The organism is Geomicrobium sp. JCM 19038, assembly GCF_000698125.1.
Taxonomy (GTDB): Bacteria; Bacillota; Bacilli; order Bacillales; family Marinococcaceae; genus Geomicrobium_A.
The window spans coordinates 1-49,994 of record NZ_BAXA01000020.1 but is presented as its reverse complement, the minus strand read 5'-3'; the positions used below and the strand labels follow the sequence as shown (position 1 = coordinate 49,994).

Genomic DNA, 49,994 nt, shown 5'->3' with positions numbered 1-49,994 from the left:
CTGTCGCCAGACAAACGCTCGCTGTCGCTCAACAGCTTGTCGGTCCGTCTAGCGAGAGAAGAGTAAATTTAAGGCACACCAAATATAGTCACAATGCAACATTTATACACGAGCACCTAGACTAACGCAAAGCTAGGTGCTCTTTATGATCAAATGAGTACGGCTGACGAATAGTCCAATAACAAATTCTCTGCTATAATAAAGAGAATATTTTTTATTTTATTAAATACTTCGTTACTCGAATATTTAGGGGATGGAATTGATGAGTGATCCACAAAAATCTAAGTGGGGCGTCTTGTCTGCAACGTTATTTGCTGGCTTTACTGTCGTCTTAAACAATAGTTTGATGAATGTTGCATTGCCTTATTTTATGGGTTTTTATGCACTTACAGCCGTTGCTGGGCAATGGATTATTACAGCGTTTGCTTTAGGTATGGCTTTGATTATGCCTGTTTCAACCTACTTGGCAAAACGGTTTGGTAGTAAAGCAATCTTTCTTACAGGGACGATTATTTTCTTATTTTCTTCTTTAGCAGGGGCTTTTTCTTGGGATTTTGCAAGCATGATTGCCTTTAGGCTCGTTCAAGGAATCGGCGGCGGGTTGATCATGCCAATTGCAATGATCATGATCTTTCAGAAATTCCCGAAAGGAGAACGGGGTTTTGCAATGGGGGTCTGGGGTGTTGCAGTTATGATCGCCCCAACGATCGGACCTACAATTGGCGGCTTATTACTTGAATTCTTTTCTTGGCACATGCTGTTTCTTATGAACATTCCTACTGCCTTTATTTCTTTACTACTCGCCATTAAGTTTTTACAAGAGGACGCACAAAAAGAACGACGTCAATTCGACTGGTTAGGCTTTTTATTCGTAACTGGCGGGATATTAGGAACGTTAATTGGAATCGATGCACTTCAAACGAACGCGGGAGTGTATGTTTATCTACTCATTTTTAGTGGAATAGTATTACTCGGACTTTTTGTCGTCCACGAATTACGGACTTCTGAACCATTACTAGACATTTCAATACTTAAAAACACTGTCTTCTCTGCAAGTTTACTCATCCTTATTAACAGTGTTACGGCTATGTTCTCTGTCTTACTTCTCATTCCCATTCTTATTCAAGAAGTGTATGGACAATCAGCATTATACGCTGGATTGTTACTGTTTCCACAAGCGTTAGCATGGGGATCTCTATGACAATTGGAGGTCGCCTTCTAGACCGCAAAGGTCCTTATCCTGTCATTATGATTGGTGTTATTACGATCACAGTTGTGACGTTTATTCTCGCCTTTTCAATTAATACGACAAGTGTTGCTTTACTCATTACGTTGCTCGTGATTCACGGAATTGCGAACGGTTTTATTAATACTCCGGTCACTACAGCTGGTTTAAACGCCTTACCAGCTGAACACGTATCTGCAGGCTCTGTGTTTAACAATGTAGCGCGCCAAATGATGAAGGTCATTAGCGTTGTGTTGCTATCGATCCTTTATGAAAGTCGACGCAACTCACATCTTGTAACAACTTCTGATGAACTTCAATCTGGACTCGTTGCAATTCAAGAAGTATATATCATCGTAGCAATTTGCCTTGCCATCAGCATACCGATTGTGTTTTACCTAAGAAAAGACTGGCAATGATTGAGATCTTACAAAATTGTTCAAACTACCAAGAAATTATCGTGTGAGGAGAAATTGAATGCTCAAACTGATCGTAGCAATGGTCAAAACGACGTGGGAGCAGAGGTTATTTGATGTTGCTGCTCAAATGGCTTATTACTTTTTGTTAGCTTTCTTTCCTTTGCTCATTGTTATTTTAAATATTATTAGTTTCTTTCCAGTTGGAACCGCTGAACTCCTTGAACTTATCTCACCGTATATTCCAGATCAGATCTACTCGTTTATTCAATCCACATTAAACGACATCTTTACTGATCAACGTGTGAACGTATTAAGTATTAGCTCGATCGCGACAGTTTGGCTAACGTTTCTCGGCTCTTTTGCGGTCATTCGTGCTGTAAACAAAGCTTATCAGCTCCCCCACCCGTCATTAAAGCGAATGGTTGGAGTCGGCTCAATTCTTGTTGTTTCATTTCTTACTGCACTACTCGTTTCTCTTCTCTTTCCTATCTTTGGAGAACCGATTGGGGAATTCATCTTTAGCACATTAGGTGTTGAAAGCTGGCTAGCACCGTTTTGGTCCGTGGTCCGTTGGTCCATTAGCGTACTTGTTATTGGGATTGTGCTCATTATTTTGTACACGATTGTACCGAGTAAGCGAATTAGTTGGCGAGACACATGGCCAGGAGCCCTGTTCGCAACGATTGGTTGGCAGATTGCTTCACTAGGGTTTTCCTTTTATAACCAGTACAATGACTACTCGATTATATACGGTAGTCTAGGCACGATTATCGGTCTTATGGTATGGTTTTTCCTAACTGGATTAATGATTTTACTTGGCGCACAGTTAAATGCGTTACGAATCAATGTTCATAAGCATGAAGGAGAGACCTAATTTGAACGAAAAACAAGCGATACGTGAAAAAATCTGGACCGACCTTACTGAACAAAAAGCAGGTCGCTTTCCATTTCCACTCGAAGGAAGGATCCCAAATTTCAAAGGAGCAGAAGCTGCAGCAGAGCAACTGTTTCAACGATCCATATATAAAGAGGCAAATGTCGTAAAAGTGAATCATGACTCGCCTCAATTGCCGATTCGAGCACAAGTAATTAAAGATCAAAAAACGTTACTCATTCCTACACCAAGGCTAAAAGACGGATTTGTCGTCATCCTCCCTGGTACAGTACCGACTGGTGAGGAACGAAAAGCTGCTAGCTTAAAACATATGAATAATTACGGGAAAGTCACTCCGCTCCATAAGCTACCCGAAATTGATCTTATGCTCATGGGTTCTGTTGCTGTCGACTTTGGCGGTCATCGCATCGGGAAAGGCGCGGGTTTTGCAGATCGGGAGTACGGTATTATCCGTGAAATCGGTAACCGAGCGATCCCTGTCGTAACGACCATTCATGAGTTACAGCTCATTGAATCTTCTCTTCCTAGCGCACACTACGATGTCTCAATGGACTATGTCATAACAAATGAACGGATCATCGAAGTTCAGGAAAGCCATAAGTCTACCGGCATAGATTGGTCGATCGTCAGCGAAGAGACTTAGATGAGATGCCTATTCTTAGAGAGTTAAAAGAATTAAAAAGTAGTAACGCTTAGTAGTAAAGCAGCTTCCAAAGTTGAACGTGAGGACTTTGGAAGCTGCTTCTTTTTTAAAACTCCCCAACTCAATCCTCTCACACTACTTTAAATAGATGGTCCTTATTCAACAGATAGCCATCGATACATATTACAATCCGCTTCCTGGCTTGATTACGGTCATTAATAGTTTTCTCTAACCATTGATGCCGTTAACCCCGTCGAAATAAGTCGTAGCTACGTATCAACCTACGACAAGGCTAGCCTGCCTGTAGGTACAAGTCCTTATGGCATTGCAATTTATGAATTTCCATGTGAATGATCACTTGGCTAAAAAATGGAGAACCGTATTAAACGGTTCTCCATTTTTTAGGTTAATGCTTAGTGTTAAGAAACATCAAGTAAAACCTAAGCAGATTCTAATTATTAATCATGAATATGATTGGCCACTTTTCTTCTATAATACAATTGTCTCGGTCACATTCACAAATTCATTTGAGTAAGTCTATGCTTCTTTAAATACCGTGTACACGATGTCTTTCACTGACTTTGAACCAAGATTCTTCTCAACTCTACCTTGAATATGGTTTGATGAGAAATGTTGAGTAAGTTCCCCAATCATCGGCTTACTGCCAACGAAGAATGCACCATTTAATTCGCGTTTCTTCATTTCTTGAATAATGACTGGAGCAAGCTTTTTATACCAACGTTGCATGTTCTCTTCAAAACGGCGGTCGAATTCGTCATTTGCCGTATCGGCACCGTTCGGTGAACTTGCATGTCCCGCATCGTGTTGAACCCAATCATCGTTTTCGAAATCCCAACTAAACGTAAACGAATCACGAACTTCACCGAGCGCTGTATCAATAAACGTAACATCGGTTTTCTGAGTGACGATAATGCCTGTTTGTGGATAAGATTTCAGAAGCTCGTTCAATTGTTCAAGCTCAGCTTCTTCTTCCCAATGAAACGATGTTTCAACTGGTACTTGCAGTAGATGGGCAGAGAACACATCCCCATTAGCCGTCGTTACAATCACTAAACCTCTTTGCATATTCGCTTGTTGGTCATTGATGTATGACTCGACTTCTTCAAGTCGCTTCTTTAATTTCTTCACTGAATCAGCGTCTTCGCTCTTCTCTGCGTATTCTATCAGTCGCTTTCGGCCATTCTTCAATCGAATCTTCCATTCGCCTCGATGATGCTTCTGATCTTGAAAATCGGTGTTCAAGTAAATTGTTAATGTTCCTTCTTTGTCTTGTACCTGTTGTAGTTGATCTAATTCTTCTATAAGTGACATATTCTATTCCTCCTACAGCAATAACGTACTGTACTTATTACCGCTCGTAGTATGGAATAAACATCTTTTTATCTTGGGTCCAAGTACGTTAAATTGTCGGGAGTAGATTGATCATCTTCGATGTTCTTTTGATGTTTAATTTCTTCTGCCGCTGACTTTGCAGTATCAATGAGGTCCGTTGCTGTCGTTTTTAAGTGTGATGTGTGCTTGGCAATTTGTTCAATCTCTGAGCTTGCAACGGTAACCAGTGTATTTACTTTCGTGCTCGTATCTTTAATTAATGATCGAATCTCTTCTTGGTTCTCTTTTACAAACTTTCCGGTCTCATCGATAAACTGAGCACCTTCTCGAACGTAACCGATCGTTTTCTCACGTGTTTTCTTATTCGAAATTATATACGCAACAAAAGCTGCAATTCCACCGATGACTACCCACGCTGTCCATTTTTTTCCTTCTTTTGACAAGTTGATCCCTCCATCGTTCAAATTATTGTTTTGCTTTTCCATATTATACATCGAAACCGCTCTATATTTCACGATTCTTCACAAATGTTGTCCATTCTTGTACGCTTCGCTAAATTGTAACAATTTATCAATGTTTAATTTTTTGCAAATAGGGTAAAATGATCTTACAGGTAACTTTACAAATTACCTATTCAATGAATCTATTCAAAAGGACGGGAAACATGCGACGACCATTTAGAACTTCTTTTAATGAACTAGTCGACCAAAATAAACAAGATCTTGAGAGAGACGCTGACCTACTTAACGCGATTGAAAAGCGCGTTGAAGATCGCCAACTCAGACGTTTAAAAAAGTCAAATAATAAGAAAGCTTTATCGTAAGCTTTGATCAGAAGCACACTTTTATAAGAGTGCTTCTTTTTTTATTGTTGAAACTGCCGCACAATATGAAAGATCTGACTGTACGTCATTTCTCTAATAGGTGTTACCTCGTTTAGTAACTGGTGTTCACCATTTTCAATTAAAATTGGGTTTGAGTTTGGAAACTTCTGTTTATAAACCGATAAATTATGTTTCCAATCGACCGTTTTATCAGCTGTGCCCTGAATAATAGAAACTGCCTTTTGACTCGGTTGATTGAATAGAAATTTCTTTTCCCAACTTAGCATTTCTTTGACCCAAGCGATCGGTATTCGATCGCTTTGCAACGGATCTTTTTGTTGCATCATCGCAAAGTGACCATCACCTGTATTATGCCGAAATTTCCGGGGTACTTCTTCTGACGTCAATTGAACGAGCGGTTGCCCGACTTTCATGACTAGTGAACTCATCGTTCTGACTAGCGGGGAAACGAGGATCGGATGCAAAACATACGGATTGTTTCTTTTTAATATATAGTGAGCAATAATACCTCCACCGGTACTATGACCGAGTAGGAACGGTCTCTTGCGATTCTCCGTTTGTATTTGCTCTAACAGTAACCCCAACATTTGATCATAAATATCAAAAGAATGTACAGCGTAGCGGTCACCTGACGATAATCCGTGACCTGGTAAATCGATTGCAATGACACGTAGACCATGTTCTACTGCTTTTGTAAAAAACGGCGCTTGCGCGCCGCTGTGGTCCATATACCCGTGTATAAAAACGAGCGTGTCGTCGTATGACTCTGGTGTAAACCAATGAACAATTACGTCTACCTGTTCCACACGTACAACAGTTTGTTCATATTCTGCAACTTTTGATAAATGATAATGATTAAGATAGCTTTGTTGATCTTGTAAAAAATGAAGACGCTTCTGTTCTAGACGTTCCATTACTTTGAATCCATGCGCGCTTTAAACGCTCCGTAACCTTCTTCTTCTAATCGGTCGTAAGGAACAAAGCGAATGGCTGCTGAGTTAATGCAATAACGCAAACCCTCTGGTCCTGGTCCATCAGGAAATACATGGCCTAAATGTGAATCTGCTTCTTTACTTCGAACTTCTGTACGACGCATGCCGTGAGTTGTATCCAATTTCTCATTAATCACTTTTTCTTCAACTGGCTTCGTAAAACTCGGCCAGCCACAGCTTGATTCAAACTTTTCCTTAGACGTAAACAACGGCTCACCAGAGACGATATCCACATATAATCCTTCTTCAAAATGATTCCAATACTCATTTTGAAAAGGAGGCTCTGTTGCATCATGTTGCGTAACATTGTATTGGATGTCAGTTAACCGCTCTTTTAAATCTTTTTTTTCACTCATGATTCATTCCCCCAGTGTTTCTTAATAAATCCTGCTCGACCTGAGCCTCTTTTATACAGTTGATAGTGAAATGGGTTTTTTAAATGATAATCTTGATGTTCTTCTTCTGCATCATAAAAAACCTTCGCTGGAACAATTGGAGTAATAACCTTACCTTCAAAAGGACCGCTTTTTTCAAGCTGGGTACGTGATTTTTCTGCTGAATCTTTTTGCTCATCACTATGATAAAAAATTGCCGTTTTGTACGAATCTCCACGATCGTTAAACTGGCCATCAGCATCTGTTGGGTCAATATTCATCCAAAAGATTTCTAGAAGCCGATCATAACTTACAACACCTGGATCAAAGTCAATTTGAATTGCCTCAACGTGACCGGTCGTATCACTACACACTTCACGATACGTTGGATCTTCTGTATGACCACCTGTGTAACCAGATCTCACCTTGGTGACGCCATCTTGTGCTTGAAACGGGCCAACCATACACCAAAAACAACCACCAGCAAATGTCGCTTTTTCCATGACGAAATAACCTCCTCATGCGTGTTCTATATTTTTTCCCATTAACGAAACTTTATGTTACTTCCGTCCATAGTCAGCCTTTATTTCTCCCCAATTTTTCGTTTCCCATTTCAAAACTTGGTTAGGGATACCATGTTCATGTAGCCATTCTTCTGCTTTTGAAACATCGTTCCAAATCGGCTTACTTTTTTCATTAACGACAAGTGTTGCCTTCGCTTTCTTCTTGCTCACCCAACCGATCGCTGTTTGTGAATCACTATAGATTGGAACGTTTAGGTTTTTCTCTTTTTGAAATCGAAGCGCGTGGACAATTGCTAGAAATTCTGCCATATTATTTGTCCCTAAAGGATATGGTTTTGTTTTGAATAATACTTGTCCATCTTCCGTCCAAACCCCTTGGTACTCAACAGGTCCAGGGTTTCCATGTGTTCCTGCATCGACAGAAATACTCGTTGTTTCATAATAAATCGACGTTTTGTTCTGGTTCGTTGTACGAGTAGGTTGCTTTTTTTGTGTTGATGCAACCTCACTTTTCCCAGATTGAAACGCTCGTTTAGCTTCCTCATACGTTGGATATGATTTAAAACGGGCGCCTTTAAATCCCTTAACCTCTGATTCACACTCTGCCCACGTCGTATAAATACCAGGCTTTCTGCCTTTCCAAACGACGTAGTATTTCTTTTTGGCCATAATACGCCCCCTACTCCCCGTATCATATCATGCTCTTTTTCTTATATTAAAGAAAAGAAGCTCCGTAGAAAATCTACAGAGCTTCGTTCTAACGATTACATATCGTCGTCGTCATCTTCCATATCATCCATGCCATCGTCTTCCATGCCATCATCCATACCGTCATCTTCCATGCCATCGTCTTCGAGGTCATCTTCTAGACCATCGTCTTCCATGCCATCGTCCATGCCGTCATCTTCCATGCCATCATCTTCTGGCGCCATTTCGTCGCCACCGTTCATGTCATCGCCTGGCTCACCTGCTGGATCTTCCGTATCGTCTCCACAAGCTGCTAACATCCCTACTGCAAATACTCCTGAAAGTGCTCCGTACAATAATTTCTTATTCATGATATATTTCCTCCTTAAAATTATAAAACCAAATGTACTTTTTTATGGTTCTTGCTGATTGTTCTTGCTTGCCTAGTTAATGTTTTACCGTTTCTGATACTTCTTAAACAAAAAAAAGCCCTTTCACAAACTTTCACACGATCATAAGAGATTGTGAGAGATTGTCTCATTTACTTTGACATTAAAAAACTTATGCCCAAATGGGCATAAGCCGTTACATTTCTCTACAATTGCCCTCTAGAAGAGAGATCTTTCACCTTCTGTACTTCAGAAGCTTCTTCTTCATTCGCATAATAAGCATCTTGGTCATGTATGCCTTCAATTTCAGAATCAGTTAGCTCTACCTCTTCATTATCTAAAAGATCTTTCAAGTAGTTATACACTTCATCTAAGTTCTCTTCAGTTAAACGATCGACAAGTTGACGCACTTCATCTTTTGTTACTGCCATTCATTATCATCCTTTCTTGTGCATCTCGTTCCCCTTTTTTGTCGATTTTAATCCTACATTGATTACCATTCTTGCATTGCTACTTATTTATTCAATTACCTTTCGACCACGAATCGCTTGATCGATTACAAAATATAAACTAAACAAAACAAACGAAGTAAAAATCCCACCAATATAGAAGCGAATGATTCCATTACGTCCAGAATCAATAAAATGGCTCGTTAACGCACCAGCGATTGACGCAATTATCAGAATTAAGACAGCGATTATAAATTCTTTCTTATGAACCGCAATGCATTTACGAGCTCATCGGCATTGTCACGCCAAATTTGACTTAGCGTACCCATATCATCACTCCTTGTTTGTACAAGTATAGCATAAAAGAATCAGAAAACGTGCAATGATGAACAAGCTTTTATACAATAGAAGAAGTACGTAAGGAGGCAAATACAATGATCTTTGTAGATAATCAGAACATTACTGATCCATCACTGAACTTAGCAATTGAGGAATACATCTTAACGAAATTAAATCAAGACGAAACCTATTTATTATTTTATATTAATGAACCTTCGATTATTATTGGCAAGAACCAGAATACAATTGAAGAAATCAATCGCGATTACGTAAAAGACAATCAGTTGCATGTCGTACGCAGACTTTCTGGGGGCGGAGCCGTTTACCACGATCTCGGAAACCTTAACTTTAGTTTTATTACAAAAGATGACGGCAACAGCTTTAGCAACTTCAAAAAATTTACTGAGCCTGTTGTGGAAGCGTTAAACCAACTCGGTATTCCGGCTGAACTTAGCGGACGTAACGACTTACACGCAGATGGCAAAAAAATCTCTGGTAATGCACAGTTTTCAACGAAAGGACGCATGTTTAGTCACGGTACGCTTATGCTTGATTCCGAAATTGAAAACGTCGTGTCTGCACTCAATGTAAGTGATGAAAAAATTCGCTCGAAAGGCATCAAATCCATTCGGAGTCGCGTAGCGAACATTAATGATTTTCTTGATCACCCTCTTTCTATGGAAGACTTTAAGCAAAAGATCTTATTACACATCTTCGATGGTGATGAGAACTTTGAACGATATACATTAACCGAAGATGACTGGAAACAAATTCATGAAATCTCAAATGAACGTTACAAAAACTGGGACTGGAATTACGGCAAATCCCCGACATACGACATTAAACGTTCTAAGAAATTCACTGCAGGTCTCGTTGACTTCCGTTTAAAAGTTCGGAAAGGAACCATTACAGAAGCGACAATCTTTGGTGATTTCTTCGGGACAGGTGATGTAACTGATGTCGAAAACGCTCTAACAGGAAGAAAGCACGAAGCAAATGATGTTCGCAAAGCTCTAGAAGAGCACAACATGAAGAAGTACTTTGGTGCCATTGACGTTGAAGATCTCGTTCAATTAATCTCAGAATAAGTGCTGGAGGGATACTCATGAGTGAATATGTTTACGGTAACACACCGACTTTTCTAGGAGCGAAGTGGGCTGTTGATAAAGATGAGCGAGGAGCAGACGTTGTCATTTATGGCGTTCCTTGGGAGGGTGGAGTCACGTGGGGTGATTACACCGGAGTTGAACTTGGACCCAAATCAATGCGAATCGCATCGGCTAGGTACAGTGGCTATTTACCTGAACTAGATCATATTGATGTGTTTGAATCGTTATCTCTTGCAGATATGGGAGACGTTGATATTATCCCTGCCGAAGTAGAAAATACGATGCTTCGAATTTCATCATTCTCAAAAGACGTTTGGAATAAAAATGTCTTCCCAGTTGCTTTAGGTGGTGACCATAGCATTACGTACCCTATTGTAAAAGGGTGGTCGGAAAGTAACCCTGGTAAAAAGCTCGGAATCATCCACCTTGATGCTCACTATGACAACATGAACGATTTTAATGGTGACTTGTATGCACGGAACACTCCGTTTGCAAGACTCTATGAAATGGATGCTGTTGTGAATTCTTCGCTCGTTCATGCTGGTATTCATGGCCCGAGAAATAAACCTGAAAGTGGTAAATTCGCACGAAACGCAGGTGCGATCACAAGAACGGTTAATGAGTTTAAAGAAACGAACGATTTACGTGCACTTGCTCGTGATTTATACAAACAAGCGAGCAAAGATGTCGATGCCGTTTATTTATCGATTTGTAGTGATGTTTTAGATCACGCTTACAACCCAGGAGGCCCCGTAGACACAAACGGTCTAACTTCTTATGAGTTGCTTACTGTAATTCATGAACTTGGTAAACAAGGACTCTGTGGAATGGACTTCGTTGAAGTATACCCTCAACAAGATCCAACCGATTTCTCCTCTCATCTTGCATCTACCGTTATTCTTTATGTACTAGCTGGGCATGCTGAGCGTATATAATAGAATATGATTTGCAAGCTTGATGAATAAGCGCCGATCCATAACACCTACCCTTGCTGCCGAAAGGGCGATACCTTCATGACTAAAGAACAAGCTTTTGTTGTAGCAAGAGCTGTTGGTGTATTTATCGCAGCGATTGTTGCATTACTCGTGTCAGCGTATTTGTTTCGCATTTCGTACCCATTTGTTATTGCTGCATTCATTGCTTGGCTTTTCTCCCCTTTGCTTAAGGTGTTAAAGATCAAGTTCAAGTTTCCATCAACACTCGCTTCTTTAACGACTGTACTCATTGGAATCTCTGTACTCGGGGGAATTATTACAGGAATTACGTTTTTGATTATTTATATCGTACAACAAATTTCTGATCAACTTCCTGGTTGGATTGAACAAGGCGCCATGCAATTACAGCAAATGTTTAATCAACTGATTTTACCGATTTGGCAAGAAATGAATTGGTTTATTGATAACCTATCTGGCGAGCAACAGCAAACGTTGCAGCAAGGGATTACCGAATTAGGTAATCAAGTGGGCAGCATTTTAGGTAACTTCGCCCAATCAATTGCTAACGGTATGACAAATATCGTATCTGGAATACCCGTATTTTTGTTTGCCTTTATTTTTGTTATTCTTGCCGTTTATTTTATCGGTAAAGATATCGGCACGATGAAAGCGAGCTTACAAAGCAGGATACCAGTTGGCATTCAAACGAAGTTCGTCTTGTTTACTGAGCAAGTAAAAACGAGGGTTTGGGGATTTATTCGCGCCCAACTAATTCTAATGACCATTACGACCGTGATCGTGTTGATTGGATTATTAGTTTTGGACGTTGAATACGCGATTACTCTAGCTCTCATTACTGGTTTAGCAGAAATTCTTCCTTATTTAGGAACAGGAACGATTCTTATCCCTTGGGGAATTTATAGCCTCGTTACAGGTGATATTTTCTTAGGCATTTCACTGCTCGTACTTTATGTCGTTGTCGTCATTGTACGTCAGTCGCTTGAACCGAAAGTGTTATCTGTCAGTATGAATCTGAACACGCTTGCTGTCCTTTTCTCCTTGTTTGTTGGCTTCCAAGTTCTCGGTGTTATTGGATTGTTCTTAGGTCCAGCACTTCTGGTCGTCTTAACCATATTAAAAGATATCGGCGTGATTACAGAGGTCGAACAGTTTATTCGACACGGTTTTATCGAAGAAACACCACCTGACAAGAAATAAGCATTAAAGTTCATATTTTCCCGTAAGAAAGCACTGCAATTGCGACAAGGACTAACAAACTCCGACTTTGTTACAACCATACGATACTTGTAATGAATACGTCTCACATATTACAAGGTGTTTTCAGTGCTGTTAAATTGTCCACAAACCTCTTGTGTCCCACTTGATTTACTTGCTAGGATGCTAGTGACAAAACAAGTGACTAAGCACGCCAAGAGGAGGAGTTAGCTTCATGGGGAAATTGAAATTTGTTGAACAGATTCACCGTTCTCATTTTGTTGCAATTGCAGTAACACTCGTTGCACTGCTTTTTGTACCTCTAACAGCAGATGCTAGCGATTTTGGTAGTGAGAATTTGCAAGACGGTATGGAACATGAACACGTTGAGAAGTTGCAAGAGTTACTCGTAGAGGCGGAATACTTATCTGCAGACAATGCAAGTGGGGTCTTTGATTCAACTACACAGGACGCCGTTTCTAGTTATCAAGAATCAAAAGGTTTACTCGTAGATGGCATTGCTGGTCCTCAAACATTGAGTGCCTTATACAGTTTAGAGAAGGGCGATGAAAATACGCTCGTCGAACATTTGCAAAGTGACCTACAAGCATTTGGATATTTTGGTAGCACAGTTGATGGGGTTTTTGGATCACTTACTGAAGAAGCAGTAAAAGGATTCCAAACCGACGCTGGACTTTCTGCCGACGGCGTTGCCGGGCCAAAAACATTCTCAGCGATGATGACGTTTAGTCCTACTGCTACAACAGAACAAGAAACTGCAACAAGTGAAGAACCTGAACAAGAAACGGCATCAGCAAGTACCGAAGAAGCAACAGCTACTGAGTCACAAAGCAGCAACGCGTCAAGCAGTCCAGAAGGAACAACGATTCAAATGGAAGCAACTGCATATACCGCTTATTGTGATGGATGCTCAGGAATTACAGCAACAGGGATTGATCTAAGAAATGATCCGCATGCCAATGTCGTTGCCGTTGATCCTAATGTCATTCCACTAGGTAGTCGCGTTTACGTAGAAGGATATGGAGAAGCGATTGCTGGAGACACTGGTGGTGCGATTAACGGAAACAAAATCGATCTTCACGTTCCAACTCGTGAAGAAGCATTGAACTTCGGTCGTCAAACCGTGAGTGTAACTATTCTTAACTAAATTAAAATTACCAAACCTTGATCCTAAATGATCAAGGTTTTTTTATCGTTCTTTCGTCCATGAATTAAATTAATTGTATGAATTGACGAAAAAGTGTTGCATAACAGACTTTGTTGTTATATATTAAATAGCATAAGAACTAACTGTTATAATACAAAGGAGTTGGGAAATATGACGACAGAAAAAGAATTGCAACAACAGTGGGAAAGTGAATCGCGTTGGAACGGAATCGAGCGCCCTTATTCAGCAGAGGAAGTGCTTAAACTACGCGGCTCTCTTGAAATTGAACACACACTTGCAAAAACAGGGGCAAATAAACTTTGGTCTCAACTACACTCTATGGATAAAGTACATGCGCTAGGCGCATTGACAGGTAATCAAGCTGTTCAACAAGTAAAAGCTGGATTGAAAGCGATTTATCTTAGCGGGTGGCAGGTAGCTGCCGATGCTAATATTGCAGGTGAGATGTACCCGGACCAAAGCTTATACCCAGCAAACTCGGTCCCTCAAGTCGTAAAGCGAATCAATAACGCATTACGCAGAGCAGATCAAGTTCAACATATGGAAGGCAAAGGCGACATTGATTACTTCGTGCCAATTGTCGCGGACGCTGAAGCTGGATTTGGCGGAAAGTTAAATGTTTTCGAACTCGTAAAAGGCATGATTGAAGCAGGTGCTTCTGGTGTTCACTTAGAAGACCAACTCGCTTCTGAGAAGAAATGCGGTCACCTCGGTGGTAAAGTTCTACTTCCTACACAAAACGCCGTACAGAATTTAATTGCAGCACGCCTTGCCGCTGATGTGTCAGGCACTCCTACTGTACTCATCGCTCGTACTGATGCTGATGCAGCAGATTTAATTACGAGTGATATCGATCCTGCAGATGCTAAATTTATCACTGGTGAACGAACGTCTGAAGGGTTCTATAGAACAAAAGCTGGCATCGACCAAGCGATTGCTCGTGGTCTTGCGTACGCACCTTATGCGGATCTGATTTGGTGTGAAACATCTAAGCCAAGTCTTGAAGAAGCGCAAGCATTTGCGGATGCCATCCATGAGAAATTCCCAGACAAGATGCTTGCCTACAACTGTTCCCCATCCTTCAATTGGGAAGCAAACCTTGATCAAGCGACAATTGAGCAATATCAAGATGAACTTGCAAAGATGGGTTACAAATTCCAGTTCGTTACACTCGCTGGCTTCCACTCATTGAACTACAGCATGTTTGATCTTGCAGAAAAGTACAGAGACCATGGAATGGCAGCTTATTCTGAGCTACAACAAAACGAATTTGCAGCTGAGTCTCGTGGTTATACTGCAACGAAGCATCAACGTGAAGTTGGTACAGGGTACTTTGATGAAGTCGCACAAACGATCTCTTCTGGTACTTCTTCCACAACAGCTCTTGCTGGCTCTACTGAGACTGAACAGTTCTAATACAATGAGAAAAGGCTACCAATTGGTAGTCTTTTTTTGCTTTGCTAATAAACAAGAAAGCCCTAGTTGTCTACTCTAGAACTTTCTTCTTCAAAATAAAAAACACCAGGAAACCTGGTGTTTAACTATGCTCGACATGTCGTAAACAACGTTCACACTGAGTAAAGAAACGATCCGCTTTTGTCGGAAGTTTCTCCCCACAATCTTGACATCGGTTTGACTCTTTCGAAAGTTCAGTTTTTTTCATCGCCCGTTCCTCCTCGTGTATTTTCCCTTGTACAGTTATTGTATTATAACAGATTGAATTTGTCTACAGTTGTTATATAAAAAGGCTAACGATTTTGTTAGCCTTTTTACATTTCTATTGCCCGCTCTGAACGCTTCGCATCAACCATAAGAAGCACCGCTGTTATCATGTGCATAACCCAACCGAGGATTGGAATCCAAGCGAGGCATGCCGTTACAATTCCTAATATACTGCCATGTTTGTTTTTGCCATCTCTTATACTAAGAACTAACGTTACGATGTGTAATCCAAGAAGCAATAAAAATAAACCAGGAAGCGTATGCATATAAATGAGCCACCCTAACAGAGGAATTGCAAAGAAAGCCTCTATACCACCTGTGACCCACTTGAGAACCGATGATGTATTCAAATGATTCATCTCCTCTTGCGACGATTATCTACATTTATTCTAACACTCTTTATACGTTTCATCGGTATAAGAAGTTTCAACGTCTGACTAAATTTGGATCTAGACATTGTACTTGGCAAAGCGCATGACAATCAACAACTGCATATTGCCACGTTCTTTGCAATTGTACTTGATCCACATTCACACTTTGAATTGGAATTTGCGTTGCGCTTTCTGGTACAACAATTGGTGTTGAAGGTCTCAGTAGTTCAAGAGTGACGCATCCTTCATCGTCAATGTCTTTCACTCGAAAATAAACAGTAACAAACGATTCACCGAAGCGATCTTTCCCAAACGCATAAAGTAAATGATTGTGGGATGTTTTAAATAGGACAGGAATTGTTCCATATTTACCTTCGTTTTTTAACGATAAGCAATAACAAGACTGTGCACATCCATCTGTTTGATGCTTTAAAATCCACTCGACCTCTTTACATACACATGAACACCCACATCCGCATCGATGTTGATGTTGATCTAGACAAGGTATTTTTGGTTCATGCTTTTTATTACCACTATGACAGCCCATAGCTCATCCTCCTTTTACAATACTCTATGCGTAAGAGGGATTGCCCGTATAGTTGATTGCTTTTGTAATTTACTGAAATTTCTTGCTTAATTCATATGAAAGCGCTACACTTACGTTAAGGATGTCACTATGTCGAGAGGTTGATGATGATGACACCAGCTGGTTTGTTAGCAATTCTCGGTTTTTCTTTCATTATGGTAGCAGTCAGTACAGGTATGGCTTTCGTCTTCTTTAGAACTTCTTCAAAACGCGATGTCTAAACAAACAAAACTCCCGATGTCCTCTCCTATTTAGAGTGGATTTACGGGAGTTTTGTTTATACGTATACAAAATGCTCTTTACTAAGCGTTGTAGTGCTTGTTCTTTTTGACAATTCATCAAGAAATGCTTGTTGAAACGTTCCGATTCCATCCTGCTCGCTACGCGTATACGCCGCTTCCGCACATAATCCATAATCAACGAGGGCACTAGCTACCGCTTCTAATGTGTTCTCTTGGTCGGTACTAACGTAAGCAGTAATTATTGCACCGAGTAGACAACCTGTACCGACAACTTTCGTTAACCACTCGTGACCACTTGTAATTGTAATCGTCTGTTCTCCGTCACTTACAGCATCCGTTTCACCGGTCACACAAACAATCGTGTTAAGCTCTTTCGCCGCTTTTTTCGCAATCGTGCTAGTGTCAATTGCACTAGAACCATCTACGCCTCGTACGTTCGCTTCCATTCCTACTAATGAAGCAACTTCCCCGCTGTTCCCACGAACAACGGTCATCTCAATTTGTTCTAGCAATTGTACCGCTGATTGTGAGCGAAAAGTAGTTGCACCTACTGCAACAGGGTCGAATACGATTGGGACATTGTTTAGATTCGCTGAAACGCCTGCATTCCTCATAGCTTCAAACTGAACATCGGTAAGCGTCCCCATATTTAATAGAAGTCCGTTAGCTGCTGCAGCCAGATCTGCTGCTTCTTTTGGTTGCTTACTCATAACAGGAGCTGCCCCAACTGCTAGCAGACCGTTTGCTGTGAAATTCATCACCACATCATTCGTTATACAATAGATAAGCGGATGAGTCTCTCTAACATTTTCATTCATCTCTATTCACCACCTATCTCTTATAATAACGTAAAAAAAGGCCTCGGGAAATTCCCAAAGCCTTCTACCTTTAGTGAGCACTATTAAATCGACCGAGGAATGATTTCAAGCGATCACTTTGTGGATTCTCGATCACATCGTAAGGTGTGCCGTGTTCTGCAATTAAACCATTGTCTAAAAACAAGACACGATCTGCCACATCACGAGCGAAATCCATTTCATGTGTGATGAGCATCATCGTCGTCTCACCTTCTGATGCAATATCTTTGATGACCTCAAGCACTTCTCCGACGAGCTCCGGATCTAAGGCTGCAGTCACTTCGTCAAACAACATCACTTTCGGTTGCATAACGAGGGACCTTGCAATCGCAACACGTTGCTGCTGTCCACCAGAAAGCTGCGAAGGGTACATATCCACTTTGTCACTTAATCCAACCTTTTGTAACATTTGCAGTGCACGCTCTTTCGCTTCATCTTTCGATAGACCCAAAACGTGAATAGGTGCTTCTGTACAATTTCGCATGATTGACATATGCGGAAATAAGTTGTACTGCTGAAACACCATACCAATCTTGCCACGGACTTTTCGTAGATGCTTTTCATCCGCATCCTTTAATTGACCATTTACTTCTTTATGCCAAAGGTGCTCACCATCGATTTCAATCGTTCCTGATGATGGTTGTTCGAGCGTCATCAACATTCGGATAATCGTTGTCTTCCCTGAACCTGATGGTCCAATCAGCGCAACTTTCTCTCCCTTATATACATCAAGATTTAAATCGTTTAGCACAATATTGTTACCAAACGCTTTCTTAACGTTATTGTACCGAACGATCACCTCTCGTGCCGGTTCTAGATTCTCTGCTAGTTCTGTCATGCTTTCACTCCTTTTTCAGCACTTCCAGGAATTTGACCAGATTTACGTTCTAAATATCGAATGAATAGTGCACACGGATAGCTTAGAACGAGGAATATAAACCCTACAATCGTGATTGGTTCTAAGAAGCGATACGTTTCCGCACCAATAGAACGAGCAATCATCATCATTTCTGTTACATAAATCCCCATTAGTAAAGGCGTTTCTTTGAATAAGATAATTAAGTAATTCCCGAGCATAGGAATAATTGGAGGAATCGCTTGTGGTAACACGACTTTCCGCCACGTCTGAACAGGTGAAAAGTTTAATGCTCGACTTGCTTCCCACTGACTCTTGGGAACTGAATTAATTCCTGAGCGATAAACTTCAGACACATACGTACTGTAATGAACACCGAGCACAATCGCACCTGTTAAAAAAGGACCCATATCAAATGCAAAATAGACGAAGAACAGCTGGACAAGCGGCGGTGTTACGCGTATAAACTCAATAATTCCTGCAACAGTTAACGATAACGGTTTGAACGACGACCTTCTAAGTAACGTTAAAACGAGACCAAGTGTTAATGAAATTGCAAAGGCAGAAAACGTCGCACCAATCGTTACGCCAACCCCTTGTAGTATTCTTGGAAAAATCTCAAATGCAAATGCCCAATCCCACGTCATGCTGTACTCACTCCTTTCGAAGCACGTTTCTCAAGCCAACGAGTAAGGAAGACGAGTGGCAACGCCAGCACGAAATAAACGAGCAACAAATACGTATAAATCTCAACTTGTGATACGAGTGACGTATTGGAACTTCTTAAGATGTTCGCGTTAAACGTCATATCTGCTAAAGAGATAAAGTAAACGAGTGACGTTCCTTTTAAAAGTTCAATCGCATTGTTTCCAAGCCCAGGCAACATGAGACGAAACGCTTGAGGCAAAACGACTCTTCGCATCGTTTGAAACTTAGACATATTTAAAGAAATCGCAGCTTCTTTTTGCCCTTTAGGTACAGCTAGTACCGCTCCTCTTACGACTTCTGATGCATACGCACCATAGTTTAGCCCGAGTGCCAGGCCACCAGCGATAAACGTTGACATTGTAAATGGCATTAATGCCGGAAAGGCAAACGCAAAGAAGAACATTTGCACGAGTAAAGAAGTTCCACGAAAAAGTTCAACAAAAACCGTTGCAACACCACGAACAATTGCAAGCCGGCTCGTCCTTGCAAGACCAGCAACAATAGCAATCGAATACGCGAGAACTGCACCAAACAGAAATGCTTGTACGGTCGTCGTTAATCCACCTAATATATACGGTAAAAATGTATCGATGTTAGTGAACATCTCCAGTCTCCTCTTTCTTGCTTAATCTTGTGATGTAAAAAAGCACGGACGTTTGTATTCCCGCCGTGCTTCATCGATTAAAGCTTACGCTTAGCCTTCATCTCCACCTGCATTACAACGATCTTCTGTTGTTACACCTTCAACGACATTGTCCGCACTAAACCCGAATTCTTCTAAGATTGCGACAAACTCGTCACTACCTTGTAAGTCCGCTAACGCTTCGTTATATGCTTCACGCAATTCATCATCGTCACTACGGAATAGCGCTGCACCGTAAGCAACTTGCTCTTCACCTTCAATAACTGGGTTTGTGAAGTTCTCTGGTTGTTCAATTAAATTCTCATCAGCTGTCGCAATCGCTGCGTTCATCGTCGCATCGGTCATTACGGTAACATCTGCATCGCCTGATTCAACTGCTGCTATGTTTCCTGGGATGTCATTCGCTGGCATAATGTTCAAGTCTGCTTCAGGATCGAGCCCTTTTTCTTCAGCAATCGCTTCTAGCATGCCGAATTGATTCGCCCCAGACATCACTGAAATTGTCGCCCCTGCTTCAACTGCATCTTCATAACTATGAAGATCCATTGGGTTCCCAGCTTGTACTGCCATTCCTTCACCATAACTATATTCAATATCACCAAAGGAAGCATTTTCACAACGCTCTGGTTGAACGTCCATGCCCGCCGTAACAACATCATAGTTGCCAGCATTTAAACTAGGAATTAGGTTATCCCAATCCGAAACTTCTGCATCAATGACTTCAACACCCATACGTTCGAATACAGCTCGAGCAATCTCAGCACTCGCTCCAGTTGCTTCGTCTGTACTTGTGTCTATGTATCCGTATGGTTCTTCGTTGGCAACACCTAACGTTACCCCGTTCTCTTGAAAATCCTCAACAGATGTGCTCGTTCCACATGCAGCAAGCGCTAAAATTGCAGCTGGAAATAAAATAAGACCGAATTTTCGCATTCGTTAATCTCCCCTTAAAATTCTTATTATTTACCTGATACTACGTTGTCCTAGAAATAAGTATGACTCGTAGCTTTTTCTTATCTTATCATATATTAAAAATGGTTCAAACTTACTGATTCGTATATATTACCTGTTAATTGCGATAATTACGCTAAAAAGCCGTACGAGCGAGTGAGATAACTAAAGCTAGATAATCATCACTATTCCTCGCTCATACGGCTAGATGTCAATTTTTATGACAGTTTGCGTTCAGCTAACATCCGTTTGTACCTCGAATGCACGTTCACATTTACGACAACGAGTGCAATTGGATAAATGACGGGTAATGTAAGCATCGTCTCATCGACTTGGATCGTTCCTAATGATTGTAAGATTGAAATCACAAACAAAGCCGTCCCAACGAGCAGTAAACTAATTCGCAAACTAATACGATAGTTATGATGCGCTTCGGGGGCAATTACCTGCTCAAAATTCATGACTTCTTTATATTTCGGAACGATTAGCGACAGGAGTGCTCTTCTGTTTTGACGTTCAAACATCGCCCAAGCGATAAAAATAACCGCGATGATCAGTAGTACCGTAGGAAATGAAAATGAAGCCATTGCAAAAATGTACAAAAAATAAGCGATCGTAAATAAAATACTGACGATCAGATGATCGTATTTCTTAAATGCTAAATAATCGTTTGTTTCCATCGTACAACGTTCTTCCCTTTCCTCTATCCCTGTTGTCGCTCCAACCAAGTTGATCGTAAAAGACTGTATTGATATAAATCATGATAGTGATCATAAAGCCACTCTCCGTCTTTAACGACCCCTTCCAATTCAAACCCTAGGCGCTTAGGAATGCCTTGACTTTCAAAATTTTCAACACCGCAATTAATTTGCACACGGTTTAGTTGATATTCTTCGAAAAGAACATGAAGACAAGCATCCACAGCTTTCGTCATAATTCCTTTGCCGACAGCCTCTTGTGATAACCAGTATCCCATCGTCGTTTTGCGACTTGCCCAGTCAATATCATGAAGGCCGATCATCCCGACAAATTCACCATCATAACGAATCCCCGCTTGAAATCCTCTACCTTCTGCAAATTGTTGGAGCCAAGAACCTATAATTGGTTGATAGTCATATATTGATTTTACCTGATCAACCAAGGAAGCCAACGCCTTAAATGTGCTCTTGAGTTATGTACAGCTTCATACATCGCTTCAATATGGTTCATTTCTATTAGATGAATCTGTATGTGTTCATTAACTTTTATGCTAAACATCGTAATCACCGCCAAACTCTATGTCTGACAGCTCCCCCCTATCCTATTAGATCCATCAAAAAGAAAAAAGCGGTGCAACGATGCAACCGCTTCCAACTTAATTAATTTCTATGGACGCACAACGTTAGCCGCTTGCGGGCCTCTGTCGCCTTCGACGATTTCGAATTCTACTGTTTCACCATCTTCGAGAGTCTTAAACCCTTCCACTTGAATAGCAGAGAAATGTACAAATACGTCGTCCCCGTCTTCTCTTTCAATAAAACCAAAACCCTTTTCTGCGTTAAACCACTTTACTGTGCCTTTCATCGTATAAAGGCCTCCTTACATTTCAATCTCAAGTGAATCATCTTCACTTTTTCCCTTCTAAATTACCATGAATAAATCGTTGATGCAACCGAATTTTTTAAATATTACACCATTTAGCTGCGGTTCTTTTAAATACTTTGTAAATAAATCCTACAAAATTGTTGAACAAGGCTTTATACTTAAGCGTAACACGTTTGAAAGGAGTGTTTGATCATGCCTGGTATTGGTTTAGCTTTAATTGGAATGATCGTATTTGCTCTCGGTTATCGCTATTATTCTAAATACATTGCCGAGAAAGTATTCAGATTAGACCCAAATTTCCAAACCCCTGCAGAACAATACAATGATGGGGTCGACTTTGTTCCAACGAAGAGATCCGTCGTTTGGGCGCATCATTTTACCTCTGTTGCTGGGGCAGCACCTATTTTAGGACCAGCTATCGCCGTCTATTGGGGTTGGTTACCTGCGTTTATATGGGTTGTCCTTGGAACTGTATTCGCCGCAGGTGTTCATGATTTTGGTGCTCTTGCATTGTCGGTTCGGAACAAAGGTCAATCCGTCGGAACAATTGCCAACAAACTCATTGGTCGTCGTGGAAAGCTCTTATTTTTGTTCATTATTTTGCTCCTCGTCGTTATGGTAAATGCCGTATTTGCATGGGTTGTTGCAAACCTTTTTATTAGCTTCCCAGCAAGTGTTATCTCAATATTCATTCAAATACCGATCGCTCTTTGGATTGGTGTTGCGATCCACAAGCGTCAAAAAAGCATGCTGATCCCATCTATTATTGCTCTAGCCATTATGTATGGTACAGCCGTACTCGCTGCTCAATTTCCTATATTACAAATTGATTTAGTTAGTTACTTCGGAGGCGAAGAAGGCACTGTTCTTGGAATGGGCGCTGTTCCGATGGCTTTCTTAATTTGGATCGTAATTTCATTCATTTATGTGTATTTTGCATCTACTTTACCAGTTTGGCGTTTACTACAGCAAGAGACTACATCAATGCCCAACAATTTGTCGTCGGCCTCGGTTTGCTTTACCTTGCCATTTTCGTAACAAACCCTACAGTCACTGCACCAGCTACTCGATCTGTTGATGATGTTTCTTGGTTTCCATTGTTATTTATCACTGTCGCCTGTGGCGCAATCTCTGGCTTCCACGCCCTTGTTGCATCGGGAACTTCATCTAAACAAATTCGTCGTGAACCGGATTCCCGTATGGTCGGTTACTTAGGAGCAGTTGGTGAAGGCGTACTTGCATTGCTCTCCATCATTGCTGTTACGACGCTGTTTGCTTCTGCCGATGCGTTTAATGCGGCTTATACAAGTTTTAATGACGCAAATGCTACAGGGTTAAACAATTTCATTGCTGGAGCTGGACAACTTGCGACTGGATTAATGATTCCTGCACATGTTGCTGAGACGATTGTAGCTGTTATTGTCATTAGCTTTGCAGCAACAACGCTTGATACGTCGGTGCGACTAATGCGCTACATTATCGCTGAACTTGCGACGGAATATAACGTACCTACGTTAACGAAGAAACATGTTGCTACTTCCATTGCTGTTGCATCTAGTATGGCTCTCGTTATGATGCCAGGAGATGATCGTGGTTTTGGTTCTGGTGGTTACTTACTATGGCCACTGTTTGGTACTCAAAACCAATTGTTAGCCGGTATTACGCTTCTCCTCATCACAATTTGGCTCAAGAAACTCGGAAGGAACTATTTCATCACACTCATACCGATGATCTTCCTTTTAACAATGACGCTATCGGCGATGTTCATTCAAATTACGACCGAATGGCTCCCGTCAGGAGAATGGCTATTATTCAGTATCGGCTCTGTCGTGTTTGTTTTTGCCGCGTGGATTTGTTTAGAAGCGATCTTTATATTTAGAAAGAAAAACGATACGAACCAAGATTTAGACGTATAGGAGAGGATTATGAATTTCTCAAAAAAAATTGCTCAAGCGTTAGCGTGGTACGATGAAGTCTTAAGTCTTCCTCATAAAGCAGATGTAAAGCGCGAGCTGCGCGATGAAGATGATTTATTTCATTTACTATGCTTCTCGGAAATGCTTGGCCTACCGAATCCGGTATCTTATTACACACTAGAAATGTACCCTCATATCATTGAGCAATTCCACGATTGGCATTTGCGCATGGGTATGGAGAAGTCCCCCCTTGACCAAATTCGCTGTTGCTAATCACTACACGAGGTGAACAAGCGATGACTACACACAAGATTGTTTTTTTCGGTGGAAAAGGAGGCGTCGGAAAATCGACGTCATCCTCCGCCTTTGCTTTACAGCAAGCGGACCAAGGGAAACGCGTCTTACTCGTATCAACAGATCCTGCACACAACCTTCAAGACTTGTTTCAAAAGCGTATCGGTCATAAAATCACATCACTCACAAATCAGCTAGATGGCCTTGAGATCAACGCTCAAGAAGAATCAAAGCGCTATATCAAGGGCGTCAAAGAAAACATTAAGGGGCTTGTCCATGCACATCGTTTACATGAAGTTCATCGACAAATCGACTTAGCAGCTTCCTCTCCAGGTGCAGATGAAAGTGCATTATTTGATCGACTCGTTTCAATTATTTTGGAGAATACGTCAACGTACGATTCGATTATCTTTGATACAGCTCCGACAGGTCATACCATCCGTTTGCTAACCCTTCCTGAACTTATGGAGGCGTGGATTAATGGAATGTTAAAGCGAAGAAAGGTTGTTACAGACAACTACAGTTCGTTGCTTAATGACGGTGAACCTGTAGAAGACCCAATTTATCAAACGTTAATGGAGCGCAAACGCAAGTTTTCATTAGCAAGAACGTGGTTACTCGATAACGAAAAGACACGGTTCCTTTACGTGCTAACACCAGAGAAGCTACCGATTGAAGAAACCGACCGTGCGATCGAACAATTAAAAAAGCATCAAATGGACGTGAGCGGTTTGATTGTGAATAAGTGTTTACCTGATGAAGCAAACGATTCTGCATTTTTCAAGCAACGTAAGCAACTAGAAGATGGTTACAAGGCAGAAATTCAACAACGGTTTACGAACCAATCTAAAGTGTTCATACCGTTGCAAGAACGCGATATTGCATCCGTGGAAGAACTCAGAGCGTTGCAACCTTATTTAACCATTTAAGAAGAAAACAAAACGTAGAGCAAACGCCTGTTGAGACGATGGTCAACAGGCGTTTACTTTCGTTTTTGCGCTTTATCTAATTAACGCATCGGGGGACTGACCCCCAGTGCGTTAATGCAGATGCGTGGTGCTCGATTTAATATTCGTCGAGCTCGTCGTAAAGCTATTCAACATCGCTGTCATATCCGCTTGCTGTAGCTTTGGTACTTGATAATAGCCGTGCTTATTTTGGTACAAGAAGATTTCATACGCCATTTCAATCCAATCAGGAATGCTGTCAGCAATTACGCGTCGAAATACAGGGTGAGTCACTTCAGGTGCTGCCATCGCAAACAACGAAGACGTCGATTTAATTAGGCCGAGCATGTGTGCGGAGATTCCCGTCTCTTTAACTTCAGAAAGATTTGCATTAGGCTTTTTCGGCTGGCTCGGTGTAATGCCATACGTTACATTTGTTGAGGCATCCATTTCATATGGTCCAATTGATGTTGTCGGCTTTTGACCCGTAGAAAATGCTTCTACCATACGATTGTATTGCGTCGTAATATAACCGTATTGATGGTCTAAAATCGACAATAGTTGCTGGTCTTTCACATACGGCCTGAAAATCATATATTGATCTAGCACATTGATTGTCGTAGCCAACATTTCGTGAGCATCAAACAGTTCATGACCACCATGGTTCATAGTAACGCTTCCAGCTTGAGTTTGATTTTGATTTAATGGTTGTTGTTGCATTCAATCCTCTCCTCCCATCCGTAGTATGAATGAGAAGACGACAATTCATCCTGAAAAGATTTGTTAATCTAAAACGGATATGATATACGTACACCCATCTGGTCCTGCAACTGAACTATGCAACGAATTTTTTTGTAAAGAAATTCGATCTCCTTCACTGCATTTATACTCGACATCATCAATGGTAAACGTCAACGAACCAGCAACAATGTGCAACACCTCATCGTTTGGATGAGTATGTTGTTTATGTGCTTTGTATGGTAAATCGCGCTGTACTTCAACACTTCCCGTTTTTCCTTTTGGTAATAACTCTTCAATCACTTGAGGCATTTTTCCACCGAAGTTCTGCTGCACTTTCGTTTCCATGTGTTCTTCTCCTTTCATGTGAAACGGGCATTTCATTTCAACTGGCTCATTATGATCGTACAAAAAATATTGCTTCCATTCATGTGATCCTTGTTCGCCGTACCACTTTAATGACGGATGGGGCAAAACCTCATCATATGAATGTAAATGACTTCTTACAATGTCTTGAATATGACGCCCCCGCTTCGTATTGCCGTTAATGTCTTCAAACACCCACCGCGGTTGAAACGTAATCATAAACGTATTCGCATGCCGACTTCTCCGTTTTTGATGAGCCGGTGTATTGCATACAACAAACATCGGTTCACCCATAAAAGAAAATTCCCATAAGGCATCATCTGGATGCTCCGGTATGTCTTTTGGCCAAGGGTGGTCGTCAAAGTGATGAAGCTGATTCAGTACGTCCCAAAAGCGCTTTTCATACCGCTCCAAAGAGTCAACATTTACGTCCGGCTCAAAAAAAGCAACAAACGATGTATTCCGACCGTACATTCGGCTCGTTTTTGCATACTTCTTAAGCTCAATCGCTAAATTTCTATAGTTTTGATCAGATTTTGAAACAAACGCGAATTCGAGCTCACCCATCTTTAAACCTTGAACACCAAGTACACATGGAAACGGATCGGTTCCACTTAATAAATCATGACAAAATTTCCGGAATTGATCCTTTGCCCAATCATCTTGATCTGAAAAAATGTTCTCATAATAGCGTTCCACATCTTCAAGTATTTCAAGACGAATGCCAAGTCCTCCTCTCACGTGCAGACAATGATATATGTGTACGATGATTTTAATCATTTATGTATAGACAAGTTATTAAAACATATAGTGCAATGAGGTGGACAAACGATGGAAATATTCATTGTATTTAAGATGCTGATACTCGGTGTAAGTTTAGCTGCACCTGTTGGTCCGGTTAACATTGAAATGATTAAGCGTGGCATTAGTGGTGGGTTTTTACCTTCATGGCTCGTAGGCTTAGGCGCAATGACCGCTGATTTAATTTTCCTCGTTGTTATTTTTTTTGGACTGTCTCATTTCATTGAACAAAAATTCGTCCAAGCAATAATTATTATTATCGGAGGATCGTTACTCGTTTATTTATCAGTGACAACGTTACTCACCGTCTTTAGAGGGAATGTACTTCAGCAATTACAAACACGCACATCGACACGTTCTTCGTTTTGGACAGGGTTTGCCATTGCAATTTTTAATCCGTTAAATTTTGTATTTTGGTTCGGTATTTTCGGCTCAACATTAACGACGCTTATGACTGATACATCATTAACTCAAGCTGTTCTTTATAGCGCATTGATTATTACAGGCGTAATCCTTTGGAATTTAAACATCGCATTTACGGTTCATTTTTCTAGGCACCTGATCAATGAGCAAATGATGCGTGTCGTTATGTTTGGTTGTGCACTCGTTTTGTTTTATTTTTCATTAGATCTTTTTACCCAATTACTTTCAATTACTAGCTAAATCGGTAAAATCTACATGAATTCGACAAAAAAACATTAAAAATTCATATTATTAGTTACAAATTATAATTTATTTCTACCTGTGAATTATTTAGAATTAAGGAAACGATATTGAAAGGGGTACAAGCCCATGGAAGACAAACTCTCCAAATTCGAACGCATTGCGAAAAGACGTACTGAAGAGACTGTAAAGAAAATCCGTTTAATCGGAAATTTATCAAACCGGAATAATTATGATTACTCCGAGGAACATCTCGACCGTATTTTCAATGCTTTAGAAGCAGAGCTAAAAGCTGCACGACGCAAGTTCCAGGGCCACAGTAGTTCCCCAGATTTTCAAATCTCATTTGACCGACAAGCGGCTCGCAAAAAAACAAGCTAATAACTAAAACGGAAGAGTCGAATACTCTTCGTTTTTTGATGCTATAAACTTTCTGCATGTTGTTTACGAAGCCGCAACGTCGACTGCATACGACTTGTTGTAAAAATGAGTAAACCTAGCCAAATCATTACAAACGACATGAACTGAACACTACTAAACGGTTCCTGAAAGATAAAGACGCCGATAATGAGCATCAATGTTGGAGCGACGTATTGTAAGATGCCGATCACAGAAAATGTGATGCGTTTTGCACCATATGCAAACAAAAGCAATGGTAACGCCGTCGCAATACCTGAGCCGAGTAGAACCAATGCCAGCGTTGGTGATTGCGTATATGAAGCTGTACTTTCACCAAATGTATACACGTAAAACAAATAAATCAGTGCAAATGGAGCGACGAGTAACGTTTCAATCGTTAAGCCTGTTAAAACTCCAATTGGAACGAGCTTTTTAATCAATCCATAAATGCAAAAGCTGAGCGCCAACACGAATGCTGCCCAAGGAAAATACCCATAATACACAGTCATAATGACTACCCCAACAAAAGCAAAAGCAACTGCGATTATTTCATTACGTGACAACTTCTCCTTTAGAAATACAGTCGCAAGCAAGACATTCATTAATGGATTTATGTAATAACCTAGACTCGCTTCAATAACACGATCACTATTAACTGCAAAAATAAAAACGAACCAATTGATTGATATGAATACAGCAGCGGCTGTAATGGCAATTGCCGTTTTTCGCTTTTTAAAAATCAAGCGGATTTCTTTCGTTGTAGCTTGTAGTTGTCTCGTTATAATTAGCAAAATGAGCATAAATAACAAAGCCCAAACGACACGGTGCGCTAATGTTTCAAGAGCTCCAACCTCTTCGGTTAATTTCCAATAGAGTGGCAATAACCCCCAAATAAAGTATGCTAACAATGAACCTATGACCCCAAGTACAACTTGCTGTTGATTTCCCACCTGTCATTCCCCTTTTCTTCTCTATCCTTTATCATAATGAAGTTTTTTCAAAAAAACTATAATTCTGCCTCCCCTTTTTTGGATTTGTTTAAGACTTATCTAATGAAAGGAGGTGATCAGATGCAACCAGGAAACACTATTGTCGAACTCAGTTTCTTGCAAGGGTACGATCTTGAAGGGAATGATGTATTCCTAAGCCGTCGATTTCAAAACATCAAGTCTACTGCAACAGATGAGCGTGTCTTTACTTCGGTACGCGCGATTGCAAACTTAAGCGACTTCCCGCTTCGTAGAGCTATTCGTCGCAATGATTACGACCTACTTCAATTAGAAAACATGGAATAAGGAGGAATAATTGATGACTACTGTTTTAGAATTACGCTTTCGAAATCAAGAAGAAAGAATCACAACCATCGCCGTTCCAGATCCATCTCCGACAATTACAGCAGAAGATGTCGAAACGAGCATGAATGAACTCATCCAAGCAGACGCTTTCACTTCAACTGGCGGTGATTTAGTAACGATTGTAGACGCGAGGTATGTAACAAGAACTGTTGAGACTGTATTTGAACCTGAACAAACGTCATAAGAAAGGACGTTCTTATGGAAGAATGGTTAACGCTTGTTTTCAACCATGGATTTGCTGCAGTCGTCGCTTTTTATTTGCTACATCGCATGGAAAAAAAGCTAGACTTGCTCATTAATGCTGTTTGTAAAGCAACCTAAAAATCCCCCTGATCGCTATGTATAAGCGGTTAAGGGGGATTTTTTATTAAAGTGAAATTCCTGCAGGTGCATCTTTCACAACGACAATTACAGCACCTTTATCGAGTTCTGATTCAAGGTTATTCGCCTCTGTTTCTGAGAAGCCGAGTTCTTCAAACTTGGCACGTAGTTCATCGCCTTTTTTGCGAAAAACATTCTTTACAGAAGTCGTGATGCCTGTTTCACTTGCACCAACCGTGTTTGCATCAGCACGGTTTGCAACGCGCTTCGTATGATCATCATCATGTGTCAAAATATAAATGTTATCTTCATCGACTTTAGTCTTTAATTCGTCTACTGCTTTTACTGCTTCATCGTCATTCATAAATTCTTTAAATACTGGTGCTGCCATTGCTATCATCTCCTTACGTATAGAACTACCCGACAAAACTTCTACGTAAACACGCATCACTATAAATCAAAACAATAGAACTACTTTTATAATTCTAAACACAAGTAGAAAAGTCGTTGTGATCAGGCGACAGAGACATTCATTCAACTAGAATCGTGACGGTCTTTTGAACGTTATCAGGCTAGGTTTTCTTTTTGGAACATCATAAGATATGATAACGATGAGGTGATGTTATGAAGCGTCGTATGCTCATTTTCGTTGGTGCCTGCTTCTTACTCTCTGCTTGCAATTCAAGTCAAGAAGAACAAGAGTTAACGCTCTCAACAGAGCCGATCAACGTTGAAGTTCTAAATGATACAACTGCAACACTAGATGAAGAGTGGACGCTACAAGTGGAAGTTACACAAGAAGACGAACCTGTTGAAGATGCAAATGAAGTGATCATTGAAGTATGGACAGAAGGAAACAAAGAAAACAGTGCGATGATACCAGCTAAACACAGTGCCGATGGCATCTATGAAGCCGAACTCTCATTTCAAGAAAAGGATACTACCTACTCTATTCAACCTCACGTAACTGCGCGTGGCATGCATTCGATGCCTGTCCATGAAGTAGAAGTCACCGATGAATAATCTAACGATAGACAAACTTCTCACTTTAACGCTATGATGGATAAGTGACATCGAAATGGTTAGGCAAGTGAGGGATTTTTAATGGGCAAAGCGAAACAGAAAAAGAAACGAAAGTTATTCGGTTGCTTGTTCGCAAGTGTTTTTTTCATTGCCGCAATCGGCATTGGAGCATTTTATCTTGTTAGCTCTATGTTTACTGAAAATGAACTGGACAAGCTTTTAAATGGACGACTTTCAGGAATTGCAAACAATGAAATTCCAGCTGAATATATGCCAATCTATCAAGAAGCTGCAGATGAATACGAGATCCCTTGGGAACTTCTTGCTGCCGTCCACAGAGTGGAAACACGATTCTCAACGATGGACCCTATGATTTCACCTGCTGGAGCTGAAGGCCCAATGCAATTCATGCCTTGTACTTGGTTTGGATGGAGCCATCCAACATGCGAAGGCAATGGTGCAGGTGCCATTCCAAATGAAGAATTAACAGACCCAGACCTTATTGCTGAACATGGCGGATATGGAATGGACGTGCGTGATAAAGGCGTCGCCGATCCTTGGAATCATGAAGATGCGATTTTTGCAGCCGCTAGGTATTTATCATCGAACGGTGCAGATGATGGTGACATTGAAGAAGCATTGTTTGCATACAATCGCGCCGATTGGTACGTTGAAGAAGTTATTTCTTTTGTTGATGTCTATAATAACGGCTATGAAGTAATTGAAAACAATGAAAAACCGTAAGTGAGAAACGAGCGTCGTCTCTCACTTACGGTTTCTTTGCGTTCATTACTTTTGAACTTTCTCAAGCATATCTTTCGTCATCTTCTCTAAATCATACGATGGTGAAAATCCAAATTCTTCTTTTGCTGCCGTTGGATCAATAGCATCTGGCCAACTATCAGCAATTCCTTGGCGTACTGGATCAACATCATACGATAACGTAAAGTCTGGAATATGCTTTTTAATTTCAGCAGCGATCATTTCCGGTTCAATACTCATCGCTGTTACATTGTAAGCGTTGCGATTCTTTAATTGACTTGGATCCGCTTCAAGCAAATCTACGGTAGCTTGAATCGCATCTGGCATATACATCATATCCAAGTATGTGCCCTCACTTAAGAACGACGTATAGCTTCCTTCTTCAACAGCCTTATAATAAATGTCCACTGCATAATCTGTCGTCCCACCACCTGGTGGTGTCAAATAAGAGATTAGCCCAGGAAAACGCAGACCACGTGTATCAAGCCCATACTTCGTATAGTAATAATCACATAACAGTTCACTTGCTACTTTACTTACGCCATACATTGAAGTTGGGCGTTGAACAGTAACTTGTGGTGTACTTTGTTTAATGGTTGAAGGACCAAAAGCACCAATACTGCTCGGAGTAAAGAACTTGCAATCGTGTTCACGAGCAACTTCTAAACTGTTCATTAGCCCTGTCATGTTAATTTCCCATGCACGTTGTGGATGATGCTCAGCATTCGCAGACAACATTGCCGCAAGATGAATGATCGTGTCCACGTTGTTGTTCTTCACAAGTTCATTCAAGCGATTCCCATCCATAATGTCTAACGTTTCAAACCGCGCACCCTCTCCAAATGCTCCATCACTATATCGAATATCGGTGGCAATGACATTATCAACGCCATATTTATGCTGCAGAGTTGTCGTTAACTCTGAGCCGATCTGACCAAGTGCCCCAGTTAATAAAATCCGTTTCATGCTCATTGGACAGCGCACAACGATCGCGCTGTCTTCCCCCTTTATTTAAACGTTGTTCCGCTATTATACGTCTAGTTCTTTTCCAAGTTTCTCATACACAGAAAGTGCTTCATCGAGCATTTCTTTCGTGTGAGCAGCTGTTGGCATGTTTCTTACACGCCCTGTCCCACGAGGAACCGTCGGGAATACGATTGATTTTGCATAAACGCCTTCTTCCATAAGACGCTTACTAAATTGTTGAGTTTTCTGCTCATCACCAATAATTACTGGCGTAATTGGTGTCTCTGTATCTCCAACGCTAAAACCTAGCTTCTTTAATCCTTCTTGTAGATATTTTGTATTCTCCCAAAGTCGTTCTTGAAGCTCTTTAGACTCAGACAAAATATCAATTGCTTCAATACTTGCACGGATATCAGCAGGCGTTAGAGAAGTTGAGAATAAAAACGGACGCGATTGGACTTTTAGCCAATCGATGAGCGCTTGGCTTCCTGCAACGTAACCACCAACAACACCAATCGCTTTCGACAACGTACCCATTTGCATGTCCACGCGATCTGAAAGTCCAAAATGCTTTACAGTTCCTTTTCCTTCACCTAAAACACCAGAACCGTGTGCATCGTCAACATACGTAATTAGATCAAATTCTTCAGCAATGTCTACGATTTCAGGAAGTTTTGCAACGTCGCCGTCCATGGAGAAGACACCGTCTGTAATAACCATAACCTTCTCGTATTCTTTTACCGCTTCACTTGCTTTTTGACGAAGGTCATCCATATCACTGTGGTTGTAACGAATAATCTTCGCTTTTGATAAACGACATCCATCAATAATTGAAGCATGATTCAATTCATCTGAAAGAATTGCATCGTTTTTGTTCATAACTGCTGAAATGGCAGCCATGTTACAGTTAAAACCAGACTGATAGGCAATCGCTGCTTCTGTATGCTTAAACTTCGCAAGCTTCTCTTCAAGCTCAACGTGAAGCTGCAACGTACCGTTAATCGTACGAACCGCCCCAGAACCGACACCATACTTTGTGACAGCATCTTTGGCAACTTCCTTTAGACGTTCGTCTGTAGCAAGACCTAAATAGTTGTTTGATGACAAGTTTATAAGCTCTTTACCTTCAAGTTGAATCTTCGGTCCATTTGCACCCTCTAGTGGGTGAATCACATTGTACAGACCTTTATCTTTAAGTTCGTTAAGTCCACTGTTTAAAAATGATGTTAACTTTGTGCTAGGCATGACCTTCATCCTTTCCTTTACATGTCCTCGTTTTATCATACATTAGATTTCTCTTAGAATATAGCGAAAGACTCGATTTAAACCGCTTTCTTAAATAATCATTCTTTTCAAACTTCAGTTTGAATATGAGCGAATTGTTAGCGAGAATCAAAAACTCTTGCTAAAATTAATAAGATGCATCTCTTAGCATCGTACTTTTTTTACTTTTTATCATAAGTTAATGATATAGATTACCCGACAGAGAAAAAGGAGTGGCACATATGGATGATTATCTTTTCCGTCGTGCAATGGCAAAGTTCACGACCGGAATTACCGTTGTGACGACAGAAAATGGTGTTGAAACTCATGGAATGACTGCAAATGCATTCATGTCCATTTCATTAGAACCGAAGTTAATTGCAGTATCAGTTGATCACCGGGCTTCAATGTTCCAAAAGCTAAAAGATGCGAACAAATTTGCAGTGAACATTCTAGATCAATCACAAGAAGATATCTCTAAAATCTTCTCAAAACAGTTACCAGGCAAAGAAAACTTCGCCTTTGCAGACCTTGACGGACTACCTGTCATTCCAGACGCAATGGTTCAGCTCATTTGTTCAACGTACAACAAAGTAGAGGCAGGAGATCATACGATCTTTATCGGTGAGGTTACGAACCTTAACATTAAAGACCCAGAAAAAATCGATCCACTCGTTTACTTTGAAGGCAATTACCGCAAACTCAATTAATACAAAAAACCACGGTTCGAGTTACTTGGACCGTGGTTTACTGCGTAAAAACAAAGTGAGAATAAAACCGATCAACGCAAGCACTGATGCAACGATAAAGCTCGTGTTAACACCAATAATAAGTGCATTCGTCTCATCCGCAACGGTATCCACCGCTGCTGTTGTCATGATTGTTACGAAGATTGCCGTACCAATCGATGCCCCGACTTGACGCATCGTGTTTGTCATCGCTGCGCCGTGAGGGATCAATACATGTGGCAAATCATTTATTCCAGCCGTCGTCACAGGCATCATCGCCATCCCCGTACCGACCATACGAATCGCATAACCGATACTTAGATATAGCGCAGACGTTTGACCATCAAGATCAATGAACATTAATGATGAAATAAAAATTAAGAACAAACCCGGAATTGCTAAATATCGTACACCTACTCGGTCAAATATTCTTCCTGCAACTGGCGAAATCACCCCCATCAAAATAGCTCCAGGCAACAGTATCAAGCCCGATTCAAATGCATCAAACGAGTTCATATTTTGCATATAAATCGGTAGAATTGTGGCGGTGCTAATCATCGATAAAAAGATAATCACACTAATCATCGTAGAAAACATGAAGATTCTCGACTTAAACACTCGAAACTCCAAGATCGGTTGTTTTAAACGCAGTTGTCGTCTAATAAAGGCAACGAGCGTGATAATCCCAATGATCATCGGTACTAAAACCGTAGCCTGTAGCCATACCCCGTCCCCTGCACTACTGAATCCGAGTAACAATCCCCCAAATCCAAGTGTTGAGTAGACAATAGACCGAATGTCGAGTTTTGCTTCTCGTTGCGTCGCGATATTCTTTAAGAATATGTATGCGAGTATCATATTGAGTACGCCAATCGGCAGGACGACCCAAAAGAGAATTGACCAGTGATATTGTTCAACGAGCCAACCAGAAAGGGTTGGTCCAATGGCAGGTGCAAAGGCAATCACTAGACCAGCTAGCCCCATCGCACTTCCCCGTTTTTCAATTGGAAACAACAAGAGAAACGATGTCTGCATGAGTGGCATCATAATACCTGCACCTGAAGCTTGAATAACCCGCCCTAACATGAGCATTTCAAAAGACGGAGATAAAGCACAGACGAGTGTTCCAAGCACGAACAAACTCATTGCAGTTAGAAAGAGCTTCCTCGTTGAGAACTTTTCTATTAGAAAAGCGGTAATTGGAATCATAATCCCATTTACGAGCATAAAGACCGTCGTCACCCACTGTGCTTCATTCTCATTAATGGATAGGTCCGTCATGAGATGAGGCAAAGCCGTCGTTAAGAGCGTCTGATTTAATATGGCAACGAAAGAACCGATGAGTAAAACCGTTACAATCGGCGCTTTCTTTAAATTTGTGTTCTCACCCATCTACAACCTCCAAACTTTGTTATTTCTTATTCATTGAATCCTTAACGGTCTGCTTTTTCTTTTAATCATAAACGAAAGTAGGAAGCCTAGAGAAGATAAAATTCCTGCGAATAAAAACGCCATGTTCACTCCTCGAACTGCACCTTCCATAGAACCCGCATCAGCCGGTGAAATGGCTGCTTGAGTCATAATTGTTACGAGCAACGCCGTTCCTACAGCACCAGCAACTTGACGCATCGTATTGTTCATCGCTGTACCGTGAGGAATTAAACGATTAGGCAGTACGTTAATTCCTGCAGTTGTAACTGGCATCATACAAAGAGCAATCCCAAGCATGCGAATCGTTGACACGATCGTCAAATAAAGAAAGGTCGTTTCTGTCGTTAACTGCGTTAATAAAAACGTTGTTGCTGTTACTAAAAAGAGACCTAGAATCGAAAGAGTTCGAGCACCAATCTTATCAAAGATACGTCCTGTAATTGGTGACATAATCCCCATTAATACAGCACCTGGTAATAACATTAGGCCTGTTTCAAATGCAGTGAAATCATGCATATCTTGCATATACACTGGAAGAATTGTTTGTGAACCGATCATCGACATAAATACAATCATCCCGATAATCGTCGTCAATGTGAAAATTGGATATTGAAACACTCGAAACTCTAGAATCGGTTGTGTTAACCGCAATTGACGCACGATGAATAGAACAAGTGTTACGATTCCGACGACAATCGATACAAGAACGACTGGATTCAACCATCCTGATGCCCCCGCTGAACTAAACCCATACAAAATTCCACCAAAACCGAACGACGATAAAATAATCGATGTAATATCAAGCTTTGGATTATTTAACGTCGAAACGTTTTCGAGTTTGAGCCAAGCGGCGAAGATTGTAATCAACGCAAGTGGCAAGATAATCCAAAATAAAATCGACCAATGGTGACTCTCAACGAGCCAACCAGACAATGTCGGTCCGATCGCTGGAGCAAATGCAATGACAAGTCCTACCATCCCCATCGCAGATCCACGTCGTTCAACCGGAAAAATTAATAGCAATACGGTTTGCATCAAAGGCATCATAATGCCTGCCCCTGCGGCTTGAATAACACGCCCAGCAATGAGCGTTAAAAATGATGGCGCTAACGCACAGACGAGTGTTCCGATCGCAAATAATCCCATTGCAACGAAAAACAGTCGCCTAGTTGTGTATTTTTCAATTAAAAAGGCAGTGATTGGAATCATCACACCGTTGACGAGCATGAACGCTGAATTCACCCATTGTCCAAGGTCTGCACTAATTTGAAAATCTCGCATGATGTGTGGCAATGCGGTAGTTAGTAGCGTTTGGTTTAATATCGCCATAAAAGCGGCCGCAAGTAAAATTGCGACCATCGATCTTACATTTGTGGTTGTACTCATCTTATTCCTTCTTTTCTTTAGTAACATCTAAGTGATCATTCGGCGAGTTCCCATTGATTTCAATCAGTTTCCGCAAGCGATCAAGTTCGGTTGAAATCGGGACTTCGCTCGTTAAATAGCGACCTAATGCTTCAAATAAGTAAAGCTTTGGCTCTTTTGCCATCACTTCTTTCTCAAAGTGGTCGAGGGCTGCAAACACTTGTTGTTTCTGTTTACGCGTCCATTTTTGTTCAACTTGATAACGAATTTGTACGCAACATTCTCTCACTTGTTCTTCTATACTAGCGACAGTTTCTTCTTCTCTAAACTGTTCGTAATCGTGCATAACTTCCTTCGTTAAGAGGGAGGAAAGATGCCCACCTCTTTGGACAACACAATCAATCATGTCAACGACTTGTTGTGCCACCTCCTTAGAATGAAGGGGCTTGTGATCATCGACCATCAAATGTGAGTATTCTCGAAGCGTTCCTTGAAACATAACAACAAGGTCCCAAATGTAGTCTTTCACTTCTTCACCGTATGCATCTCTCAAACTCGTAAAATGCCAGTTCATCAATAACGCTTTCGTCCGTTTAACCATGATCATAATTTCGCTCGTCTTCTTTTGAGGAATCGCTTGAAAAACGAGATTAGCAAACGGTCGATGGTCTTTTGCAACGTCAAGCTCAAGAACAATTTTATCAACAAGCTGTTCCTTTTTAGAAAGGGACTCATCAGCTTTATACGTAGTCGTTCGAATAAACATTTGCTTCAAGTTATAATCAAACACTTGCATAAGTAGATCGTCTTTTGATGAGAAATATTTATACAAAGATGCTTTTGAAATACCGCAGTTCTCTGCAATCGTCTGTACAGACGTCGCATAATAGCCTTCTCTAGAAAACTGTTTTAACGCTTCTACAATAATTTTATCTTTCACGACGACCCTCACATTTATAGATTACTCTTTAGTTTTATGAAAACTGATTAGTTTTAATGCTAGCCGATTGTGTTCTAGATTGTCAATGGAATGAGCTCACACAAAAAAGAAACGACCGGAAGGTCGTTTCTTGAATTACTCATTTATGCGATCAATATCTTCATGGATGTAGACCGTTTTTGCTTCGTGAGGATTGCGCTCTGCAAGTCGGTCTTTCGCTGTTGCAGGAAATCCTAAATAAATGAAACCAACAACATTACCACGCTCTGTTAAGTTATAAAACTCTCGCACTTTATCATGGTACATCGGTTTACCTGAACGCCAAATCGCTCCTAACCCGAGGGCATGTGCTGCGAGTAACATGTTCTGAGCAGCAGCATGAGCGGCTGCGTACTCTTCAATCTCAATCACTTTTTCTTTCTCGCTCGGTTCAACAGCAATCGTAATGACGATTGGTGCTCGAAACGGCTTTTCGACCGTCTTGTCTAGCTTCTCAAGTTGTTCTTCGTCAGGTTCACCATCAATCTTCTCACGTTGAATCTCACGAAGCACTCGCCCAAGCGCTCGCCGCCCTTCACCTGTGTGAACGAAAAACTTCCACGGCTCTGTCTTATAATGAGACGGAGCCCAATTGCCTGCTTCAAGCACTTTTTCTAATGTTTCTTTATCAACCATCTCATGTGGATCTACTTTGCCTATGCTTCTACGTGTTTGAATTGCCTCAAAAACGTCCATTCAGCTAGTCTCCCCTTATTGAGCCTTCTTGTCTGCATACGTTTCTTTAATGTTCGGCCAGCGATTACGCGGGTGCTCACGACATTCTGTCGTACATGCCGCTTCATGCTTTTCTTCGCATTCTGTGCAACATACATACTGGCGGTTGCACTCAGGATTGCTACAGTTAATGTAACGATCCTCCGTCGTGCCACAATGATGGCAAGTTGCAATCACAACATCTTCGTCCGTATGATTTGCTCGAATCGAAATCCGCTCATCAAACACGTACAGCTTACCGTCCCATAAACGACCTTGCACTTCTTCGTCTTGACTGTAGTTCACTACACCGCCGTGAAGTTGAGCAACGTCTTTGAAACCTTTGTTCATTAGAATACCTGTCAACTTCTCACAGCGAACGCCGCCTGTACAGTACGTGATCACTCGTTTATCTTTATATTCTTCTAAGTTCTCATCAATCCACTCAGGAAATTCTCTTGAAGACTGAACACCTGGCTTAATTGCATTACGAAAATGACCAATTTCATACTCGTAATCGTTACGCCCATCAATTACAATTGTATCTTCATCTAAAAGCGCATCGTGGAATTCTTTTGGACTCAAATACTGCCCAGTGAGATTATTTGGATTGTCATCAATCTCATCATCTAAGCGCCATGTAACCAATTCTTGTTTCGGACGAACGAACATTTTCTTAAATGTGTGCTCGTCTGATTCGTCTATTTTAAACCAAAGGTCTTCAAACCTCGGGTCTTGTTTCACGTAGTTCATGTAACGTTCTGTTTGTTCAACTGTTCCTGAAACCGTACCGTTAATGCCTTCTGGTGCAACAATAATACGTCCTTTTAATTCATTTTCTTTACAAAAACGCAAATGTTCTGCGGCATACTCTTCGTAATCAGGCATGTCCACATACTTGTAATATAGTAATACACGATAATCCTTACTCATCGTTTTCCCTCCGAATGTACATCTTGCAGTGATGTCATTGTACTCCATAGGAGCCAAACACTATAATTATAACAGATTATGAACAGTCTTTCAGAGGAAAAAATAAGAAAACCACTCCGCACGTAACGTGAGAAGTGGTTGTTCGGCTCAAACTTATCGTTGTTCTTTTCCTTCGACCGGGAGAACCGTTTTGGCGATTTGCTCATCTAAATTCTCATAATCATAGTATTGAATCGTATCATAAAGATCTGCTCTCGTTTGCATTTCCTCTAAATGATCTTTTTGTGTTCCCTTTTCACGGATTTCACGGAAAACACGCTCATAGGCTTTTGCTGCCACTCGCATTGAAGTGACTGGATAGATCACCATTGAGAAACCGAGTTCTTCAAATTTCACTGCACTATAATAAGGTGTTTTTCCAAACTCCGTCATGTTCGCAAGCAATGGCACATTGATTTTACTTCCATAATACTGAAAATCTTCTTCATTAATTAAAGCTTCTGGGAAGATGGCATCGGCGCCTGCTTCAACATAGGCTTCAATTCGTTTCAATGCTGCCTCTTGCCCTTCAACCGCTTTTGCATCCGTTCTTGCCACAACTACAAGTGATGGTGCAATTTCTTTTAGCGTTTTAATCTTCGCAGTCATATCTTCTGTTGAGACGAGTTGCTTCCCGTTTAAATGACCACACTTCTTCGGTAACGCCTGGTCTTCAATTTGAACGGCCGCAACACCTGCTTCAAGCATTTCCTTTGCTGCTCTTGCTACATTAATAACCCCACCGTAACCCGTGTCAATGTCTACGAGCACTGGTAAATCCGTTGCGCGAATAAGCTCTCTCGCCCGGTCTGCAATTTCATTTGAATAAATGAAACCGACGTCTGGTAACCCCTGGCTTGCCGTATAGGCAGCACCGGATAAATAAAGTGCTTCAAACCCTGACTTCTTCGCCATTAGCGCACTCATTCCATCATGTGCACCTGGAATTTGCAAAATCGAATCTTCTTTCACGAGTTTCAAGAAACGTTCTGCGAGTTGCTGTTGACTGCTCTGTTCGTTTACTACCCAGCTCATGTTCTCCTCCTATATTGTGAACTTTTCCATAAATTCGTGAACCGGAATGTCGTTAAAGTTCGGATCATTAAATAACGCTACGAGTTCTTCCGCTTGTGTACTTGGGAAACGTGTATACAACGTATCTTTGTACTTCTCTTCAAGTAACGGGATACTCTCTTCGCGACGACGACGGTGACCGATTGGATACTCAACTGCTACTTCTTCTGTCTTACTGCCATCTTTAAAGATCACTTGTACAGCGTTTGCAATTGAGCGTTTATCCGGGTCAAGGTAATCTTTTGTATATTGTTCGTTTTCAACGGTGTACATCTTTTCACGCAACGCATCAATCTCTGGATTCTTCGCAATGTCATCTTCATAGTGATCTGCCGTTAATTCCCCGTAGATAAGTCCAATCGCCGTAATGTACTGAAGTGAATGATCACGATCTGCTGGGTTATGAAGAGGACCTGTTTTATCAATAATTCGAATCGCTGATTCATGAGTCGTAATTTTCACTTCTTGAATTTCATCTAGACGATCTTTGATTTCAGGGTGTAACGTGACAGCTGCTTCAGCAGATGTTTGTGCATGGAACTCTGCAGGGAACGTTACTTTAAATAGTACGTTCTCCATCACATAACTTCCGAACTCACGACCGAGCGTAAGGTTCTTTCCACCAAACAGCACGTCTTGGAATCCCCACTTCGGTGCAGTTAATGCACTTGCATAGCCCATCTCGCCTTTCATCGTCATGAGACCTAAACGTACAGCACGACTCGTTGCATCCCCTGCTGCCCAAGACTTTCTTGAGCCTGCATTTGGTGCGTGACGATACGTACGTAAGCTTGAGTTGTCAATCCACGCTTGTGAAACGGCGTCTGCGACTTGCGCTTCTGTTCCGCCCAGCATTGCTGTAACAACAGCTGTCGACGCAATTTTCACGAACAAGACGTGATCAAGACCTTCACGGTTCATACTGTTTTCAAGTGCAAGCACACCTTGGATTTCATGTGCTTTTACAGCAGCTTTTAATACATCTTCCATCGTCAATGGTTCTTGACCTTTTGCAACGCGTGTACGGCTAATGTAATCGGCAACGGACAAAATACCGCCAAGGTTATCCGATGGGTGCCCCCACTCCGCTGCTAGCCACGTATCGTTGTAATCGAGCCAACGAATGAGCGTACCAATGTTGAATGCTCCTTGTACTGGATCTAATTCAAACTGCGTACCAGGTACACGCACACCGTTTGGAACGACCGTACCCGGTACGATTGGACCTAAGTGCTTTGTACACTCTGGATAACGAAGAGCTAAAAATGCACAGCCGAGCGAATCCATCACAACTAACTTCGATGTCTTTAGTGCTTCCTCACTTGAAATTTCTGCATTGACTGCATAATCTGCAATTTGTAACAACAATTCATCTACGAGTGGTTTTTCATTTGCTTTAATATCTGTACTCATATTCGTTCCTCCTAAGGATGTAAGTTTCTTGGACCTGTGTATTTTACTCTCGGACGATAAAGACGGTTGTTGTCGTGCTGCTCAATAACATGAGCCCCTAAGCCGACCGCTCTCGCTGCAAAAAACACAGGTGTATAAAGTGGAATTGGAATGTTCAATAAATAGTAAACCGGTGCTGCATAGTAGTCGAGATTCGGGTATAGACCCTTCTCTTCTCGTAAAATATCTTCACCGCGCTGGCACATCTCGACGAGATCTTCTCTACCACGATCTTTGGCTAGTCGCTTCAGCGCTTTTTTCATTAACGTTGCACGAGGGTCCATCTTCTTCATATAGACGCGATGTCCGAACCCCATAATCCGTTCTTTGTTTTTTAGCTTCTCAAAGAGCAACGTCTCCAAGCCATCAACGGTTTTACCTTCTAAAAGCAAATGCATAACCGCTTCGTTCGCCCCACCGTGCAAGCTTCCTTTAAGTGAAGCGACTGCGCCCGTATACGCACCATAAATGTCGGCTTGCGTTGACGCAATGACACGTGCGGTAAATGTCGAGTTCGGCATTTCATGCTCGCTATACACCATTAATGATTGATCAAAAATTTCTGCTTCAAGTGCGGTTGGAACCTTACCTGTAATCATGTACAAGAAGTTGCTACTAAACGGCAAATCTTCTCGTGGCTCAACAGGCGTTGCCCCCGTCAGCTTATGATAACTATTCGCAACAATATTTGGTATTTTCGATAAAAGGCGAAGAGACTTCTCTCGATTCGCGCTCGTTGAGCGGTCTTCTAAGAGTGGATCAAACTTCCAAGTGCCGAAATTCCTGTTCGCAATGCGTCCATTGCATTCATGTCTTTTGGCAAGTTGTTATAAATGGATAGAAATTCATCTGGCAATGCGTACTCTTTCTTTAAAGCGCTTTCAAACTTCGCCTCTTCATCTTTATTCGGTAACGTTCCTTCAAAGAGTAAATGAGCGAGTTCAATGTACGTAATCTTTTCAGAAAGCTCGATTAAATCGTACCCTTTAATGACAATTTCTTCTTGTTCTACGTCTAAATAAGACACGTCAGTTTCTGTCGCAATGACTCCATCTAAACCAGGGATTACTGTTTGATCTTTCATACTTACACCTCTTTTACGTTGAATATGAAGATGAGTGTTCAATCGTTTCTTCAATCGTCTTCAAGCTTCTTCGAATATGTGCACGCATGAGCTCTTCTACCTCTCCACTACTTTTCTCTTTTAGGTAGCGTAAAATTTTTACGTGTTCGTTTAATGGAGTTTCGAGTGCATAGTCAGGATTACTGTACCCACTAATTCTTCGGTACCGTTCGACTTTGTTCTCCAATTGTTGTAAAAAACGCTTGGCTGTTTGATTGGTACTCTTTGATTGGATAATCTCATGAAAGTCACCACTATGTTTCATGAAATCTTGTGAACGGTTTAGCTCAGCTGCACGCTTCATTAAAGCAATCGTGTCTTCAAGTGCATAAACATCATCTTGAGTAAGTTCGGTCGCTGCTTCTTTTGCAATAAGACTCTCCATTAGCTCTCGTACGACAAAAACCTCTCTTGCTTCTTCTAATGTTACAGGCGCAACATACATTCTTCCGTTTGATTGTTTGTTCACAAGGCCTTCAAGTTCCAATCGATACAACGCTTGTCTAAGAGGTGTACGACTAATTTGAAGGTCTTTTGACAACTGATCTTCAAGAAGGTGTTCTGCCGGCTCATACTGCAACTCAATGATGCGTTCTTTTAACGTCTCATAAGCGACGTCAGCTGCTGATAAACGCTTCGATAAATTGTTCACAACCATTCTCCTTTTAGTGCAAAATCACCTCAGTTCAGTTGGTGACGTATTATAATATAATTGTATACAAATTTAATTTTCTGTCAATACGCCTTTTCTTCAGTAAAGTACTACAAAAAGTGACACTTTTCAGCTAAAATAAAAGAACATTCGTGTTATAAGTGCCATTATTCGCGAAATTATAATTAGGTTTTACAGGAGAAGGGATTGTTTGAAAATGGAAAATAACAAAGATTTGCGCATCCGTTCTCACGTGATTAGTGAGAGCCCTAACCGCGCACCGAACCGTGCGATGCTTCGAGCTGTAGGGTTTGAAGATGAAGATTTCAAAAAACCAATGATCGGTGTTGCAAGCGCATGGGCTGAAGTAACGCCTTGTAACATGCATCTGGACAAGCTTGCAATTGCTGCTAAAGAAGGTGCTTCTAAAGAAGGCGCACCGTTAATTTTCAACACAATTACAGTCTCTGATGCATCGGGATGGGACATGAAGCATGTTCTTCTCCCTCCCTAGCCGTGAAATTATCGCTGATTCAATTGAAACCGTAATGAACGCCGAACGGTTAGATGCGCTCGTCGCAGTTGGTAGTTGTGATAAAACACGCCTGCTTGTTTAATTGCAATGGGTCGCTTAAATGTTCCTTCTGTGTACGTGTACGGTGGAACGATTCAACCTGGAAAGTTAAACGGTAAAGATCTTGATATCGTCTCAGCATTTGAAGCGGTCGGTCAACACCAAGTCGGTCAAATTACAGATGAAGAATTGCATGAAGTTGAATGTCATGCATGTCCAGGCGCTGGTGCTTGTGGAGGAATGTACACAGCAAACACAATGGCATCAGCCGTTGAAGCGATGGGTATGTCACTTCCTGGTTCATCTTCAACTCCTGCCATTGCTGGAGCGAAAGAAGAAGAATGTACACGCGCAGGTGAAGCCGTCATAGAACTTCTCAAGAAGGACATCTATCCAAGTGACATTATGACGAAAGAAGCGTTTGAAAACGCGATCACAGTCGTCATGGCACTCGGTGGTTCAACAAACGCGTTCTTACACTTAACAGCGATGGCGCATGCGGTTGGTGTTGATTTATCAATTGATGACTTTGAAGTTGTTCGACGCCGCGTTCCTCACCTTGCAGACTTGAAGCCAAGCGGACGTTACGTTATGCAAGACTTGAACAACGTCGGTGGTGTACCTGCAGTGATGAAGATGCTTCTTAAAGAAGGACTTCTCCACGGTGACTGCCTAACCGTCACAGGTAAAACACTTGCTGAAAACCTTGAAGAAGCAGAAGATTTACACGAAGGTCAAGACGTCATCTTACCGATGGATAATCCGAAGAAAAAAGACGGACCACTCGTCGTTCTTCGTGGTAACCTCGCTCCAGAAGGTGCAGTTGCCAAAATGTCTGGTCTACAAGTAACGAAATTCCAAGGACCAGCGAAAGTATTTGATAGTGAAGACGCTGCAACGAAAGCCATTATGAACAATGAAATTGAAGAAGGAGACGTTCTTGTCATCCGTTATGTCGGTCCTAAAGGTGGACCAGGAATGCCTGAAATGCTCTCGGTTACGGCCATGCTCGTCGGAAAAGGACTTGGCGGTAAAGTTGCCCTTCTCACAGACGGACGTTTCTCTGGAGGTTCCCACGGTTTTGTTATTGGACATACTGCTCCTGAAGCACAAGTCGGTGGACCGATTGGCCTCTTGCAACACGGAGACATCATTACGATTGATAGTGATGAACAACTTCTTCAAATGGAAGTCGAAGAGTCAGAACTTAAGGCTCGACTTAACAACTGGACAGCACCTGAACTTCGCTACAAAAAAGGTGTCCTAGCAAAATACTCTGCCCTAGTATCGTCTGCTGCCAAAGGTGCAATTACTGACGATTTCAACAACTAAATAAACCACATTACAAAAGTTGCCTTTTAAAGGCAGCTTTTTTTGTTTTTCATAGTTTGTACGGCTCGTCATATACATAACCATCGATGTATGAAGGAGGAGTCAAGATGAAAAAAACAATCATCTTAGGAAGTGTTTTGACTAGTTTTGCACTAGTGGCGGGTGCCTGTAGTGATTCTAGCGATGGGGTAGAAAGCAGCGATGATTTATTTGTAACCATTGCAGCAGGAGGAACATCAGGTGTTTATTATCCCATTGCCGGGGCTATGGCGAATGTGTATGGTGATGCTGGTCATGACGTTTCCGTCCAAGCCACAGGAGCTTCCGTTGAAAATGTGAACCTTTTGCAGAGTGATCAGGCTGAACTTGCGATTGTTATGGCCGATACTGTAGAACAAGCGTACGAGGGATTTGGTGCATTTGAAGGGGAAGATCCACAAGACAACTTAGTTGCCATTGCTGGGTTATATCCAAACGTCGTTCAAGTCATTACAACGACTGATTCTGGAATTGAATCGTTTGAGGACTTAGAAGGCAAACGTGTCGCTGTCGGGGATGCAAATTCAGGTGTAGAGCTGAATGCCAGAATGATTTTTGAAGCACATGATATGACCTACGATGATATCTCTGCTGATTATTTACCTTACGGAGAAGCGATCGATCAGATGAGAAATGGCATGCTAGATGCGGCATTTGTTACGAGCGGTGTGCCTAACTCCGCGGCGATGGATCTTGCAAGTACTCATGATGTAACAGTCGTGCCAATCGATGATGACGCGATGAATTATTTAAACGATACGTACCCGTTCTTTATCGAAGACGAGGTACCAGCTGGAACATACGACAATGAAGAAGACATTTCAACTCCATCTATTACGAATTTACTCGTCCCTAATCCTTCACTATCAGATGACGAAGTTTATGAATTAACGAGCCTTTTCTACGACAATTTAGAAACCATCCAACGTTCACATGAAGCAGCTACAGACATTGAGATTGAGAATTTTCAAGAAGGTGTGAACATCCCCCTTCATCCTGGAGCTGAACGTTACTTTCAAGAGCAAGGACTTCTAGATGAGTAACTCATATGAAGCCGTTCTTGCTACTACTCTGCTGCATTCTCCTTGCCGGTTCTGCACAAACAACATTATTCATTGAGATCAGGCATGCGATAACAAAAGAAACGTTCACAATTCAACAACTAAGCGAAGACGATGAACTAAAACTCTCATGGATTCACTCAGTAGAAAAAACCCCTTGGGAAGAATACTTTACGATCAACAAACGAGGGAAACTGACACTCAACAAAACACAATTTCAATCATTTGGTGCAGGCGTCTCTCCGTATGGTCGCGGTACGACAAGTATTGAAGACGGTTACATCGTCTTATCCGAGCTGAATGAGTCCTTTGATTCGTACCGGTGGTTTCATTCCCACGATGCTACTTTTACTTGGTACGTAAATGAAAACTTGTGGATTCATACACAGCAGTTACCTCATCATGAATCGATTGAACTGCTCGTACACCATCGTTTATGAAAGGGGGCTATTATGAGCCAATCTAAAAACACAGAAGCACTCGATCAAGAACAACAAGAGCTTCTAGAAAAGTATGATAGTGAATCTCGATTTCGGGTCTTCTTAAACAATCGTATCACTTTACTCGTTACGATCATCGCGGTGACTTTTTCACTATATCATCTCATTACTGCATTTACAGGACCACCCGTTTACGTACTTGTGCACCGCGCTCTACACGTTTCATTCGTTCTCGTACTCGTCTTTCTATTGTTCCCAGCTACAAAAGGCGCAGCTCGCAATCGATTACCTTGGTATGACATGCTACTTGCCTTTTATCTGTGCCTTCAACGATCTACCTATTTGTAAATTACACTGAAATTGTGACGCGTGGAGGGTTGCCGAGTACTCTTGATGTTCTATTTGGCACTTTGCTCATCATTCTTGTATTTGAGGCCGGCAGAAGGGTAACGGGTTGGGCTTTACCAATCCTCGCATCAATCTTTGTTGTGTATGCTCTATTTGGTCGAGATCTTCCTGGCATCTTTCGTCACCGTGGGTACAGCTGGGATGCAATTTCTAATCAACTTTTCACAACAACTGAAGGAATCCTCGGTACGGCAATCGGAGTATCAGCCACGTATATCATTCTCTTCATCTTGTTTGGAGCTTTTCTAGCGAAATCTGGAATGGGTCAACTGTTCAATGATTTAGCGCTCGCTCTCACCGGTCATGCAAAAGGTGGACCTGCAAAAGTTTCCGTTGTTGCGAGTGGATTTTTGGGAAGTATAAATGGTTCGGCTATAGCAAATGTCGTCACAACAGGCGCATTTACAATCCCTCTCATGAAAAAGATTGGGTACAACCGTAATTTCGCTGGAGCTGTAGAATCTTCAGCTTCTGTCGGAGGACAAATCTTACCTCCAGTTATGGGAGCCGCCGCTTTTATTATGGCAGAAACGCTCGGTGTACCTTATACCGACATTATCTTGATTGCGATTTTACCAGCATTGCTCTTTTATTTAGGAATTCTTGCTCAAGTTCATTTGCGAGCAACGAAGCTAGACTTGTCAGGCATTCCTAAAAGTGAATTACCGAGTATAAAAGACGTGTTAAAAGAACGCGGTCATTTGCTACTCCCGATTGTTTTTTTGATTTACATGCTCTTTTTTTCCGGTACGACCGTAATCTTCTCAGCAGCATGGACCATTATCGTTACAATCCTGATTAGCTTTTTAAGAAAATCAACACGAATGAGTTTCAAAGACTTTATTGATGCGCTAGAAAACGGTGCGCGTACGACCGTTAGCGTCGCCATTGCCTGCGCTACCGTCGGAATTATCGTTGGGATCGCGAACATTACAGGCTTTGGCTTGAACTTAGCAAATGCAATCGTCTCCATCGGCGGAGAGAGCTTATTCTTAACTCTATTGTTTACGATGGTTGCGTGTATCGTGCTTGGAATGGGGATGCCGAGTATTCCAGCGTACATTATTACCGCAACAATGGCAGCACCGGCTCTCGTCCAACTCGGTATTGAACCGATTGTTGCACATATGTTTGTGTTCTACTTCGGGATCTTTGCAAACATCACACCACCAGTCGCTTTAGCCGCATTCGCTGCCGCCGGCTTATCAGGCGGCAGTCCGATGCGAACAGGTTTTATGGCTATGAAACTCGCGATTGCAGGTTTTATCGTGCCATTTATGTTCGTTTACAACAATGAATTGCTATTAATGGATACAACATTTACAGAGTCCATCGGCGTCATCATTACCGCTGCGATTGGTGTCTTAATGCTCGGCATCGCCGCTGAAGGCTATTTGTTACATTCGATGAATGTCATCTCCCGCTTGTTTATGGCTGGAGGCGCTTTACTCTTCTTACACCCTGCACTATTAACCGATGCAGTAGGAGTCATCATTCTCGTTACGATCTTCCTAATCCAATGGATCCGAAAACGAAAACAACCAGCAACCCGAGCAGAAGCATAGTTGTAGGTACGGTACGGGTGAGCCCGCTCCAAAGTGAAAGCTTTGGAGCGGGTTTTTTGGCTACGTTACCTTTGTCTTGCACCGCGTGCTATCGTGCTCTTGCACCGCGCTACCTCGCTCTTGCACCACGCTACCGTCTCTCTTGCACCGCGCTACCGCTCTCTTGCACC

At 41.5% G+C, this 49,994-nt stretch carries 56 protein-coding genes and 4 pseudogenes; 26 read left to right on the top strand and 34 right to left on the bottom strand.

From position 1 onward, the window contains the following. Nucleotides 1-262: 262 nt before the first annotated feature. Genes JCM19038_RS18465 through JCM19038_RS18455 form a run of 4 tightly spaced genes read left to right on the top strand, consistent with a single transcriptional unit; the run spans nucleotide 263 to nucleotide 3,182 of the window. Entirely contained in the window at nucleotides 263-1,201 is a 939-nt protein-coding gene (locus JCM19038_RS18465) for an MFS transporter (protein WP_052361975.1), read from the top strand. Continuing rightward, on the top strand, nucleotides 1,186-1,644 hold the full coding sequence (locus JCM19038_RS21375; protein WP_081831898.1) for an MFS transporter: 459 nt from the start codon (nucleotides 1,186-1,188) through the stop codon (nucleotides 1,642-1,644). The genes JCM19038_RS18465 and JCM19038_RS21375 overlap by 16 nt, the downstream gene beginning before the upstream one ends. 58 nt (nucleotides 1,645-1,702) lie before the next feature. Further along, nucleotides 1,703-2,518, top strand: a complete 816-nt coding sequence (locus JCM19038_RS18460; protein ID WP_042420739.1) for a YihY/virulence factor BrkB family protein — start codon at nucleotides 1,703-1,705, stop codon at nucleotides 2,516-2,518. A gap of 1 nt (nucleotide 2,519) precedes the next feature. Further along, the gene (locus tag JCM19038_RS18455) at nucleotides 2,520-3,182 is read left to right on the top strand and encodes a 5-formyltetrahydrofolate cyclo-ligase (protein ID WP_238554492.1); all 663 of its coding nucleotides are present in this window, start codon (nucleotides 2,520-2,522) and stop codon (nucleotides 3,180-3,182) included. A gap of 537 nt (nucleotides 3,183-3,719) precedes the next feature. Here the strand turns inward: JCM19038_RS18455 and JCM19038_RS18445 are convergent. Next, nucleotides 3,720-4,514 carry a VLRF1 family aeRF1-type release factor gene (locus JCM19038_RS18445; RefSeq protein ID WP_042420737.1) on the bottom strand — a complete coding sequence of 265 codons (795 nt, stop codon included), beginning with the start codon at nucleotides 4,512-4,514 and terminating at the stop codon, nucleotides 3,720-3,722. A gap of 68 nt (nucleotides 4,515-4,582) precedes the next feature. Further along, nucleotides 4,583-4,978 carry a hypothetical protein gene (locus tag JCM19038_RS18440; protein WP_152549512.1) on the bottom strand — a complete coding sequence of 132 codons (396 nt, stop codon included), beginning with the start codon at nucleotides 4,976-4,978 and terminating at the stop codon, nucleotides 4,583-4,585. A 221-nt stretch (nucleotides 4,979-5,199) separates the two neighbouring features. Here JCM19038_RS18440 and JCM19038_RS22485 point away from each other — a divergent pair, with 221 nt between their 5' ends. Further along, entirely contained in the window at nucleotides 5,200-5,358 is a 159-nt protein-coding gene (locus JCM19038_RS22485; protein WP_152549511.1) for an FbpB family small basic protein, read from the top strand. Nucleotides 5,359-5,399: 41 nt separating this feature from the next. Here JCM19038_RS22485 and JCM19038_RS18435 read toward each other — a convergent pair whose 3' ends face one another. The 6 genes from JCM19038_RS18435 to JCM19038_RS18410 all read right to left on the bottom strand — a co-directional run bounded on the left by JCM19038_RS18435 (nucleotide 5,400) and on the right by JCM19038_RS18410 (nucleotide 8,776). After that, complete coding sequence (locus JCM19038_RS18435; RefSeq protein WP_042420735.1) at nucleotides 5,400-6,293, bottom strand: alpha/beta hydrolase; 894 nt, start codon at nucleotides 6,291-6,293, stop codon at nucleotides 5,400-5,402. After that, nucleotides 6,293-6,727 carry a peptide-methionine (R)-S-oxide reductase MsrB gene (gene msrB, locus JCM19038_RS25200; RefSeq protein WP_042420734.1) on the bottom strand — a complete coding sequence of 145 codons (435 nt, stop codon included), beginning with the start codon at nucleotides 6,725-6,727 and terminating at the stop codon, nucleotides 6,293-6,295. Before msrB ends, JCM19038_RS18435 begins: the two co-directional genes overlap by 1 nt. Then, nucleotides 6,724-7,248: a peptide-methionine (S)-S-oxide reductase MsrA gene (msrA, locus tag JCM19038_RS25195; protein ID WP_042420733.1), complete on the bottom strand. Its 525-nt coding sequence runs from the start codon at nucleotides 7,246-7,248 to the stop codon at nucleotides 6,724-6,726. The genes msrB and msrA overlap by 4 nt, the downstream gene beginning before the upstream one ends. 57 nt (nucleotides 7,249-7,305) lie before the next feature. After that, nucleotides 7,306-7,938 (bottom strand): viroplasmin family protein, encoded by a 633-nt coding sequence (locus JCM19038_RS18420; RefSeq protein WP_042420732.1) that lies wholly within the window; start codon nucleotides 7,936-7,938, stop codon nucleotides 7,306-7,308. A gap of 95 nt (nucleotides 7,939-8,033) precedes the next feature. Continuing rightward, nucleotides 8,034-8,327 (bottom strand): hypothetical protein, encoded by a 294-nt coding sequence (locus JCM19038_RS18415; RefSeq protein ID WP_042420731.1) that lies wholly within the window; start codon nucleotides 8,325-8,327, stop codon nucleotides 8,034-8,036. Nucleotides 8,328-8,551: 224 nt separating this feature from the next. Next, a complete protein-coding gene (locus tag JCM19038_RS18410; RefSeq protein ID WP_042420729.1) occupies nucleotides 8,552-8,776 on the bottom strand; it encodes a hypothetical protein in 225 nt (74 codons plus the stop codon). 452 nt (nucleotides 8,777-9,228) lie between these two features. Between JCM19038_RS18410 and JCM19038_RS18405 the strand changes: the two genes are divergently transcribed. From JCM19038_RS18405 to aceA, 5 genes are all read left to right on the top strand, one after another. After that, entirely contained in the window at nucleotides 9,229-10,221 is a 993-nt protein-coding gene (locus tag JCM19038_RS18405; RefSeq protein ID WP_042420727.1) for a lipoate--protein ligase, read from the top strand. A 17-nt stretch (nucleotides 10,222-10,238) separates the two neighbouring features. Continuing rightward, nucleotides 10,239-11,177: an agmatinase family protein gene (locus JCM19038_RS18400; protein ID WP_042420725.1), complete on the top strand. Its 939-nt coding sequence runs from the start codon at nucleotides 10,239-10,241 to the stop codon at nucleotides 11,175-11,177. A gap of 78 nt (nucleotides 11,178-11,255) precedes the next feature. Continuing rightward, on the top strand, nucleotides 11,256-12,395 hold the full coding sequence (ytvI, locus tag JCM19038_RS18395; protein WP_042420723.1) for a sporulation integral membrane protein YtvI: 1,140 nt from the start codon (nucleotides 11,256-11,258) through the stop codon (nucleotides 12,393-12,395). Nucleotides 12,396-12,627: 232 nt separating this feature from the next. Then, nucleotides 12,628-13,560: a peptidoglycan-binding protein gene (locus JCM19038_RS18390; RefSeq protein ID WP_052361971.1), complete on the top strand. Its 933-nt coding sequence runs from the start codon at nucleotides 12,628-12,630 to the stop codon at nucleotides 13,558-13,560. Nucleotides 13,561-13,731: 171 nt separating this feature from the next. After that, the gene (aceA, locus tag JCM19038_RS18385) at nucleotides 13,732-14,997 is read left to right on the top strand and encodes an isocitrate lyase (protein WP_042420722.1); all 1,266 of its coding nucleotides are present in this window, start codon (nucleotides 13,732-13,734) and stop codon (nucleotides 14,995-14,997) included. 121 nt (nucleotides 14,998-15,118) lie between these two features. Here the strand turns inward: aceA and JCM19038_RS24635 are convergent, their stop codons facing one another. The 11 genes and pseudogenes from JCM19038_RS24635 to JCM19038_RS18335 form a co-directional block, all read right to left on the bottom strand. Next, on the bottom strand, nucleotides 15,119-15,244 hold the full coding sequence (locus JCM19038_RS24635; RefSeq protein ID WP_255343400.1) for a hypothetical protein: 126 nt from the start codon (nucleotides 15,242-15,244) through the stop codon (nucleotides 15,119-15,121). A gap of 106 nt (nucleotides 15,245-15,350) precedes the next feature. Continuing rightward, entirely contained in the window at nucleotides 15,351-15,653 is a 303-nt protein-coding gene (locus JCM19038_RS18380; protein WP_052361970.1) for a hypothetical protein, read from the bottom strand. Nucleotides 15,654-15,729: 76 nt separating this feature from the next. Then, a complete protein-coding gene (locus JCM19038_RS18375; RefSeq protein ID WP_042420719.1) occupies nucleotides 15,730-16,221 on the bottom strand; it encodes a CotY/CotZ family spore coat protein in 492 nt (163 codons plus the stop codon). Nucleotides 16,222-16,537: 316 nt separating this feature from the next. Continuing rightward, entirely contained in the window at nucleotides 16,538-17,320 is a 783-nt protein-coding gene (gene thiM, locus JCM19038_RS18370) for a hydroxyethylthiazole kinase (protein WP_042420717.1), read from the bottom strand. Between the two features lie 70 nt (nucleotides 17,321-17,390). Then, entirely contained in the window at nucleotides 17,391-18,197 is an 807-nt protein-coding gene (ehuA, locus tag JCM19038_RS18365; protein ID WP_042420716.1) for an ectoine/hydroxyectoine ABC transporter ATP-binding protein EhuA, read from the bottom strand. Next, complete coding sequence (ehuD, locus tag JCM19038_RS18360) at nucleotides 18,194-18,862, bottom strand: ectoine/hydroxyectoine ABC transporter permease subunit EhuD (protein WP_042420714.1); 669 nt, start codon at nucleotides 18,860-18,862, stop codon at nucleotides 18,194-18,196. The genes ehuA and ehuD overlap by 4 nt, the downstream gene beginning before the upstream one ends. Then, entirely contained in the window at nucleotides 18,859-19,527 is a 669-nt protein-coding gene (gene ehuC, locus JCM19038_RS18355) for an ectoine/hydroxyectoine ABC transporter permease subunit EhuC (RefSeq protein WP_042420713.1), read from the bottom strand. The genes ehuD and ehuC overlap by 4 nt, the downstream gene beginning before the upstream one ends. Before the next feature lie 90 nt (nucleotides 19,528-19,617). Beyond that, entirely contained in the window at nucleotides 19,618-20,499 is an 882-nt protein-coding gene (locus tag JCM19038_RS18350; protein WP_042420711.1) for a transporter substrate-binding domain-containing protein, read from the bottom strand. Nucleotides 20,500-20,735: 236 nt separating this feature from the next. Beyond that, nucleotides 20,736-21,197, bottom strand: coding sequence for a hypothetical protein (locus JCM19038_RS18345; RefSeq protein ID WP_042420710.1), 462 nt, complete (start codon nucleotides 21,195-21,197; stop codon nucleotides 20,736-20,738). 23 nt (nucleotides 21,198-21,220) lie between these two features. Beyond that, a pseudogene (locus JCM19038_RS18340) lies at nucleotides 21,221-21,774 on the bottom strand (GNAT family N-acetyltransferase). A 108-nt stretch (nucleotides 21,775-21,882) separates the two neighbouring features. Further along, nucleotides 21,883-22,080 (bottom strand): cold shock domain-containing protein, encoded by a 198-nt coding sequence (locus tag JCM19038_RS18335; protein ID WP_042361292.1) that lies wholly within the window; start codon nucleotides 22,078-22,080, stop codon nucleotides 21,883-21,885. A gap of 213 nt (nucleotides 22,081-22,293) precedes the next feature. Between JCM19038_RS18335 and JCM19038_RS18330 the strand changes: the two are divergent. From JCM19038_RS18330 to JCM19038_RS18320, 3 genes and pseudogenes are all read left to right on the top strand, one after another. After that, nucleotides 22,294-24,017: pseudogene (locus JCM19038_RS18330) on the top strand (carbon starvation protein A). Between the two features lie 9 nt (nucleotides 24,018-24,026). Further along, a complete protein-coding gene (locus JCM19038_RS18325; RefSeq protein WP_042361287.1) occupies nucleotides 24,027-24,290 on the top strand; it encodes a cory-CC-star protein in 264 nt (87 codons plus the stop codon). A 23-nt stretch (nucleotides 24,291-24,313) separates the two neighbouring features. Continuing rightward, the gene (locus JCM19038_RS18320; protein ID WP_042420709.1) at nucleotides 24,314-25,240 is read left to right on the top strand and encodes an ArsA family ATPase; all 927 of its coding nucleotides are present in this window, start codon (nucleotides 24,314-24,316) and stop codon (nucleotides 25,238-25,240) included. A gap of 111 nt (nucleotides 25,241-25,351) precedes the next feature. Here JCM19038_RS18320 and JCM19038_RS18315 read toward each other — a convergent pair whose 3' ends face one another. After that, nucleotides 25,352-25,978, bottom strand: coding sequence for a spore coat protein (locus JCM19038_RS18315; RefSeq protein ID WP_042420707.1), 627 nt, complete (start codon nucleotides 25,976-25,978; stop codon nucleotides 25,352-25,354). A gap of 63 nt (nucleotides 25,979-26,041) precedes the next feature. After that, complete coding sequence (locus JCM19038_RS18310; protein WP_238554491.1) at nucleotides 26,042-27,103, bottom strand: YqcI/YcgG family protein; 1,062 nt, start codon at nucleotides 27,101-27,103, stop codon at nucleotides 26,042-26,044. A 90-nt stretch (nucleotides 27,104-27,193) separates the two neighbouring features. Between JCM19038_RS18310 and JCM19038_RS18305 the strand changes: the two genes are divergently transcribed. Both JCM19038_RS18305 and JCM19038_RS18300 read left to right on the top strand, forming a co-directional pair. After that, entirely contained in the window at nucleotides 27,194-27,826 is a 633-nt protein-coding gene (locus JCM19038_RS18305; protein ID WP_052361968.1) for a LysE family transporter, read from the top strand. A 129-nt stretch (nucleotides 27,827-27,955) separates the two neighbouring features. Beyond that, nucleotides 27,956-28,207 carry a hypothetical protein gene (locus tag JCM19038_RS18300; RefSeq protein ID WP_042361281.1) on the top strand — a complete coding sequence of 84 codons (252 nt, stop codon included), beginning with the start codon at nucleotides 27,956-27,958 and terminating at the stop codon, nucleotides 28,205-28,207. A gap of 41 nt (nucleotides 28,208-28,248) precedes the next feature. On the opposite strand, the gene rarD is transcribed toward JCM19038_RS18300, so the two are convergent. Then, the gene (rarD, locus tag JCM19038_RS18295) at nucleotides 28,249-29,175 is read right to left on the bottom strand and encodes an EamA family transporter RarD (protein WP_042420706.1); all 927 of its coding nucleotides are present in this window, start codon (nucleotides 29,173-29,175) and stop codon (nucleotides 28,249-28,251) included. Nucleotides 29,176-29,295: 120 nt separating this feature from the next. Here rarD and JCM19038_RS18290 point away from each other — a divergent pair, with 120 nt between their 5' ends. The 3 genes from JCM19038_RS18290 to JCM19038_RS22055 are packed head-to-tail and all read left to right on the top strand — an operon-like array spanning nucleotide 29,296 to nucleotide 29,901. After that, entirely contained in the window at nucleotides 29,296-29,520 is a 225-nt protein-coding gene (locus JCM19038_RS18290; RefSeq protein ID WP_042420704.1) for a DUF1659 domain-containing protein, read from the top strand. A 13-nt stretch (nucleotides 29,521-29,533) separates the two neighbouring features. After that, nucleotides 29,534-29,764, top strand: a complete 231-nt coding sequence (locus tag JCM19038_RS18285) for a DUF2922 domain-containing protein (protein ID WP_042420703.1) — start codon at nucleotides 29,534-29,536, stop codon at nucleotides 29,762-29,764. A 14-nt stretch (nucleotides 29,765-29,778) separates the two neighbouring features. Further along, complete coding sequence (locus tag JCM19038_RS22055) at nucleotides 29,779-29,901, top strand: YvrJ family protein (RefSeq protein WP_081831896.1); 123 nt, start codon at nucleotides 29,779-29,781, stop codon at nucleotides 29,899-29,901. 46 nt (nucleotides 29,902-29,947) lie between these two features. Here the strand turns inward: JCM19038_RS22055 and JCM19038_RS18280 are convergent, their stop codons facing one another. Further along, the gene (locus JCM19038_RS18280; RefSeq protein ID WP_042420702.1) at nucleotides 29,948-30,292 is read right to left on the bottom strand and encodes a general stress protein; all 345 of its coding nucleotides are present in this window, start codon (nucleotides 30,290-30,292) and stop codon (nucleotides 29,948-29,950) included. Between the two features lie 233 nt (nucleotides 30,293-30,525). On the opposite strand from JCM19038_RS18280, the gene JCM19038_RS18275 reads away from it, so the two are divergent. Both JCM19038_RS18275 and JCM19038_RS18270 read left to right on the top strand, forming a co-directional pair. Continuing rightward, complete coding sequence (locus JCM19038_RS18275; protein WP_042420699.1) at nucleotides 30,526-30,924, top strand: FixH family protein; 399 nt, start codon at nucleotides 30,526-30,528, stop codon at nucleotides 30,922-30,924. Nucleotides 30,925-31,005: 81 nt separating this feature from the next. Then, nucleotides 31,006-31,668 carry a lytic transglycosylase domain-containing protein gene (locus JCM19038_RS18270; protein WP_042420697.1) on the top strand — a complete coding sequence of 221 codons (663 nt, stop codon included), beginning with the start codon at nucleotides 31,006-31,008 and terminating at the stop codon, nucleotides 31,666-31,668. A 45-nt stretch (nucleotides 31,669-31,713) separates the two neighbouring features. Here the strand turns inward: JCM19038_RS18270 and JCM19038_RS18265 are convergent, their stop codons facing one another. Beyond that, the gene (locus JCM19038_RS18265; RefSeq protein WP_042361307.1) at nucleotides 31,714-32,652 is read right to left on the bottom strand and encodes an NAD-dependent epimerase/dehydratase family protein; all 939 of its coding nucleotides are present in this window, start codon (nucleotides 32,650-32,652) and stop codon (nucleotides 31,714-31,716) included. 63 nt (nucleotides 32,653-32,715) lie between these two features. Further along, nucleotides 32,716-33,897: a glycine C-acetyltransferase gene (locus JCM19038_RS18260; RefSeq protein ID WP_042420695.1), complete on the bottom strand. Its 1,182-nt coding sequence runs from the start codon at nucleotides 33,895-33,897 to the stop codon at nucleotides 32,716-32,718. Between the two features lie 260 nt (nucleotides 33,898-34,157). Between JCM19038_RS18260 and JCM19038_RS18255 the strand changes: the two genes are divergently transcribed. After that, on the top strand, nucleotides 34,158-34,625 hold the full coding sequence (locus JCM19038_RS18255) for a flavin reductase family protein (RefSeq protein WP_042420693.1): 468 nt from the start codon (nucleotides 34,158-34,160) through the stop codon (nucleotides 34,623-34,625). 21 nt (nucleotides 34,626-34,646) lie between these two features. Here JCM19038_RS18255 and JCM19038_RS18250 read toward each other — a convergent pair whose 3' ends face one another. The 9 genes and pseudogenes from JCM19038_RS18250 to JCM19038_RS18210 form a co-directional block, all read right to left on the bottom strand. Further along, the gene (locus tag JCM19038_RS18250; RefSeq protein ID WP_042420692.1) at nucleotides 34,647-36,035 is read right to left on the bottom strand and encodes an MDR family MFS transporter; all 1,389 of its coding nucleotides are present in this window, start codon (nucleotides 36,033-36,035) and stop codon (nucleotides 34,647-34,649) included. Between the two features lie 30 nt (nucleotides 36,036-36,065). After that, the gene (locus JCM19038_RS18245; RefSeq protein ID WP_042420691.1) at nucleotides 36,066-37,460 is read right to left on the bottom strand and encodes a DHA2 family efflux MFS transporter permease subunit; all 1,395 of its coding nucleotides are present in this window, start codon (nucleotides 37,458-37,460) and stop codon (nucleotides 36,066-36,068) included. Nucleotide 37,461: 1 nt separating this feature from the next. Beyond that, a complete protein-coding gene (locus tag JCM19038_RS18240; RefSeq protein WP_193745165.1) occupies nucleotides 37,462-38,379 on the bottom strand; it encodes a TetR family transcriptional regulator in 918 nt (305 codons plus the stop codon). Nucleotides 38,380-38,514: 135 nt separating this feature from the next. Then, nucleotides 38,515-39,114: a nitroreductase gene (locus JCM19038_RS18235; protein ID WP_042420689.1), complete on the bottom strand. Its 600-nt coding sequence runs from the start codon at nucleotides 39,112-39,114 to the stop codon at nucleotides 38,515-38,517. A gap of 15 nt (nucleotides 39,115-39,129) precedes the next feature. Beyond that, nucleotides 39,130-40,065, bottom strand: a complete 936-nt coding sequence (locus tag JCM19038_RS18230; protein WP_042420688.1) for a rhodanese-related sulfurtransferase — start codon at nucleotides 40,063-40,065, stop codon at nucleotides 39,130-39,132. 153 nt (nucleotides 40,066-40,218) lie between these two features. Beyond that, nucleotides 40,219-41,139: a methylisocitrate lyase gene (prpB, locus tag JCM19038_RS18225; RefSeq protein WP_042361267.1), complete on the bottom strand. Its 921-nt coding sequence runs from the start codon at nucleotides 41,137-41,139 to the stop codon at nucleotides 40,219-40,221. Between the two features lie 9 nt (nucleotides 41,140-41,148). Continuing rightward, the gene (locus JCM19038_RS18220; protein WP_042361265.1) at nucleotides 41,149-42,591 is read right to left on the bottom strand and encodes a bifunctional 2-methylcitrate dehydratase/aconitate hydratase; all 1,443 of its coding nucleotides are present in this window, start codon (nucleotides 42,589-42,591) and stop codon (nucleotides 41,149-41,151) included. Nucleotides 42,592-42,602: 11 nt separating this feature from the next. Next, nucleotides 42,603-43,714 (bottom strand): annotated as a pseudogene (gene mmgD / locus JCM19038_RS18215) (citrate synthase). Nucleotides 43,715-43,727: 13 nt separating this feature from the next. After that, a complete protein-coding gene (locus JCM19038_RS18210; RefSeq protein ID WP_370543270.1) occupies nucleotides 43,728-44,405 on the bottom strand; it encodes a GntR family transcriptional regulator in 678 nt (225 codons plus the stop codon). A 217-nt stretch (nucleotides 44,406-44,622) separates the two neighbouring features. On the opposite strand from JCM19038_RS18210, the pseudogene ilvD reads away from it, so the two are divergent. The 5 genes and pseudogenes from ilvD (at nucleotide 44,623) to JCM19038_RS18190 (ending at nucleotide 49,824) form a co-directional block, all read left to right on the top strand. Then, nucleotides 44,623-46,311, top strand: a pseudogene (ilvD, locus tag JCM19038_RS18205) (dihydroxy-acid dehydratase). Nucleotides 46,312-46,418: 107 nt separating this feature from the next. Beyond that, nucleotides 46,419-47,393 (top strand): TAXI family TRAP transporter solute-binding subunit, encoded by a 975-nt coding sequence (locus JCM19038_RS18200; protein WP_052361965.1) that lies wholly within the window; start codon nucleotides 46,419-46,421, stop codon nucleotides 47,391-47,393. A gap of 5 nt (nucleotides 47,394-47,398) precedes the next feature. Further along, nucleotides 47,399-47,851 (top strand): DUF1850 domain-containing protein, encoded by a 453-nt coding sequence (locus JCM19038_RS21370; RefSeq protein ID WP_052361963.1) that lies wholly within the window; start codon nucleotides 47,399-47,401, stop codon nucleotides 47,849-47,851. A 12-nt stretch (nucleotides 47,852-47,863) separates the two neighbouring features. After that, nucleotides 47,864-48,199, top strand: coding sequence for a hypothetical protein (locus tag JCM19038_RS25190; RefSeq protein WP_307190067.1), 336 nt, complete (start codon nucleotides 47,864-47,866; stop codon nucleotides 48,197-48,199). Continuing rightward, a complete protein-coding gene (locus JCM19038_RS18190; protein ID WP_307190066.1) occupies nucleotides 48,172-49,824 on the top strand; it encodes a TRAP transporter permease in 1,653 nt (550 codons plus the stop codon). Before JCM19038_RS25190 ends, JCM19038_RS18190 begins: the two co-directional genes overlap by 28 nt. Nucleotides 49,825-49,994 lie beyond the last annotated feature (170 nt).

Bases quoted from the DNA above. Each gene is read 5' to 3' on its own strand.
- JCM19038_RS18250 (WP_042420692.1), bottom strand. From the start codon at position 36,035: ATGGGTGAGAACACAAATTTAAAGAAAGCGCCGATTGTAACGGTTTTA.
- msrA (WP_042420733.1), bottom strand. From the start codon at position 7,248: ATGGAAAAAGCGACATTTGCTGGTGGTTGTTTTTGGTGTATGGTTGGC.
- JCM19038_RS18260 (WP_042420695.1), bottom strand. From the start codon at position 33,897: ATGCCTAGCACAAAGTTAACATCATTTTTAAACAGTGGACTTAACGAA.
- JCM19038_RS18445 (WP_042420737.1), bottom strand. From the start codon at position 4,514: ATGTCACTTATAGAAGAATTAGATCAACTACAACAGGTACAAGACAAA.
- JCM19038_RS18290 (WP_042420704.1), top strand. From the start codon at position 29,296: ATGCAACCAGGAAACACTATTGTCGAACTCAGTTTCTTGCAAGGGTAC.
- JCM19038_RS24635 (WP_255343400.1), bottom strand. From the start codon at position 15,244: ATGAAAAAAACTGAACTTTCGAAAGAGTCAAACCGATGTCAAGATTGT.
- JCM19038_RS18335 (WP_042361292.1), bottom strand. From the start codon at position 22,080: ATGAAAGGCACAGTAAAGTGGTTTAACGCAGAAAAGGGTTTTGGTTTT.
- JCM19038_RS18400 (WP_042420725.1), top strand. From the start codon at position 10,239: ATGAGTGAATATGTTTACGGTAACACACCGACTTTTCTAGGAGCGAAG.
- aceA (WP_042420722.1), top strand. From the start codon at position 13,732: ATGACGACAGAAAAAGAATTGCAACAACAGTGGGAAAGTGAATCGCGT.
- JCM19038_RS18220 (WP_042361265.1), bottom strand. From the start codon at position 42,591: ATGAGTACAGATATTAAAGCAAATGAAAAACCACTCGTAGATGAATTG.
- ytvI (WP_042420723.1), top strand. From the start codon at position 11,256: ATGACTAAAGAACAAGCTTTTGTTGTAGCAAGAGCTGTTGGTGTATTT.
- JCM19038_RS18200 (WP_052361965.1), top strand. From the start codon at position 46,419: ATGAAAAAAACAATCATCTTAGGAAGTGTTTTGACTAGTTTTGCACTA.
- JCM19038_RS18320 (WP_042420709.1), top strand. From the start codon at position 24,314: ATGACTACACACAAGATTGTTTTTTTCGGTGGAAAAGGAGGCGTCGGA.
- JCM19038_RS18245 (WP_042420691.1), bottom strand. From the start codon at position 37,460: ATGAGTACAACCACAAATGTAAGATCGATGGTCGCAATTTTACTTGCG.
- JCM19038_RS18285 (WP_042420703.1), top strand. From the start codon at position 29,534: ATGACTACTGTTTTAGAATTACGCTTTCGAAATCAAGAAGAAAGAATC.
- JCM19038_RS18325 (WP_042361287.1), top strand. From the start codon at position 24,027: ATGAATTTCTCAAAAAAAATTGCTCAAGCGTTAGCGTGGTACGATGAA.
- JCM19038_RS18235 (WP_042420689.1), bottom strand. From the start codon at position 39,114: ATGGACGTTTTTGAGGCAATTCAAACACGTAGAAGCATAGGCAAAGTA.
- JCM19038_RS18435 (WP_042420735.1), bottom strand. From the start codon at position 6,293: ATGGAACGTCTAGAACAGAAGCGTCTTCATTTTTTACAAGATCAACAA.
- thiM (WP_042420717.1), bottom strand. From the start codon at position 17,320: ATGAATGAAAATGTTAGAGAGACTCATCCGCTTATCTATTGTATAACG.
- JCM19038_RS18390 (WP_052361971.1), top strand. From the start codon at position 12,628: ATGGGGAAATTGAAATTTGTTGAACAGATTCACCGTTCTCATTTTGTT.
- ehuC (WP_042420713.1), bottom strand. From the start codon at position 19,527: ATGTTCACTAACATCGATACATTTTTACCGTATATATTAGGTGGATTA.
- JCM19038_RS18230 (WP_042420688.1), bottom strand. From the start codon at position 40,065: ATGAGTAAGGATTATCGTGTATTACTATATTACAAGTATGTGGACATG.
- msrB (WP_042420734.1), bottom strand. From the start codon at position 6,727: ATGAGTGAAAAAAAAGATTTAAAAGAGCGGTTAACTGACATCCAATAC.
- JCM19038_RS22485 (WP_152549511.1), top strand. From the start codon at position 5,200: ATGCGACGACCATTTAGAACTTCTTTTAATGAACTAGTCGACCAAAAT.
- JCM19038_RS18270 (WP_042420697.1), top strand. From the start codon at position 31,006: ATGGGCAAAGCGAAACAGAAAAAGAAACGAAAGTTATTCGGTTGCTTG.
- JCM19038_RS22055 (WP_081831896.1), top strand. From the start codon at position 29,779: ATGGAAGAATGGTTAACGCTTGTTTTCAACCATGGATTTGCTGCAGTC.
- ehuA (WP_042420716.1), bottom strand. From the start codon at position 18,197: ATGACAGAACTAGCAGAGAATCTAGAACCGGCACGAGAGGTGATCGTT.
- JCM19038_RS21375 (WP_081831898.1), top strand. From the start codon at position 1,186: ATGGGGATCTCTATGACAATTGGAGGTCGCCTTCTAGACCGCAAAGGT.
- JCM19038_RS18255 (WP_042420693.1), top strand. From the start codon at position 34,158: ATGGATGATTATCTTTTCCGTCGTGCAATGGCAAAGTTCACGACCGGA.
- ehuD (WP_042420714.1), bottom strand. From the start codon at position 18,862: ATGACGTGGGATTGGGCATTTGCATTTGAGATTTTTCCAAGAATACTA.
- JCM19038_RS21370 (WP_052361963.1), top strand. From the start codon at position 47,399: ATGAAGCCGTTCTTGCTACTACTCTGCTGCATTCTCCTTGCCGGTTCT.
- JCM19038_RS25190 (WP_307190067.1), top strand. From the start codon at position 47,864: ATGAGCCAATCTAAAAACACAGAAGCACTCGATCAAGAACAACAAGAG.
- JCM19038_RS18300 (WP_042361281.1), top strand. From the start codon at position 27,956: ATGGAAGACAAACTCTCCAAATTCGAACGCATTGCGAAAAGACGTACT.
- prpB (WP_042361267.1), bottom strand. From the start codon at position 41,139: ATGAGCTGGGTAGTAAACGAACAGAGCAGTCAACAGCAACTCGCAGAA.
- JCM19038_RS18410 (WP_042420729.1), bottom strand. From the start codon at position 8,776: ATGGCAGTAACAAAAGATGAAGTGCGTCAACTTGTCGATCGTTTAACT.
- JCM19038_RS18265 (WP_042361307.1), bottom strand. From the start codon at position 32,652: ATGAAACGGATTTTATTAACTGGGGCACTTGGTCAGATCGGCTCAGAG.
- JCM19038_RS18465 (WP_052361975.1), top strand. From the start codon at position 263: ATGAGTGATCCACAAAAATCTAAGTGGGGCGTCTTGTCTGCAACGTTA.
- JCM19038_RS18280 (WP_042420702.1), bottom strand. From the start codon at position 30,292: ATGGCAGCACCAGTATTTAAAGAATTTATGAATGACGATGAAGCAGTA.
- JCM19038_RS18305 (WP_052361968.1), top strand. From the start codon at position 27,194: ATGGAAATATTCATTGTATTTAAGATGCTGATACTCGGTGTAAGTTTA.
- JCM19038_RS18460 (WP_042420739.1), top strand. From the start codon at position 1,703: ATGCTCAAACTGATCGTAGCAATGGTCAAAACGACGTGGGAGCAGAGG.
- JCM19038_RS18415 (WP_042420731.1), bottom strand. From the start codon at position 8,327: ATGAATAAGAAATTATTGTACGGAGCACTTTCAGGAGTATTTGCAGTA.
- JCM19038_RS18315 (WP_042420707.1), bottom strand. From the start codon at position 25,978: ATGCAACAACAACCATTAAATCAAAATCAAACTCAAGCTGGAAGCGTT.
- JCM19038_RS18420 (WP_042420732.1), bottom strand. From the start codon at position 7,938: ATGGCCAAAAAGAAATACTACGTCGTTTGGAAAGGCAGAAAGCCTGGT.
- JCM19038_RS18345 (WP_042420710.1), bottom strand. From the start codon at position 21,197: ATGGAAACAAACGATTATTTAGCATTTAAGAAATACGATCATCTGATC.
- JCM19038_RS18375 (WP_042420719.1), bottom strand. From the start codon at position 16,221: ATGGGCTGTCATAGTGGTAATAAAAAGCATGAACCAAAAATACCTTGT.
- JCM19038_RS18350 (WP_042420711.1), bottom strand. From the start codon at position 20,499: ATGCGAAAATTCGGTCTTATTTTATTTCCAGCTGCAATTTTAGCGCTT.
- JCM19038_RS18275 (WP_042420699.1), top strand. From the start codon at position 30,526: ATGAAGCGTCGTATGCTCATTTTCGTTGGTGCCTGCTTCTTACTCTCT.
- JCM19038_RS18405 (WP_042420727.1), top strand. From the start codon at position 9,229: ATGATCTTTGTAGATAATCAGAACATTACTGATCCATCACTGAACTTA.